At 42.8% G+C, this 45926-nt stretch carries 60 protein-coding genes and 6 pseudogenes (1 of these 66 running past the window's edge); 36 read left to right on the top strand and 30 right to left on the bottom strand.

The genetic code is table 11. The features are described from left to right. Positions 1-175, bottom strand: a 175-nt coding sequence (locus IPL35_14970; GenBank protein ID MBK8444624.1) for a hypothetical protein, incomplete at its 3' end; no start/stop codon positions are given. On the opposite strand from IPL35_14970, the gene IPL35_14965 reads away from it, so the two are divergent. The 6 genes and pseudogenes from IPL35_14965 to IPL35_14940 all read left to right on the top strand — a co-directional run bounded on the left by IPL35_14965 (position 152) and on the right by IPL35_14940 (position 2792). Continuing rightward, a complete protein-coding gene (locus tag IPL35_14965) occupies positions 152-484 on the top strand; it encodes a hypothetical protein (protein ID MBK8444623.1) in 333 nt (110 codons plus the stop codon). The two genes, IPL35_14970 and IPL35_14965, sit on opposite strands and share 24 nt — an antisense overlap. Before the next feature lie 310 nt (positions 485-794). Beyond that, positions 795-1271, top strand: a pseudogene (locus tag IPL35_14960) (NAD(P)/FAD-dependent oxidoreductase). 51 nt (positions 1272-1322) lie between these two features. Further along, the gene (locus IPL35_14955; protein ID MBK8444622.1) at positions 1323-1778 is read left to right on the top strand and encodes an NAD(P)/FAD-dependent oxidoreductase; all 456 of its coding nucleotides are present in this window, start codon (positions 1323-1325) and stop codon (positions 1776-1778) included. Between the two features lie 27 nt (positions 1779-1805). After that, a complete protein-coding gene (locus tag IPL35_14950) occupies positions 1806-1964 on the top strand; it encodes an NAD(P)/FAD-dependent oxidoreductase (GenBank protein MBK8444621.1) in 159 nt (52 codons plus the stop codon). 366 nt (positions 1965-2330) lie between these two features. After that, positions 2331-2512 (top strand): annotated as a pseudogene (locus IPL35_14945) (hypothetical protein). Between the two features lie 66 nt (positions 2513-2578). Continuing rightward, a pseudogene (locus tag IPL35_14940) lies at positions 2579-2792 on the top strand (type II toxin-antitoxin system RelE/ParE family toxin). Positions 2793-2920: 128 nt separating this feature from the next. Here the strand turns inward: IPL35_14940 and IPL35_14935 are convergent. Continuing rightward, positions 2921-3202, bottom strand: coding sequence for a hypothetical protein (locus tag IPL35_14935; protein MBK8444620.1), 282 nt, complete (start codon positions 3200-3202; stop codon positions 2921-2923). Positions 3203-3531: 329 nt separating this feature from the next. Between IPL35_14935 and IPL35_14930 the strand changes: the two genes are divergently transcribed. From IPL35_14930 to IPL35_14915, 4 genes are all read left to right on the top strand, one after another. After that, positions 3532-3972: a hypothetical protein gene (locus tag IPL35_14930; GenBank protein ID MBK8444619.1), complete on the top strand. Its 441-nt coding sequence runs from the start codon at positions 3532-3534 to the stop codon at positions 3970-3972. 100 nt (positions 3973-4072) lie between these two features. Then, entirely contained in the window at positions 4073-4282 is a 210-nt protein-coding gene (locus IPL35_14925; GenBank protein ID MBK8444618.1) for a hypothetical protein, read from the top strand. Then, positions 4269-4511, top strand: a complete 243-nt coding sequence (locus IPL35_14920) for a hypothetical protein (GenBank protein MBK8444617.1) — start codon at positions 4269-4271, stop codon at positions 4509-4511. The genes IPL35_14925 and IPL35_14920 overlap by 14 nt, the downstream gene beginning before the upstream one ends. Positions 4512-4643: 132 nt before the next feature. Continuing rightward, positions 4644-5195 (top strand): hypothetical protein, encoded by a 552-nt coding sequence (locus IPL35_14915; GenBank protein ID MBK8444616.1) that lies wholly within the window; start codon positions 4644-4646, stop codon positions 5193-5195. A 28-nt stretch (positions 5196-5223) separates the two neighbouring features. On the opposite strand, the gene IPL35_14910 is transcribed toward IPL35_14915, so the two are convergent. After that, a complete protein-coding gene (locus IPL35_14910) occupies positions 5224-5367 on the bottom strand; it encodes a hypothetical protein (protein ID MBK8444615.1) in 144 nt (47 codons plus the stop codon). Beyond that, on the bottom strand, positions 5367-5999 hold the full coding sequence (locus IPL35_14905) for a hypothetical protein (protein ID MBK8444614.1): 633 nt from the start codon (positions 5997-5999) through the stop codon (positions 5367-5369). The genes IPL35_14910 and IPL35_14905 overlap by 1 nt, the downstream gene beginning before the upstream one ends. A gap of 357 nt (positions 6000-6356) precedes the next feature. Between IPL35_14905 and IPL35_14900 the strand changes: the two genes are divergently transcribed. From IPL35_14900 to IPL35_14875, 6 genes are all read left to right on the top strand, one after another. Further along, positions 6357-7058 (top strand): saccharopine dehydrogenase NADP-binding domain-containing protein, encoded by a 702-nt coding sequence (locus tag IPL35_14900; protein ID MBK8444613.1) that lies wholly within the window; start codon positions 6357-6359, stop codon positions 7056-7058. A gap of 5 nt (positions 7059-7063) precedes the next feature. Then, entirely contained in the window at positions 7064-7441 is a 378-nt protein-coding gene (locus IPL35_14895; GenBank protein ID MBK8444612.1) for a hypothetical protein, read from the top strand. Continuing rightward, positions 7384-7716 carry a hypothetical protein gene (locus IPL35_14890; protein MBK8444611.1) on the top strand — a complete coding sequence of 111 codons (333 nt, stop codon included), beginning with the start codon at positions 7384-7386 and terminating at the stop codon, positions 7714-7716. Before IPL35_14895 ends, IPL35_14890 begins: the two co-directional genes overlap by 58 nt. Before the next feature lie 51 nt (positions 7717-7767). Further along, positions 7768-10284 carry a cytochrome c biogenesis protein CcsA gene (ccsA, locus tag IPL35_14885; protein ID MBK8444610.1) on the top strand — a complete coding sequence of 839 codons (2517 nt, stop codon included), beginning with the start codon at positions 7768-7770 and terminating at the stop codon, positions 10282-10284. A gap of 41 nt (positions 10285-10325) precedes the next feature. Further along, positions 10326-10760, top strand: a complete 435-nt coding sequence (locus tag IPL35_14880; protein ID MBK8444609.1) for a GNAT family N-acetyltransferase — start codon at positions 10326-10328, stop codon at positions 10758-10760. Positions 10761-11010: 250 nt separating this feature from the next. Continuing rightward, on the top strand, positions 11011-11214 hold the full coding sequence (locus IPL35_14875; GenBank protein ID MBK8444608.1) for a transposase: 204 nt from the start codon (positions 11011-11013) through the stop codon (positions 11212-11214). Positions 11215-11671: 457 nt separating this feature from the next. Here the strand turns inward: IPL35_14875 and IPL35_14870 are convergent, their stop codons facing one another. Continuing rightward, on the bottom strand, positions 11672-11803 hold the full coding sequence (locus IPL35_14870; GenBank protein ID MBK8444607.1) for a hypothetical protein: 132 nt from the start codon (positions 11801-11803) through the stop codon (positions 11672-11674). Positions 11804-12160: 357 nt separating this feature from the next. Here IPL35_14870 and IPL35_14865 point away from each other — a divergent pair, with 357 nt between their 5' ends. From IPL35_14865 to IPL35_14850, 4 genes are all read left to right on the top strand, one after another. Next, a complete protein-coding gene (locus IPL35_14865; GenBank protein ID MBK8444606.1) occupies positions 12161-12907 on the top strand; it encodes a hypothetical protein in 747 nt (248 codons plus the stop codon). Between the two features lie 233 nt (positions 12908-13140). After that, complete coding sequence (locus IPL35_14860) at positions 13141-13344, top strand: type II toxin-antitoxin system HicB family antitoxin (GenBank protein ID MBK8444605.1); 204 nt, start codon at positions 13141-13143, stop codon at positions 13342-13344. Further along, positions 13341-13547: a type II toxin-antitoxin system HicA family toxin gene (locus tag IPL35_14855; protein ID MBK8444604.1), complete on the top strand. Its 207-nt coding sequence runs from the start codon at positions 13341-13343 to the stop codon at positions 13545-13547. Before IPL35_14860 ends, IPL35_14855 begins: the two co-directional genes overlap by 4 nt. Positions 13548-13693: 146 nt before the next feature. Further along, a complete protein-coding gene (locus IPL35_14850; GenBank protein ID MBK8444603.1) occupies positions 13694-13858 on the top strand; it encodes a type II toxin-antitoxin system HicA family toxin in 165 nt (54 codons plus the stop codon). Positions 13859-13994: 136 nt separating this feature from the next. Here IPL35_14850 and IPL35_14845 read toward each other — a convergent pair whose 3' ends face one another. The 3 genes from IPL35_14845 to IPL35_14835 all read right to left on the bottom strand — a co-directional run bounded on the left by IPL35_14845 (position 13995) and on the right by IPL35_14835 (position 15043). Then, on the bottom strand, positions 13995-14447 hold the full coding sequence (locus IPL35_14845) for a transposase (protein MBK8444602.1): 453 nt from the start codon (positions 14445-14447) through the stop codon (positions 13995-13997). 90 nt (positions 14448-14537) lie between these two features. Next, positions 14538-14732 (bottom strand): winged helix-turn-helix domain-containing protein, encoded by a 195-nt coding sequence (locus IPL35_14840; GenBank protein ID MBK8444601.1) that lies wholly within the window; start codon positions 14730-14732, stop codon positions 14538-14540. A 17-nt stretch (positions 14733-14749) separates the two neighbouring features. Then, on the bottom strand, positions 14750-15043 hold the full coding sequence (locus IPL35_14835) for a hypothetical protein (GenBank protein MBK8444600.1): 294 nt from the start codon (positions 15041-15043) through the stop codon (positions 14750-14752). Positions 15044-15064: 21 nt separating this feature from the next. Between IPL35_14835 and IPL35_14830 the strand changes: the two genes are divergently transcribed. From IPL35_14830 to IPL35_14815, 4 genes are all read left to right on the top strand, one after another. After that, the gene (locus IPL35_14830; GenBank protein ID MBK8444599.1) at positions 15065-15283 is read left to right on the top strand and encodes a type II toxin-antitoxin system HicB family antitoxin; all 219 of its coding nucleotides are present in this window, start codon (positions 15065-15067) and stop codon (positions 15281-15283) included. 61 nt (positions 15284-15344) lie between these two features. After that, positions 15345-15554, top strand: coding sequence for a 2-oxoisovalerate dehydrogenase (locus tag IPL35_14825; protein ID MBK8444598.1), 210 nt, complete (start codon positions 15345-15347; stop codon positions 15552-15554). An 89-nt stretch (positions 15555-15643) separates the two neighbouring features. Then, on the top strand, positions 15644-17047 hold the full coding sequence (locus IPL35_14820) for a hypothetical protein (protein MBK8444597.1): 1404 nt from the start codon (positions 15644-15646) through the stop codon (positions 17045-17047). A 38-nt stretch (positions 17048-17085) separates the two neighbouring features. Then, positions 17086-17736, top strand: coding sequence for a formylglycine-generating enzyme family protein (locus IPL35_14815; protein ID MBK8444596.1), 651 nt, complete (start codon positions 17086-17088; stop codon positions 17734-17736). A 94-nt stretch (positions 17737-17830) separates the two neighbouring features. Here the strand turns inward: IPL35_14815 and IPL35_14810 are convergent, their stop codons facing one another. The 10 genes and pseudogenes from IPL35_14810 to IPL35_14765 all read right to left on the bottom strand — a co-directional run bounded on the left by IPL35_14810 (position 17831) and on the right by IPL35_14765 (position 25590). Next, the gene (locus IPL35_14810) at positions 17831-18688 is read right to left on the bottom strand and encodes a VCBS repeat-containing protein (protein ID MBK8444595.1); all 858 of its coding nucleotides are present in this window, start codon (positions 18686-18688) and stop codon (positions 17831-17833) included. Continuing rightward, the gene (locus IPL35_14805; protein ID MBK8444594.1) at positions 18663-19964 is read right to left on the bottom strand and encodes a VCBS repeat-containing protein; all 1302 of its coding nucleotides are present in this window, start codon (positions 19962-19964) and stop codon (positions 18663-18665) included. The genes IPL35_14810 and IPL35_14805 overlap by 26 nt, the downstream gene beginning before the upstream one ends. A 223-nt stretch (positions 19965-20187) precedes the next feature. Then, a pseudogene (locus IPL35_14800) lies at positions 20188-20568 on the bottom strand (VCBS repeat-containing protein). Between the two features lie 21 nt (positions 20569-20589). Continuing rightward, a pseudogene (locus tag IPL35_14795) lies at positions 20590-20799 on the bottom strand (VCBS repeat-containing protein). A 2-nt stretch (positions 20800-20801) separates the two neighbouring features. Further along, a complete protein-coding gene (locus IPL35_14790) occupies positions 20802-21182 on the bottom strand; it encodes a VCBS repeat-containing protein (protein ID MBK8444593.1) in 381 nt (126 codons plus the stop codon). A gap of 136 nt (positions 21183-21318) precedes the next feature. Next, positions 21319-22470, bottom strand: a complete 1152-nt coding sequence (locus IPL35_14785; GenBank protein ID MBK8444592.1) for an aminotransferase class I/II-fold pyridoxal phosphate-dependent enzyme — start codon at positions 22468-22470, stop codon at positions 21319-21321. A gap of 72 nt (positions 22471-22542) precedes the next feature. Continuing rightward, positions 22543-23193: a rhomboid family intramembrane serine protease gene (locus IPL35_14780; protein MBK8444591.1), complete on the bottom strand. Its 651-nt coding sequence runs from the start codon at positions 23191-23193 to the stop codon at positions 22543-22545. 111 nt (positions 23194-23304) lie between these two features. Next, positions 23305-23832, bottom strand: coding sequence for an HAD hydrolase family protein (locus tag IPL35_14775; protein ID MBK8444590.1), 528 nt, complete (start codon positions 23830-23832; stop codon positions 23305-23307). A 72-nt stretch (positions 23833-23904) separates the two neighbouring features. Beyond that, a complete protein-coding gene (locus IPL35_14770; protein ID MBK8444589.1) occupies positions 23905-24489 on the bottom strand; it encodes a uracil-DNA glycosylase family protein in 585 nt (194 codons plus the stop codon). A gap of 102 nt (positions 24490-24591) precedes the next feature. Further along, complete coding sequence (locus IPL35_14765) at positions 24592-25590, bottom strand: hypothetical protein (protein MBK8444588.1); 999 nt, start codon at positions 25588-25590, stop codon at positions 24592-24594. Positions 25591-25884: 294 nt separating this feature from the next. Here IPL35_14765 and IPL35_14760 point away from each other — a divergent pair, with 294 nt between their 5' ends. Then, positions 25885-28221, top strand: coding sequence for a T9SS type A sorting domain-containing protein (locus IPL35_14760; protein ID MBK8444587.1), 2337 nt, complete (start codon positions 25885-25887; stop codon positions 28219-28221). On the opposite strand, the gene IPL35_14755 is transcribed toward IPL35_14760, so the two are convergent. Next, on the bottom strand, positions 28185-28424 hold the full coding sequence (locus IPL35_14755; GenBank protein MBK8444586.1) for a hypothetical protein: 240 nt from the start codon (positions 28422-28424) through the stop codon (positions 28185-28187). The two genes, IPL35_14760 and IPL35_14755, sit on opposite strands and share 37 nt — an antisense overlap. Here IPL35_14755 and IPL35_14750 point away from each other — a divergent pair, their 5' ends adjacent. The 7 genes and pseudogenes from IPL35_14750 to IPL35_14720 all read left to right on the top strand — a co-directional run bounded on the left by IPL35_14750 (position 28425) and on the right by IPL35_14720 (position 32696). Beyond that, entirely contained in the window at positions 28425-30023 is a 1599-nt protein-coding gene (locus tag IPL35_14750) for a hypothetical protein (protein ID MBK8444585.1), read from the top strand. A 161-nt stretch (positions 30024-30184) separates the two neighbouring features. After that, complete coding sequence (gene bshC, locus IPL35_14745) at positions 30185-30730, top strand: bacillithiol biosynthesis BshC (protein ID MBK8444584.1); 546 nt, start codon at positions 30185-30187, stop codon at positions 30728-30730. Continuing rightward, positions 30661-31314, top strand: a complete 654-nt coding sequence (bshC, locus tag IPL35_14740) for a bacillithiol biosynthesis BshC (GenBank protein MBK8444583.1) — start codon at positions 30661-30663, stop codon at positions 31312-31314. The genes bshC (IPL35_14745) and bshC (IPL35_14740) overlap by 70 nt, the downstream gene beginning before the upstream one ends. After that, positions 31311-31805 carry a bacillithiol biosynthesis BshC gene (bshC, locus tag IPL35_14735; GenBank protein MBK8444582.1) on the top strand — a complete coding sequence of 165 codons (495 nt, stop codon included), beginning with the start codon at positions 31311-31313 and terminating at the stop codon, positions 31803-31805. Before bshC (IPL35_14740) ends, bshC (IPL35_14735) begins: the two co-directional genes overlap by 4 nt. Positions 31806-31883: 78 nt before the next feature. After that, entirely contained in the window at positions 31884-31985 is a 102-nt protein-coding gene (locus tag IPL35_14730; GenBank protein ID MBK8444581.1) for a 30S ribosomal protein THX, read from the top strand. Positions 31986-32067: 82 nt separating this feature from the next. Beyond that, a pseudogene (locus IPL35_14725) lies at positions 32068-32341 on the top strand (helix-turn-helix transcriptional regulator). 145 nt (positions 32342-32486) lie between these two features. Then, positions 32487-32696, top strand: a complete 210-nt coding sequence (locus IPL35_14720; protein ID MBK8444580.1) for a hypothetical protein — start codon at positions 32487-32489, stop codon at positions 32694-32696. Between the two features lie 777 nt (positions 32697-33473). On the opposite strand, the gene IPL35_14715 is transcribed toward IPL35_14720, so the two are convergent. The 9 genes from IPL35_14715 to IPL35_14675 all read right to left on the bottom strand — a co-directional run bounded on the left by IPL35_14715 (position 33474) and on the right by IPL35_14675 (position 38369). Further along, positions 33474-33857, bottom strand: coding sequence for a hypothetical protein (locus IPL35_14715; GenBank protein ID MBK8444579.1), 384 nt, complete (start codon positions 33855-33857; stop codon positions 33474-33476). Positions 33858-34022: 165 nt separating this feature from the next. Beyond that, positions 34023-34166: a hypothetical protein gene (locus IPL35_14710; GenBank protein MBK8444578.1), complete on the bottom strand. Its 144-nt coding sequence runs from the start codon at positions 34164-34166 to the stop codon at positions 34023-34025. A gap of 103 nt (positions 34167-34269) precedes the next feature. Beyond that, on the bottom strand, positions 34270-34623 hold the full coding sequence (locus tag IPL35_14705; GenBank protein ID MBK8444577.1) for a hypothetical protein: 354 nt from the start codon (positions 34621-34623) through the stop codon (positions 34270-34272). Positions 34624-34625: 2 nt separating this feature from the next. Beyond that, positions 34626-34907: a hypothetical protein gene (locus tag IPL35_14700; GenBank protein MBK8444576.1), complete on the bottom strand. Its 282-nt coding sequence runs from the start codon at positions 34905-34907 to the stop codon at positions 34626-34628. 87 nt (positions 34908-34994) lie between these two features. Continuing rightward, positions 34995-35582, bottom strand: a complete 588-nt coding sequence (locus tag IPL35_14695) for a hypothetical protein (GenBank protein MBK8444575.1) — start codon at positions 35580-35582, stop codon at positions 34995-34997. Between the two features lie 55 nt (positions 35583-35637). Continuing rightward, positions 35638-36213, bottom strand: a complete 576-nt coding sequence (locus IPL35_14690; protein MBK8444574.1) for a hypothetical protein — start codon at positions 36211-36213, stop codon at positions 35638-35640. 43 nt (positions 36214-36256) lie between these two features. Next, entirely contained in the window at positions 36257-36841 is a 585-nt protein-coding gene (locus IPL35_14685) for a hypothetical protein (protein MBK8444573.1), read from the bottom strand. A gap of 317 nt (positions 36842-37158) precedes the next feature. Continuing rightward, entirely contained in the window at positions 37159-37593 is a 435-nt protein-coding gene (locus IPL35_14680; GenBank protein MBK8444572.1) for a hypothetical protein, read from the bottom strand. A gap of 5 nt (positions 37594-37598) precedes the next feature. Then, entirely contained in the window at positions 37599-38369 is a 771-nt protein-coding gene (locus tag IPL35_14675) for a hypothetical protein (GenBank protein ID MBK8444571.1), read from the bottom strand. Positions 38370-38691: 322 nt separating this feature from the next. Between IPL35_14675 and IPL35_14670 the strand changes: the two genes are divergently transcribed. The 3 genes from IPL35_14670 (at position 38692) to IPL35_14660 (ending at position 41825) form a co-directional block, all read left to right on the top strand. After that, positions 38692-38907 carry a hypothetical protein gene (locus IPL35_14670; GenBank protein ID MBK8444570.1) on the top strand — a complete coding sequence of 72 codons (216 nt, stop codon included), beginning with the start codon at positions 38692-38694 and terminating at the stop codon, positions 38905-38907. Then, the gene (locus IPL35_14665; protein MBK8444569.1) at positions 38832-40322 is read left to right on the top strand and encodes a hypothetical protein; all 1491 of its coding nucleotides are present in this window, start codon (positions 38832-38834) and stop codon (positions 40320-40322) included. Before IPL35_14670 ends, IPL35_14665 begins: the two co-directional genes overlap by 76 nt. Before the next feature lie 84 nt (positions 40323-40406). Continuing rightward, entirely contained in the window at positions 40407-41825 is a 1419-nt protein-coding gene (locus IPL35_14660; GenBank protein MBK8444568.1) for an SPOR domain-containing protein, read from the top strand. A 128-nt stretch (positions 41826-41953) separates the two neighbouring features. On the opposite strand, the gene IPL35_14655 is transcribed toward IPL35_14660, so the two are convergent. Together IPL35_14655 and IPL35_14650 are read right to left on the bottom strand one after the other, a co-directional pair. Beyond that, positions 41954-43135, bottom strand: a complete 1182-nt coding sequence (locus IPL35_14655) for an acetyl-CoA C-acyltransferase (protein ID MBK8444567.1) — start codon at positions 43133-43135, stop codon at positions 41954-41956. A gap of 145 nt (positions 43136-43280) precedes the next feature. Next, positions 43281-44630, bottom strand: coding sequence for a hypothetical protein (locus IPL35_14650; GenBank protein MBK8444566.1), 1350 nt, complete (start codon positions 44628-44630; stop codon positions 43281-43283). A 664-nt stretch (positions 44631-45294) separates the two neighbouring features. Here IPL35_14650 and IPL35_14645 point away from each other — a divergent pair. Continuing rightward, positions 45295-45926, top strand: the 5' end (the start) of a protein-coding gene (locus IPL35_14645; GenBank protein ID MBK8444565.1) for a DUF11 domain-containing protein. 1099 nt of this gene lie beyond the right edge of the window; the window shows 632 of its 1731 coding nt (coding positions 1-632); its start codon is at positions 45295-45297; its stop codon lies beyond the right edge, outside the window.

Here is a 45926-nt window from a genome sequence, read left to right as displayed (position 1 = left end):
AAAATATTTTTGCGGCGATGGGTTTGAGCAGGTGCGCACCTATATCCAAAGGAAATGTGGTGTTTCCGCGCAGCCCCGCCAGAAGTTTCCGAATTAGAAGCCGCTCGCTTACAAGCTCCACCAAGAACTCGGTTCTTCCGCGTTCGCTTTGTTGCGCACTGCCGCCGCGTGGCAAAGCATCATCACACAAAAATCCCCTCTCCACGCCGAGCCTCACTTAGAACGACACATTTACACGCCACTTTTTTGCAGCAAATGCTCGCGCCCGCCCTCTGGCGAACCCCTGTCACAACAAAGTGCGGTGCATTTGAAAATATTCCCCGACTGTTGGCAAGCCGCCGAAAATATGCTTTATTTGTATTGCCCGCAGCCTATATGTCATCAAAACGCTTTTTCGCCGGGCTTTTTTGGAAAACATTTAAAAGTTGCTACTTCTACACGCAACTGGAACATAGTGTTGGTATTGAAAAGATGCTTAAAATGAATGATTATTAGGTAATGATTGATTTAATTATAAATAACAAATGAAATAACTAATTTAACATCAATATTTTAAAATAAATAGTATAAATTAATTCTGCTCGTGTATTTATTCTTTCAATTAAAAGTTGAAAATATTTTTTGGGGTTAAAAAATTTATGCTGTTTTTTTATTTTGATAGGCTCAAAGTTGGGAATTTCTTTTTTATCATCATCAAAATTTTTATATTTATAATTTTGAAAAAATGTATCGTAATCATCGGCGGTGCGGCAGGATTTTTTGGTCGCTATTGCGTTGGCGGAGCATAGCGACTTCAAGTGACCATCGTGGAGCGCGGGCGCGAAGTGCTTCAGAAAGTGAAAATTCCGGGCGGCGGCAGGTGCAATGTCACCAATGCCCTGAGCGACCCGGCTTTGCTCGTACAGCATTATCCGCGCGGCGCACGCGAGTTGTTGAGCGTATTTCGGCGTTTTGGCACAGACCAATCGCGCCAATGGTACGAAGCACACGGCGTAGCCCCAAAACCGAAGCAGATGGCAGGGTTGTTTCCGCATAGCAACCGTTTCGCAAAGCATTGTGGATTGTTTGGTGGAGTAGTGCTGCAAGCGGGTGTTGCAAATCCGCACAACATTCGGTGGAGCAGATTACAGCACCGACCGCGCCGCAGACAGATTGGAAAATACAACTTCAAACGGCGAAATATTAACCGCCTCCGCCCCTATTATTGTAGCGGCGGCAGCAGCGAGCGTTTATGGCAAACTGCTGGCACAATTAGGGCATCGTATTGTTGAGCCTGTGCCTTCTTTGTTCACTTTTCCATTGCCGTATCACCTTTCAGCGATTTGTCGGGCATCAGCGTGCAGCAAGTACAAGTGTGGCTCAAAAACGCTGTCGTTTCTTCTTCTGCCAAAACGAAGCCTCACCCGCAAGAAGGGGCTTTGCTTTTTACGCACAAAGGCGTGAGCGGTCCGGCGGTATTGCGGCTGTCGGCGTGGGAAGCTCGCACCTTGCACGCCCTGCAATATCGCGGCGTGTTGTGCATCAATTTTTTGCCCGCTTTGTCGGCGGAAGCGACCCTGCAGCATTTGCAGCACTACAAACAACAATACGCCAAAAAACAAATCACCGCATCATCTCCTTTTGAGGCGTTGGCGTTGCGATTGTGGCAGCGACTGTGCGCTTATACGGATATAGATGAACGGGTTGCGGGCGCAAATTTGCCGAAGCAGCATCTGCATCGTTTGGTGGGGCTGCTGCGGCAAATGGAATTGGATATTTCGGGGCAAAAATACTTTTAAAGAAGAATTTGTGACCTGTGGGAGGTTTTGGAGGAGGTAAACTTTAAAACGCTGCAAAGCCGCCTGCACCCGACTTTGTATTTTGCGGGTGAAATATTGGATATAGATGCCATTACCGGAGTGGTACAATTTTCAGGCGGCCCAGCAACGGCTTTTATAGCGGGAACAGCTTTGGCGAAGACGTAGGAAGTAGGGTTGGCGATAGTTCTTGTAAGTTTCGCTGTGCTTTTGTCCATTTAATATGGTATTTTATAGACAATTTGACTAACTTTGTGCCTTTAAATTCGGATAATAGCGAAGAATATAAAAAACCGTGAAGAACGGAGATGGATGCAAAGGAAGTCGCCAACGTAGTTAGGGTATCCTTCCAACTATTCAAATGGAAAAGGGCGAAAGAGAATTTGAAAGTGGAAGACAAAACCGCTAATAAAAAGTACAGTTGATTTCTCAACTGGATGAAGAAGATAAAACGCAGTCTGTCGCATTATGTATGCTCACTAAAAACAAGTTTCAGACTTTTTGAACAAAACATTGCAGTAAAATAATTTTGATATGCTTACAATACATCCGCAATACATCACAGACAACGAAGGTAAAAAATATCTGTGGCACTTTCTTTAAAGGATTTTAAAGCCATTATGGAAGAATTAGAAGAGTTGGAAGATATAAAGCTTTATGACGAAGCCAAAAAATCCAATGAGCCTTCTATCCTATTGATGATGCCTTTAAAATGATTGAAGCTAAACGTAAAGCGAAGTAATGGCTTATAATGTAGTCTTAAAAAACAAGCATTAAAGCTCTTGAAAAAAATCAATGAGCCGTATTATTCCAATATCAAGGAAGCTATTTACAGCCTTGCCGATAATCCAAGACCATCAGGATATAAAAAAAAGCTAAAGGCAGAGATGCTTATCGTATCCGTGTGGCTGATTACCGCATTATCTACGATATTTTGATGATGTCCTTTTGGTAGATGTCATTGACCTTGGATATAGAAAAGATATTTATGAGTAAGATAAAAGCCCCGGAATCGGGGCTTTATCGGGGAGTGTAAAATAAACTGTGTAAATTTTTTTATAACTTTCTGATTATCAATATCAAAATTTGGCTTTAGCATAGTTTAATTTACACTCTCCTTTATCTTATAATATTTCTTCAACTATACCTTCTCCCATTGGTTCAACACCTTCACTAAAAACAAACCGTTTACCTGTTTCAAAATCTTCTCCTAAGTATTTTCTACTGATAAAGGTTATATTGACTTGCCCTTCTTCTCCTGTACAAAATTCATCTCTATCAATTAAATCTATCTTTCCCGATGTTTTCATTTCATCAATGAAATTAAACATAGGTCTGTAGCCACTTTGGAAAAGGTGTTTTACGGCTACCTTATATAATTTGATATTTGCTTTTACCTTAACCACGGGCTAAAATTTACTGGTACCTTTTAATAAATAATTTATTACTTGAATCTACTATTCATAACTAAGTGCTTCCAACAGGAACCTGAATGCCGTAGGCGTAAAATCATTGTGAAAAATGATACCCAAAAATCCAAATCCCTTTGGGGTAAAATCTGCTTAATCTGTATTTTTAGCTGCAAATAAATAACAATAAAAACCGGACAATTCGGATAAAAATACACGAGAGCGAATGATTTCTTATTAAATGCACATAATAAAACCAGCAGAATTAAGTTTATATAGCACCGCAAAACAATTTTAAATCACTTAATAACAACAAAAATAATCCGATGAAAAAAATACTTTTTGTACTGTTTTATATAGTTATGGCGGTTTCTCTGTCGGCGCAAAGCCCCTGCGACACCGCCGAAATACGCCAATTGTTCAGGAAACATGCCTCTTATCGGCTTATCCATAATTTTGACCAAGCTACTACTGAAGCCTATAGCGATGTAATAAAAAAAATAATTAATTTAGACTCCGATTGCTTTATGGCGGCAATCAAAGATTTTCATTCAGAAGAATATCCGGATCTCCAAGAGTCTTTGTATGGGGCGTTTATAATAGGAAAAAATGAAAAAGGCAATGTGGAAGAAATGCAGAAACTCATAGAATTGTATATGCTCAACAGACCCAACCACCTGCTTAATAGAGCGAAGCTCTTACCTCACCGAAAAACAAAACAAATGGCTTTTGAACGCCTGCCGCGTTTGAGCCAAAAGAAGAAATAGGGTCAAACATAGATTTGCTATCGTTTACGAATGATAAGGAGGTGATACCGTATTTGCAGGCAAAATAGACTATGCCGAATCAGAATACTACAATAAAATATTGCCCAAGTACTCCACCAAACCCTACACAATACTCGATAGCGTAGAATATTATGAATTTCAGTTAGATTCCGTAGGATACTATTACCAATACAACACCGTACCCCATAAATTGATAGCACCCAACGAGAAACTGATTTTGGCAAATATGGGCAATGAGCAATATGAGCAGGAATGGATAGCAGCACTGCGTGAAGATGGACCTTGCTAAGGCATCGCGCTACGACAACGAAAGATATTTTAAATGCCTGAGAACGCGCAAATGTATAGAGTTGTTATTGGAGTTTTTAGACACAGAGGATATGGAAAATCGCGGCTGTAGTCTTCGCGTAAAGGGTAACATAACGTATGCAGAAGATCACAAGTACCGCTGTGCTTATGATGCAGCCTCGATTTTATCGGAAATGGTGGAGGGTTTTCCTGAGTTTCCGAAGATATGAGAATACGTTTGATTTTACGAAGCAATGGTTTGCCGAACACCCCGATTATGTCATTATCAAAATGATGATCTTTCAACTTACACACTTTTGTGGGAGAGTGTCTCCTCAGAGCTTGAGCGCCCTCCTCAGAGCTTGAGCGGCACTCCTCAGAGTAGGAGCGGCACTCCTCAGAGCTTGAGGCGCACTCCTCAGAGCTTGAGCGGCACTCCTCAGAGCTTGAGCGGCACTCCTCAGAGCTTGAGCGGCACTCCTCAGAGCTTGAGCGGCACTCCTCAGAGCTTGAGCGGCACTCCTCAGAGCTTGGTAGGCACTCCTCAGAGCTTGGTAGGCACTCCTCAGAGCTTGGTAGGCACTCCTCAGAGCTTGGTAGGCACGCACCAATGCTTGGTAGGCACGCACCAATGCTTGGTAGGCACGCACCAATGCTTGGTAGGCACTCCTCAGAGCTTGGTAGGCACTCCTCAGAGCTTGGTAGGCACTCCTCAGAGCTTGGTAGGCACTCCTCAGAGCTTGGTAGGCACTCCTCAGAGCTTGGTAGGCACTCCTCAGAGCTTGGTAGGCACTCCTCAGAGCTTGGTAGGCACTCCTCAGAGCTTGGTAGGCACTCCTCAGAGCTTGGTAGGCACTCCTCAGAGCTTGGTAGGCACTCCTCAGAGCTTGGTAGGCACTCTCAGAGCTTGGTAGGCACTCCTCAGAGCTTGGTAGGCACTCCTCAGAGCTTGGTAGGCACCTCAGAGCTTGGTAGGCACTCCTCAGAGCTTGGTGGCCTCCTCAGAGCTTGGTAGGCACGCACCAATGCTTCGTAGGCACGCACCAATGCTTGGTAGGCACGCACCAATGCTTGGTAGGCACGCACTAAGCTTGGTAGGCACTCACCAATGCTCGGTAGGCACTCACCAATGCTCGGTAGGCACTCACCAATGCTCGGTAGGCACTCACCAATGCTCGGTAGGCACTCACCAATGCTCGGTAGGCACTCACCAATGCTCGGTAGGCACTCACCAATGCTCGGTAGGCACTCACCAATGCTCGGTAGGCACTCACCAATGCTCGGTAGGCACTCACCAATGCTCGGTAGGCACTCACCAATGCTCGGTAGGCACTCACCAATGCTCGGTAGGCACTCACCAATGCTCGGTAGGCACTCACCAATGCTCGGTAGGCACTCACCAATGCTCGGTAGGCACTCACCAATGCTCGGTAGGCACTCACCAATGCTCGGTAGGCACGCACCAATGCGCGGTAGGCACGCACCAATGCTCGGTAGGCACGCACCAATGCTCGGTAGGCACTCACCAATGCTCGGTAGGCACTCACCAATGCTCGGTAGGCACTCACCAATGCTCGGTAGGCACTCACCAATGCTCGGTAGGCACTCACCAATGCTCGGTAGGCACTCACCAATGCTCGGTAGGCACTCACCAATGCTCGGTAAGCACTCACCAATGCTCGGTAAGCACTCACCAATGCTCGGTAAGCACTCACCAATGGTTGGTAAGCACTCCTCAGAGCTTGAGCGTTCCAACTTTGTCAAAATTTGAGGCTTTGTCAAAGTTAAAAACTACTCCTCAGAGCTTGAGCGTTCCAACTTTGTCAAAATTTGGAACTTTGTCAAAGTTAAAAACTACTCCTCAGAGCTTGAGCGTTCCAACTTTGTCAAAATTTGAGGCTTTGTCAAAGTTAAAAACTGCTCCTTACCCCCCACTTACGCCCTCAAAAGGGGGAATGTGGCACTCCCAATGCCGCACAAACAGCGTTTTTTACTTTCAAACTAAAAACCTGCATTTCCTTCCGAAAATTTCCCTGAGAAAAACTTATTTTTGTGGCGGCAAGTACCCAACCCTTTTGCCCTGTTTTTTTATTATGCACATCTTAATTCTCGGAGCCGGAAAATCATCGCTGTATCTGATTCAATATTTATTGCAGGCTGCTGCCGAAGCGCAATGGCGCATCACTGTGGGCGATTTGAGCCTCGAACAAGCCGCCGCCAAAATTAACGCACACCCCTGCGGCGAAGCCGTGGTTTTTGATATTCATAACGAAGAACACCGCCGCGAATATGTGTCGCAAGCCGATATTGTGGTATCTTTGCTGCCCGCCACGCTACACACACTCGTAGCCGGCGAATGTTTGAAACACGGCGCACATTTGGTGACGGCTTCTTATATCACCGCCGAAGCCGCCGCTTTGGACGAAGCCTTCCGTGCTGCCGGTTTGTTGTTTATGGGCGAATTGGGATTAGATCCGGGCATTGACCACCTCGCTATTATGGAATTGCTGCACCGCCTGCGCGGGCAAGGCGCACAATTGCACGCTGTGCAGTCGCATACCGGCGCACTCATCGCGCCCGAAAGCGATACCAACCCTTGGCACTACAAATTTTCGTGGGCTCCGATGAATGTGGTACTCGCCGGACAGGGCGTATCGCGCTATTTGCACGAGGGGGCGATAAAATACCTGCCCTATCGCCGTTTGTTTGAAAATTATTGGGTGCGCCCCATTGCGGGCATCGGCGATATGGAAATTTATGCCAACCGCAATTCTTAGATTATGTGCGCTTATATGGTTTGGACGGTATTGCTACTTTGTTGCGCGGCACTATTCGCTATCGCGGGTATTGCGATGCGTGGAACGCCATTGTGCAGTTGGGATTGGCGGATAATACATTTAAAACAGATACCGCCGCACTCACTTACGGTGCTTTTACGGCATCTTTTGTGCCCGAACAATACAGCAGCATTTATCCTTTGAAAAAGCAGTGGCGCAGTTGCTGGCAATTGCCCCGACAGCGAAGTAATGCGACAATTAGAGTGGTTGGGTTTGTTTTCGGAGGAACGTACCTTTGCAACAAGCCGCTACGCCCGCCGAAATTATGTGCGACCTTTTGCTCCGCAAATGGCAACTGCAACCCCACGACCGCGATATGGTAGTGATGCTGCACGAAATAGAATATACATTGGAGGGTAAGCGTAGGCGTTTGTTGTCGTCTTTGCTGGTAAAAGGGGAAGATGAAGCACATACGGCGATTGCCAAAACGGTGGGTTTGCCCGCCGCTATGCTTGTAAAACGTTTGGCGCAGGGCAAGATAACATTGCGCGGTGTGCATATTCCGGTGCAGGAGGAGGTGTATATTCCCGTTTTGGAGGAGTTGAAACAGCACGGCATTGCTTTTGTAGAGCAGGAGGAAGAAGTGGAAGGAATATAATCACCAAAAAAATTGTAACTTCGCGGCTTACTCTTTTATAATAAAGAAACTATGGACGAAAATATTGTGTATGCAGGGGAGCGGTTGATATGGGGAAATGCAGGTCATTTCTTTACTTTATTGAGTTTGTTTGCTGCCCTGCTCGCTGCCGTTTCTTATATTTATTCGTTTCGCAGCAGCCAAAGCAGCGAACAGGAGTCGTGGAAAAAACTCGCACGCCGGAGCTTTGCCATACACGCCCTCGCTGTGTTCGGCATTGTGGTAGTGCTGTTTTTGATGATTTTTAATCATTATTTTGAATATCAGTATGTGTGGCAACATTCTTCGCGCGATTTGCCTTTTAAATATATGCTTTCCTGCTTTTGGGAAGGGCAGGAGGGGAGTTTTTTGTTGTGGAGTTTTTGGCACGTCATATTGGCGGGAGTGGTGATAGCGGCGGCGGGCAAGTGGGAAACACCCGTAATGATTAGCGTGAGCGTGATGCAGGTATTTCTGGCTACTATGCTCATCGGGATTTATGTGTTCGGCTACAAAATCGGCAGCAGTCCTTTTATTTTGATGCGCGAACAATCGCCTTTGATGCCTTTATTTATGAATCCCGACTATGTGTCGCTCATCAAAGATGGCAACGGACTCAATCCACTGCTCCAAAACTACTGGATGGTGATTCACCCGCCGGTGCTGTTTTTGGGCTTTGCGGGTACACTCTTTCCTTTTGCTTACGGCTTGGCGGCTGTTTGGCGGCGTACTTTTGACCAAAGTTTCGTGTTGCCCACTTTGCGCTGGTCGCTGCTGGCTTATGGGGTGCTGGGCGTAGGTATTTTGATGGGAGGTGCTTGGGCGTATGAATCGCTGAGTTTTGGAGGCTACTGGGCTTGGGACCCCGTAGAAAATGCCTCATTAGTGCCTTGGATTTTCGGCATTGCAGGTATTCATACTTTATTGGCGTATAAATATTCGGGACACGCGCTGCGCATTACTTATATCTTTTTATTCGGCGGCTTTTGGTTGGTGCTCTATTCCACTTTTCTCACCCGAAGCGGCGTACTCGGCGACACCTCCGTACACGCTTTTACCGATTTGGGTATGTCGGGGCAGTTGTTGGTTTTTATGCTCTCCTTTATTTTGTTTTCAGCTTTTTATTTAATAAAAGACTGGAAAAAAATTCCCTCGCCGCCCGAAGAAGAACAGACCTACTCGCGCGAGTTTTGGATGTTTGTGGGAACTTTGCTCATGGTATTGCTCGCTACTTTGGTTGCTATTGATACTTCTTGGCCTGTTATCAATAAAATATTCGGTACAGAGCGTGTTATCATTGACCCCGTGAGCCACTACAACCGCTATTCTATCTGGTTTGCGGTGGGCATCGGGCTGCTGGCGGCAATGACACAATATTTGCGCTACAAAAAAGCATCTATGACGTTGGTGCTGCGCAAGTTGGCGGTCAGCGTGGCGATCAGTGCTTTGATAACCGCTATTGTGATGTATTTTGCCCGTTTTGAGGTTTATTCGTGGTATAAAATTTTCAATTCGGTAGAAATTCCCTTCATCGCTGCCCCTTTGCTGCTCTTGTTTAGTTCGGTATTTGCCATTGTTGCTAATTTGTATTATCTGTTGGCAGTATTGAACGGCAAACTAAAAATAGCAGGCGCATCAATAGCGCATGTGGGTTTTGGATTGATGTTGCTCGGCGTTTTGTTGTCGTCGGGATTAAAGGAAGTGCTTTCTATCAACAATACGGTGGATTTTCAAGATGTAAAAGACGAACAGTTTAAGCGGGAAAATATTTTACTGCCTAAAAATGTAGCCGTACAAATGGGCGGCTATTGGGTGACGTATCAGCGCGACTCCATCAATCGTCCCGATACTTATTACGAAATATTATACGAAAAGAAAAAAAATATGGAAGATGCAGCCGAAGAAACATTCAAGCTGTATCCTTATGCGCAGGTAAATCCGAAAATGGGACTGCTCTCCAATCCTTCCACCAAACATTATCTCACCAAAGATATTTTTACGCATATTTCCTCCATTCCGCAGCCCGACGAAACCGAAAACGGCGAGTTGCTCAGTGAAGCAGAATTGGCGGTGGGCGATACTTTGGTGACCACCAACGCGCTGATTATTTTACAAAAAATAAATGCCAGCCCCACCCACGAACAATATTTGCCACTGCCCAATGATATTGCGGCATCGGCGATATTGGAGGTGCGCACACCCGAAAAAACCTATCAAAGCGAGCCGCTTTATTTTATTCGCAACAATACGGAAAACCGCCTCGAAACACAAATAGAACCTTTAGGGCTTACGCTGCGCTTTGAAAGAATATTCCCCGAAAAAGGAAAAGTGCTCATAAAAGCCGTTACCCGCACCAAGCCGCAGGAATATATAATAATGAAAGCCATTCAGTTTCCGCATATCAATTTGTTGTGGTTGGGTTGTATAGTAATGGCGATAGGTTTTATGATGAGCCTTTGGCAACGCTATGCCGAAAGTAAAAGACAGCGCACTGCTCCGCTGCGCCAAAGCCCGCAGTGGGCAGCGCGCGATAAAGAAAATAATATGTAGCTTTTGCCTGATTTTTTCACGATACATACCGCAAAAAAAATATGAAATGTAAACCGCTTGCTTATCAGTCGCCTGAATACGAGGCTATGTTGGATTTGCGCTATCGCGTGTTGCGCCGCCCTTTGGGTTTGGAATTTGATGAGGAGCAGTTGGCACAGGAAGCCAATGACGAGCTTTTTGGCTTTTTTGACGGCGATACCCTCATCGGCTGCTTTATTTTGACCAAAGAAGAAAATAAGGACCACTATCGCATACGGCAGGTGGCGGTAGAGCCGGAGTGGCAGGGCAGGGGCATCGGCAAAGCAATGATGCTTTTTGCAGAATTATGGGCACGCCAAAAAGGAGCAAAAACATTGTGCTGCCACGCCCGCGAGTCGGTGGCATTGTTTTACGACCGCCTGGGCTACGACATCATCGGCGACCTCTTTTATGAGGTGCGTATTCCGCATTATTATATGGAAAAGACGCTGGGGTAAAAAAGGGATTGGAAAAGGTGTTTTTTATGGGGACTATTTTTTGTAAAAAAAGATAGTATGTATGTGTTGTTTTTTTAAATTTGCTTTTAATTTTAAAAAAAATACTACTGTTTCCAAAGCGGTATCTATCACAATCATATTCTCGCCATCAAGTCGGAAGCTTCTCTGCATTCAATAAACAGGTGGAAATCCGGCGGTTGATTCTTTTAAAAAAACTTGAGCAAGACGATAGCTTCTACTAAAAACATTCATCTGCCTGTTTGTTCCTCCTTACTCGCCCGAATTAAACCCCGCCGAGATGATATGGCGATACATCAAGGGCAGAACTACTAACATTATTTGCAAAGATCTCGAAGAAATCCTCGCCAAAGTCACTGATATTATCAACGATATGAGTAACGTTATCATTCAATCCATTACAGGTTGGAAACTTTTTACAAACTGTGCCTTTTAGGTATTTATTTGGTATTATTTAATCTTTCGACGTGCTTAGTAAAACCTGTTTCTTTTCCCACTTTGGTATGAGTAGTTTGTGGCAGGCAATTATATGATTGCCAAAAATTAGAAAAACTATTGCATCGCAGATAACTGTAGGGTAATTTCCGCCACATACGCTTGCAACTATCCATTGTACCGTCCCCATAAAAAAGGAAACAATCTGCCTCGTTTGCTTATTCTCTGCTATCCATATTCGTATGTGATTGATTTTTAGTAGTATGTAAGAAAATATCTCATCTACTTCCAATACAGTATCTGCCTGTGCTGCTTGTACCGTGCTTTTAAATGGTGCTAATCCTTGGGCTTTTTTTAAACCACTTAAACACAGTTGTATGACTAATTTCGAAGATCCTGCCCGTAGAACGATAACTATTGCGCTCCTCAAAGGTGCGAAATACCGCTTCTTTATCTATTTATGCACTTTTGCGTTTGGGGACTAAGACCCGACACACTCCACAATCTTTACACTTATAGCGTTGTGAGCCACTTACATTCGTGCCATTTTTCACTATATTTGTGCCGCTACATTTATGACACTGATACATTTGACTTAGCCTTTTTTCTTTTTTTGCAAAAATACAATATTATCAACTAATTGATAACACTACCATTATTATCTTGTTTTTGTATAACAGTTTGCCGCACTGCGGATATTTTATGTTAAAAAAAAGAATGAATATCAATGCGTTATGAAAAATGTTGATAATTGTAAGGAATTTTATATATTTTGTAGAAACTTTTTTTTATAAAAAGCTGTTTTTTATCGAAAATGTTTTTTTAATTTTATATGTAATTATTGAGTATATGTAAGCGAGATTTTGCTAAATGAAAACTCAAAATTATAGGACTGCCTTATTCATTATTGACCTTATTATTTCATATACCTAAAAAATTTTTTTCTTATGGACAACCTACTGACACAATTCGAGGCATTCAAAAATTTTGCCGACGACTTAAACCACAGCAACCCGCTTAACCAAGTGGATACTTCGGGTTTTGATGATGCTATGGAGCAAAACAATATTGCGGATTTGCATCAGCATCAACCCACTACCGATTTTTTTAATGAAAGTGGATTCCCTATTTTGGAAGACCCCGCTTCCTTCCTGAACCCCGATACAGATGCTGCTGCTTTGAACTTAAACGACCCCTCTATTTTGAACGATGCTGGATTGCCAAACCTCAATAATTTTGGGCTGCCCGATTTTAATCATTTTGAACAACAACTACAACAGCCGATTTTGGCACACCAACCTCACAGTTTGCCCAACGAACACAGCCATTTAGACAACAACGACAACCACCTCCAACTACACTCGGCATATAGCGACGGACAAGTAAAAATTGAAGTGATTGACGATATTATCTATCAACACAAATTAGACGGCACGATAGAAAAAGTAGGATTTGTAACGCATAGCTCAGACGGACTCACTGATTATATATACGATATTAACAACCACGGAGGCAATGACCGCCTCATTTGCAACGTAAACCAAAAGGGCGAGATACATAACCAAGGTTGGTCAATTGCTAACGACTATTGGGGAAAGGTGGACGGCGGCAAGATTTACGATGCCAACGGCAATTGGGTAGGTACAAGCGACAGTTTTGTAGAAGCCGCCGCTTATCTTGCTTTTATTAAATAAGATGACATCATAAACTTAAAAACGAATGAACGCCGAACTCATATTTCTGATACAGGAGGCTGGCGACCAGAACTGCGACTGCGGTTTTCGTGTTGCCTTTTAGTTATAAGGAGGGTATCCTCTTCATTTATAGAGCTAAAAAAAAATAAAAATCCAAGCTGTAGTTCGCAATCTCCGAAGGTTTGGCTTTTGGTGTTTAAATTAAAAAATCATATCTTTATAAAAAAATCGCCGTGAAAATAAAAGTACTTATTCATCAGGCTGAAGAAGGCGGCTATTGGGCAGAAGTGCCTGCAATTCCGGGCTGCCTGACACAAGGTGAAACATTTGAAGACTTATTGCAAAATTTATACGAAGCTATTGAAGGTTGTTTGGCGGTAGATGTGGATTTGCCTAAAGACACACCTAATACTCAGGTAATGGAAATTGCAATATGAAACAGCTATCCGGAAAACAACTTTGCGCAATAGCTGAAAAATCAGGTTGGCAACTTAAAAGAATACAAGGCAGCCACTATATTTATGCCAAACAAGGCAGAGTAGAACGGCTATCTATTCCTGTGCATGGCAATGTACCTTTAAAAATCGGCTTGCTCAAGGCATTGCTCAAAATTATGGAGGTTGGGGAAGATGACTTATGAGTCTTGTACTTTTTTTAAAACCCACGAAATAGTGACATAATGAACGCCGAACTCATATTTCTGATACAGGAGGCATCGGCGGGTGCTGATATAAAATTTGATGGACTATAACAGCGAAATATGACCAAAATAGCCAAAATTTTAAAATGGGTATTGTGTCGGGTTTATCCGACCGAAATATGGCTTTCAGCGATCTTTGCACACTTTTGCTCCGCCTCGGATTTACGGAGAGAATAAAAGGAAGCCACCATATTTTTACCAAAGAGGATATTCCCGACATTATCAATTTGCAAGCCCGACACGACAAATAAGCCAAACCCTATCAAGTGAAACAAGTACGTGAATTATTGCTCAAATATCAATTACACAACGATTTTAATATACAACACAGCAACAATGACAAAGAATAAACCTGCTTTTAAGTACGAAATTATACCAAATAAACATCTAAAAGGCACAGTTTGTAAAAAGTTTCCAACCTGTAATGGATTGAATGATAACGTTACTCATATCGTTGATAATATCAGTGACTTTGGCGGAGAGTTCTTCCAGATCTTTGCAAATAATGTTAGCAGTTTTGCCCTTGATGAATCGCCATATCATCTCTGCGGGGTTTAATTCGGGAGAGTAAGGAGGAATAAACAACAGATGAATATTTTTAGGAATTACCAATTGTCGGCTGTGGTGAAAAGCACCATTGTCAAGTAGAATTATCTTGAATTCTTCAGGCTTTTGTACGGAGAGTTTATCTATAAATATTTGAAAGCAGACCGTATTACAGTAAGGCATTTCTAAGGTAAGATTTTCTCCGTTGATGGGGAATAGGCACCAAAGAGATAGAAGTTTTGGAAGCGATGTTGGTAAGCTACGATGGGTTTTACGCCCTTTGCGGTAAGGCATCGTCTTATATTGGGCAATAACCCGACCCTGCTTTCGTCAGCAACATAAATATTTATACACTGGCAGCCTGAAAGACGAAACTCCTTATTTTTAATGCCTTCTAGCGTGTTTGATAAGTTTTTTAAAAGTATCAACCGCCGCTTCGTCCTTTTTGATATGGCTTTTTCTACCCACCTTGAGTTTTGTGCCAAAGTTTCGCTTCAGATACATCCTTACCGTATTGTATTGTTTTTCAATACCCAACTCCGACTTCAGCCACTGCTGTGCTTCTTTGTAGCTGCGCAACCCATTCTTGGGATCTTTTAGCTTTGCGATATCCGCTCCTTGTCTGCTGTCTCGAGTTGGCTACGGAAATCACCACCTCTATTGTCCCTGAGCAATCCATCAAGTCCCTGCGATTGGTAAGTAGCTTTCCACCTGTTTATCGAACGCACAGAAGCCCCTGACTTGATGGCAAGAAGATGATTGTGGTGGATACCGCTTTGGATATTCATCAACATCTTTATTTTAGAAACGCCCTTCCTTTTGGCTTTTTTATGTAGCTGTTTTAGGTAATCTGCTGACTCTTTTATGATAAGTTCTATGGGTAATGACATAATTACCATACCATAATAACTATGCCAAATAGTTGTTTTAATGGTATTATCCTATATTGGAGCGAACCCGACCAAGCCTATATTGCCGAGATACCCGAATTGGCAGGCTGCAAAGCGGACGGGGCGACTTATGCCGAATGTTTACAAAATGCCGAAACAATCATTGCCGAATGGATAGAAACCGCCACCGCCCTGCAACGCCCCATACCTACACCCAAAGGGCGGCTCTTGTTTGCCTGATAAAGTTTGTGTATTTTTCAACGCCCAAAAATATACATCTAATATTAAAACTTAAAAACGAATGAACGCCGAACTCATATTTCTGATACAAGAGGCACCCGAAGGCGGCTACACAGCACAAGCTCTTGGGCAGGCTGTTTTCACCGAAGCCGATACCTACGCCGAACTCAAAACGCAAATAGCCGATGCGGTGCGCTGTCATTTTGAACCCCACGAAATGCCGACTTTGCTGCGCCTTCATTTTGTAAAAGATGAAGTATTGGTGCTATGAAAATACCCCGCGACCTAAGTGCGACATTTTAAAACACTCAACACATTTTTTCATTAACCTAATTACTTAACACAAAAAACTAAAACATTATGCCTATTCCTCCTATTCCACCCCTATTGGCTTTGAGTTCTTTGAGTATGATAGCCAACAACGTTACCTCTTTGTTTAGAAGCAATCAATCGCGCTACGACGGTTTAGCCCTCCAACGCGACCGACTCTCTTTTGAAAAAGAAAACGCCGAACTAAATTTCCTGTACCGCGCCGCCAACGATGCCCACAACCGCCGCCACCAACTGCTGTTGCAAGAAAACCAACAGGCTTTTACCAAAGAAATAGAAGCCGAACGCCAATGGCACGCCGAAAAATTGGAGCTTGTTAGGCAGCACCACAACGCCCAAATGCTCGAACAAAAGCACCGCCACGATTTGGAAGCGTTTCACCAAAAACAACTCCACGACCTCGACCTACTCGACCGACAAACCGATGCACAAGGGAAGCTCAAAGTATTGGACAACTTGCTGGCACACCAACGCAATATTGAGCAGCAACACCACGCCGCCTATTTGCGCTACTTAGAACAGCGCGGTGCCACACCTATATCCGTGTTGCAGCAGCACCGCCACAAAACTCAACACGGCATTCAACGCCCCGTTGTGTTGTTCAACACCCACTTCGATAGCGACATCAAATACTTCAACCCCGTGCAGGAAGCCTTTAACCTGCTCAACCGCCACAACAGCAATAGCGGCAATTATGCCCTTGTGAACGACATTACCCGCAAAAATATGGACGGCGAACACGCCCGCTTGCTGCTCAGTCAGGAGCTTGCCCAACTGCCCGCTATGGTCATTTATGCACAAATGAACGGCAGCAGCCTCGACATTCGCATACAGCACACCGGCATTGTAAAAGAACACCTCGCTTTCGACGACGACTACATACCCTACCTCGCCACCGACGAGCAAGACGACTTTGTTGCCTTTACCCTCAAACGCAGCCAAATTATGGAAATAAAAACACAACACAACTCCACCGAAACCCTCGAAACCGCCCTTGCCCTCATAGTAGCCGCCCAAGTACAAAACCTCATTGACGGCTACTGGATGCTGCAAGCCCTGCCCAAGCCCTATACCACCACCACCCTCCAACTCATAGATACCAACGCCACCGACTGCCTACCCGAAAACCACCGCAACGAACTGCAACAAATATTGCAAAACGCCCAAAACCAATTTTTGCAAGAAAACGCCGAACTACAAGCCAAACGCGAAGAAAAACGCAAAATTGACGAAGCCGCCGAGCGGAAAATACAAAAACAAAAGCCGCACAAGAAGCAAGAGAACGCGAAGAAGCCGAACGCCAACACCAAGCCCGCGAAGAAGAACAGCGACAAGCAAAGAACGCCAAGCCCGCGAAAAAAGCCGCCCAAGAAGCCAGAGAAAGAGAAGAAGCAGAACGCCAACGCCAAGCCCGCGAACAAGCCGAAAAACTAAAAACACTCCCCGCCCCCCTCCAACAACTCCTCGCCGATATGGTAGAAGTAGAAGGCGGCTCCTTTATGATGGGCAGCAATGAAGATAGCGATGAAAAACCCATACACCAAGTAACCCTAAGCAGCTACCAAATAGCCAAATACCCCCTCACCCAAGCCCAGTGGCAGGCAGTCATGCACAACAACCCCAGCCACTGGAAAGGCGACAACCTGCCCGTAGGAAGCGTGAGTTGGGAAGATGCCCAAGCGTTTATAAAAAAGCTGAACGCTATAATGGAAAAAGCGGGACAGCCCGCCGATTTCCGGCTGCCCACCGAAGCCGAATGGGAATACGCCGCCCGAGGGGGTAAATACAGCAAAGGCTATACCTATGCAGGTAGTAATAATCTTGAACAAGTAGGCTGGTACGATATCGACAATATAACCTGCACCGTAGGGCAAAAACAAGCCAACGAACTCGGGCTATACGATATGAGCGGCAATGTGTGGGAATGGTGCCAAGATTGGTACGATTGCAACTATTACAAAATTAGCCCGACTACCAACCCCACCGGACCGAATTCTAGCTCACACCGTGTGCTTCGGGGCGGTAGTTGGGAAAGCTATTTGCCAGACTGCCGTGTAGCTAATCGCGACGGCAGTTTCCCCGATCGTCGTGCCTACTATTTCGGTTTTCGTTTGGCTTTATAGTTCTAAGGGGAGGGTATCCCCTTCATTTATAGAGCTAAAAAAAAGATAAGCCACTACATTGCGTTATACATTGTGTTGCGGAGCGGGCAGCAAGCTACCCCTTCCTTTTTCTATACACCTGCAAACTATCATTCGTTTGGGCGATGATGTAAATTTCTTCGCCCGAAGCCGTCTGCAAAGGCAGCAGATATTTGGCTTCGCCGCGCACTTTAAAACCACTCACTAAGGGGTGTATGGGCGCGAAAGTGCCGTTTTTCATTCCTTTGAGCAGCAGACCCACCGAGGCATCGTAGCGCACGGTGGCTACTTCGGGCGAGTAGTCGTTGCCGCAGAGCAATATATCTTTGATGCCGTCGCCGTCAAAATCGCGGACTGCCATTGCTTGCACCGTAGAAAATTGTGCGTATATCGGCAGTGTTTTGGCGGTAAAAACGCCCTTGCCCGTATTTTCAAAGTAAGTGGTGGCAAAATTTTTGGCTTCTAAATGCAGCGCGTCTTGGAGTTCTTCTTTATTTAAAATTTCGGCTATGCTTTTTCCCGAATAATTTTTGTAGCGCAAAAGGCGGCGTTTCAAATAAGGCAGCCGTTCAAAAAGCTGGTCGCGCATGTACATCGGATAGCTTTTTCCCTGTATATAATAAGAAATAAGCGCATCAACACTGCCGTTTTTGTCAAAATCCTTGGCATCTATGGTGGCGGGTTCTTGTTCGGTGGCGGTTATTTTGCAGTTTAAGCCGCGATTGCCGCCGATGAGGTCTAGGTCGCCGTCGCCGTCCATATCTTCGGCGAGCAACACATTCCACCAGCCTTTGCTATTGGCAGTTCCGCTTTCTGTTGCTTCAAAAACGTTGTTTTTTTGCTTCAATATGGTTATCGGCAACCATTCGCCCGCAATGATGAGTTCGCTTTGTTGGTCGCCGTCTGTATCAGCCCATAGTGCGGTTGTCACCATACCTATATTTTTTGAGGGCGGGCGCGGCTTGTTCGGTGATGTCGGTAAAAATGCCCTGGTCGTTGCGCAATAAATAGCTGCGCGGTGGCAGCGGATATTGTCCCGAAATCACTTTTCCGCCTCTGAATAAATCCAAATCGCCGTCGCCGTCTATATCGTGGGCAGCGATGCAAGCACCGCTGTGTATGGTTTTGGGCAAAGGTTGCGTGCTTCTGCCGAAATTCCCTTTACCGTCATTGATATAGAGGCGGTCTTGATAAAAAGGACTTTCGGCTTCGTATTCATTGCCGCCGCTTACGACATACAAATCCAAATCGCCGTCTTGGTCGGTATCCAACAAGAGGCTTTCGGCATCTTCGTAGCTGCTGTCGGCAGCGAAGGTGAGGGTATTGGCTTTACTGCGTTCAAATTTTCCGTTTTTTTGTTGTAAATAAATAGCTCCTGCCTGCCCTTTGCAGCCGCCTACAAAAAAATCCTGCAAACCATCGCCGTTTACATCACCACCACTTAGATTAGGACCTCCCTGCGAAAATTTATGCGGCAGCAGCGGCTCGCGCTTGAAATCGATATAATCATTTTCGGGGCTGAAATGCTGCACGGTTGCGGTGGTGATATTTTCAAAAAGCGGTTTCGGAGAAGTAGTCGGCGGCGCACTGCCCTGTGCTTCGGCGATTTTGAAAGAAGCCGCCTGATTCGCTTTCAAATCTTCCATCATCTGATATTTTCCGTTTGCCCAAAAAATCTCTATTTTAGCCACAGCCGTTTCTTTTCCCAAACCAAAATGCAGGTAGGGTTCTACGGTAGAAAGATAGCCGCGTGTGGGCATCAGATTGCGGATTTGTTGGCTGCCGTCGGGCAACGTGATTTTTACCACACTGCCTATGCCGTTTGGATTTTTTCCATCTCCTTCGAGCCGTATGCGCAAATAATTGTTTTGTGCCTGCTGATTTTGAGCATTGTTGCGGTAAATGACGGAAAGCTCGTCCAAGTGATTCATCACTAAATCCAAATCGCCGTCATTGTCCAAATCGGCATAAGCACAGCCGTTGGTGAAGTTGGGTTTTCCCAAACCCCAGTCGGCGGCTATATTTTCAAAAACAAGATTCCCTTTGTTGTGGTACAAATAATTAGATAAAGGCACACTGGGCAGGGCTTTGAGCAATTCGTCTATTTTGATTTGTTGTTGCGGATTGCTCTGCTGATATTTTTTGATAGAATCTATACCATAGATCTCGGCGCAAACCGTTGGCAACAAACAAATCTTGCCAGCCGTCATTGTCAAAATCGGCAAAAAGGGGAGTCCAGCTCCAGTCGGTGGCAGCGATGCTGAGCAGGTGTGCCACTTCGCTGAAAGTGCCGTCGCCATTGTTGATATGGAGCATGTTTTTGGCATATTGACAGCCCAGTCCGCTGTTTTCAATCAGTTTAAATTTGTCGTGGTTGGTATTGAGCGAAAAGAGTTGTTTTTGCCGTATGGCATCATCGGCAGCCATATCCGCCACAAATAAATCCAGAAAGCCATCATTGTTGATGTCGCCGCAGTCTGAACCCATTGAAGAGAGCGAAAAATGTTGAAAATGGCGGTTGGCTTCTTCGGAGAAAGTTTTTTTGCCCGTATTTTGGTAATAAAAATCGGGGCGGATATAATCGTTGGCGACAAAAATATCTTCGTAAAAGTCGTTGTTGAAGTCGGCAATGGCAGCACTCAAACCAAAGCCGTTGTCGTAAGGGCGGAGTTTTACTTTTTTGTTGGCTTCTACAAATTTAGTACCTGTATTTTCATAAAAGCGGTCGGCTATGTAATATTGTGTGGTATCCTCCTTTATCGTCAGTTTATTATTTTTATCATAAGCCAAAGGTATATCGTTGGCATCGGTCATTTTGCGCGGGTGATTGAGCAAATAACAATCTAAATCATTGTCTTTATCGTAATCAAAAAAATAAGCCTGTGTAGAATATCCCGCATTGTTTAAACCATATTCTTGGGCGCGTTCGCTGAAAGTGAGGTCGCCGTTGTTGATGAACAATAAATTCTGGCGGTCGGAGGGTTCAGCCGATACCGAGCGGCACACATACAAATCCAAAAAGCCGTCTCCGTTTACATCTGCCATGGTTATCTGGGTTTATAACCTTGGTTGCAGTCCACACCTGCCGTCTCCGTAATATCTTCAAATTTTAAATTTCCTTTATTCAAAAATAATTTGTTCGGAACCATATTTCCCGAAAAATAAATATCCGTCAGCCCGTCATTGTTGATGTCGCCTACGGCTACGCCTGCTCCGTTGTACAGGTATTCATAGGTGAAAATATTAAATTTCCCCTGCTCTACGATGCGGTTTTTAAAAGTGATACCGCTTTCTTCATAATTCAAGGGAGTGAAGAGCGCATTGGCGGGATTGGCGGCGGCATTGTTGGCATCAGTGGTGGTGGGTTCGTTGTTGCGGCAGCCGACAGCAGCACAACAGAGGAGCAGGAAGATGTAAGCAGAGCGCATAAAATTCTATTGTAAAAATGGGTAAAAAGGACTTGCTATTAAATATTCGGTCAAAATTATTGAAAAAAAAGAAAAATAATTAAAGAAATACAAAGGTGTCAGGTGTTGTGCCTTTTGGCAGGTTTAATGCACTAAGCTATACTTTTACCAATTTTTCGGCAGCGCGATATAAGGTTTCGTCTTTTTTGGCAAAGCAAAAACGTAGGGTTGTTTGTTGGAAGCCATCGTGATAAAACGCCGACACCGGAATTGCCGCCACGCCGTATTCCCGTGCCAATCGCTGCACGAAAGTGCGGTCTTCTTCCGCCGAAATCGCCGAATAATCCGCACACTGAAAATAAGAACCCTCGCAGGGCAGCAACCGAAAGCGTGAAGGTGCAAGACATTCCGCAAAAAGGTCGCGCTTGCGGGCATATTCGGTAGCCAAAGAACGATAAGAAGTGGCATCGTCTAAAAAATCCGCTAACGCCAACTGTACGGGGTGATTGACACAAAACACATTAAATTGATGAATTTTCCGCGACTCGGCACTCAAAGCAGTGGGTGCAATACAATAACCCACTTTCCAGCCTGTATTGTGAAATAATTTTCCGAAAGAAAAACACACAAAAGAACGCTCCAATAAATCGGGATAGCGCAACATACTGTGGTGCGTGCGACCATCAAAAATCAAATGTTCATATACTTCATCGCTGATGATACAAAGTTGAGGATAGTCGTTGCACAAACGGCGCAATGCTTCAATGTCTTCTGCACGCAGCACGCTGCCACTGGGATTGTGCGGCGAATTGACGATGAGCAGACGGGTGCGCGAACTGATAACGGCTCGTACCTGTTGCCAGGGAATACGATAGTCGGGGCTTTCCAAGCGCACAAAAAGCGGTTTTGCACCGCATAATTCAATGGCGGGTACATAAGAATCGTAATTCGGCTCAAAAACAATGGCTTCATCGCCGGCGTGCAGCACCGCAGTAATAGCATTATGAATGGCTTGTGTAGCTCCGGCAGTGATGGTGATGTCGGTAGCGGGCTGGAGGATAGTGCCGTAGAGCAATTCCACTTTGCGGGCAATGGCTTCGCGCAGCGGCATTGCTCCCGCCATGGGTGCGTATTGGTTGAAGCCGCGTCGCATATATTCATATACCAAACTTTGCAAGTGCGGCGAACAGTCGTAATCAGGAAAGCCCTGCGATAAATTAATAGCTCCGCACTCCTGCGCCACCTGTGACATCAGCGTAAAAATGGTAGTACCCATTTCGGGAAATTTGGAAGGAATAGAAAAACGCATAGCTACAATGAAGGTTATAATCTGCCCACAAAGACGACAAACGCCAAAGATACGTTTTTCTGTGTTGCTGTTTTACAGCACATCTTCATTTTTTTCGCGCACCCAAAACTGCCTTTCTATATGCGGCGCATGGGGGTCGGGTTCGTTCCATTGTTTTTTGGGCGGTAAATTAACGGAACGATAATAATAAGCGCAGAACATGCCCGCAACAGCTCCGGTGATATGCCCTTCAAAAGAAACGCCCTCCTGCAAAGGCAACAAGCCCCATACAATACCGCCATACAAAAACGCCACCAACAAAGCCACCGCCATAGATTTGAGGTCGCGGCGAAAAATACCGCTAAAAAATATAAAAAACGCCAAACCGTAAATCAAACCACTGGCTCCTATATGAAAATTTTCGCGCCCGAAGAGCCAAATTCCCACACCCGACAACAGCCATATCAGTATCCACACTCGCCAAGCGATCGTGCGATAAGAGGTGAGCAAAATAAAAAGCAGCACAAAAACAGGAATACTGTTGGAAAACAAATGCCCCCAATCGCCGTGAATAAAAGGATAAAATAAAATGCCCTGCAAACCGTATTGTGTGCGCGGCAATACGCCGTAGTAGCCCAAATCAATATTAAAAAGGACTTGAACCACCTGCACTATCCACAAAATCAATACAAACACAAAAGGTACAAATAAATTATCTTTCAGGTGTTCTAATTCTTGTTTCATTCGGTTTTTTAAATAAAAATTATTTTTGAATTGATAATAAAATATCAAAACATGCAGAATAGTTCATTCGGCATTATCAAAAATCAAAGTAAAACGTGCAAAAAATAGTGTTTATTCGTTGCTCGCCAAAGGCTCGTTCCATTTTCCTTGCAAGCGTAAAGTGCTTTCTATGAGGTCGCGCACACAGCCTTCGCCGCCCTTGTAAGGCGATATATAATCGCACAATTCCATAATGGCAGGGGCAGCATCACAGGGGCAGGTGGCGGCTTCGGCTTTTTGTAGCACTTCGTAATCAGGAAAATCATCGCCCATAAAAACGGTTTCGTGGCGTTGAAGCCCGTATTGACGACACAATTCTTCAAAAACCGCTACTTTATCTTGTACGCCCAAATGCACTTCCTCAATTCCCAAACGCTGCAATCTTATGCGCACTCCTTCCGATTTCCCGCCGCTGATTACCGCCACAAAATAACCCTCGTCTACTGCTTTTTTGAGGGCGTAGCCGTCTTTTACATGCATAGTGCGCAGCAGTTCGCCATTTTCGGTAATGAGCAAATTGCCATTGGTCAGCACGCCGTCTATATCTAAAAAAAACGCTTTAATACCTTTCAGTTTTTCAAAAAAATGTACTTTGTTCATATATGATAATGATGTGTGTTTTGTGTGTAAAAAAACAGATATTCTATGCAATGCAAAAAAAATCATCTGTTTTTATGATGATAAATAAGGCTGCACTACACTTTGCAACAAAGGTATGGTATCAGTGGCGAACCAAGGATTTTTGATATGCCAGCGTTTGTTGCGCGGCGAAGGGTGAACCAAGGGAAAATACAAAGGTAAATATTGTTCTGCCTTTGAAACGGTTTCGGTGAGGGTAGGGTATGCCGTTTTGCCGAGATAATAGCGTTGCGCATATTGCCCGATGAGCAATACTAATGAAATGTCGGGCAACAACGCCAATACGCGCCGATGCCAAGCGGGGGCACATTCGGGGCGGGGCGGCAAATCGCCGTGTGTGCCCCTGCCCGGATAACAGAACCCCAGAGGCATAATACTGAAAATGTCGGTATCATAAAATTGAGTACGGCTCACACCCAACCAACGGCGCAATTCATCGCCGCTACGGTCGTTCCATGACAGGTTGGTGAGTTGAACACGCAACCCGGGAGCTTGTCCGATAATGAGAATTTTGGAAGTTTCCTGCACTCGCAACACCGGATTGGGCGCAAAAGGCAGTACGTCTTTGCAAATCGTACAAGCCTTGATGTCGGAGAGCAGTGCGGCGAGTGGGGTCATTTCCATTCATTACAAACTATTGTCCGCCGGCTTTGCTGTACAAAATGCGCAATTCAGCTTCGTTGGCAGCACGGCGATACGAACCCGCCACATCTTCCATCATCACCCAATCTTCGCCGCCGAGTTGCGGTTGGTAAAGAAATAGCTTTTGGCATTGACAATTTGTGTGGCGATGAGGTAATTTTTGCCGTTGTAGCTCCACGGAATACCAAAAAACTGTTTGTCGGTGAGGCTGTAAAAACCCTGCAAATACGAATGAGTACCCACAGTAAGCTGGCTGATTTCGTCATTGCGCAGCAGGCGAAAATCTTTTCCATCGTGAAAATGCACATAAGCATAATTATCTGTATTAAATTCATTGCGCAAATCCAAAGGCTGAATAACCGCTTTTCCTTCGAGGAGTTGTCCGTTTTTGAGGCGTATCTGCGCATTTTCCCATTGCAGCGTTTCCATCGGATTGGGGTCGTTGTACAAATCTACCAAATACATCACCACCCGCAAATCTTTTGATTTTATTTTGCCGTTGGCGTGCGCCGACTGCATAAAATAAGGGCGGTCGCGCATCAAATCCTCCAAATCTTTTACCTGCTTCAATACCGACAGTTTTTCTTTATCGTTTTTATGTGCCAGCAAGGTATAGCCGGTGATGTATTTGTATTTTTCGGAAACAATGCGGGAGTTATCATATACCTTAATGCCTCCGTTGCGCACCACTCGCAATATATCGTTGTATTCCTCTATCCACACAAAGTGCGTTTGACCGTCTTTGGCATTGAGTACGCGCTCTGCTCCCTGCAAATCCAAACGCTCAAACATCGGCAAATCCACGATTTTTTCTTCTTTCAACTGCTCATCTTTTACAATAATCTTAGGCACACCGGTTTTTGTTTCCTGATATTTGAATGAACCTTTCAATTTTAAACCCGTTTTCAGTAAAGCTGTGCCGCTGTGCCAGATGTATTTGATATTATCTTTTTTGATACCTTCATTGGTATTAATGGCTTTTTTTTCGTAGCGGGTTTGAGCCGTCATCAACTGACCGCCAAGCATATTGGCAAAGAGCAGGTACAATAAAGTATAGCACAAATTCAATATTTTCATGTCGCAAGTGTTAAAGATGCAAAATTAATATTTTCGGGCGATTACAAGATATAAAATGCAAGCGAACAGGAATATATCGGATATGAAAACAGAAAAACCGGATATGAAAATGACGATTTGATGTCAAAAAATAATATTTAAAATTCATTATTCCTGAAAAAGCAAGTATTTTTACCCGTTTTAGTCAGGTTTTGTTGAATGTATTATGTTTCAATGGTTTTTAATATTTAATAAATGAGAATTTATTTTACGATTGTTTTTTTTCTGATAAAGTTGCTTTGCAACGATACGTATGTGACAGCCCAACAGCAAAATTATTATCTGAGTCCTGCGGGCAACGATAATAATAGCGGTACTTCGCCTACAACCGCTTGGAAAACATTGGCGCGTGCCAGCAACCAGCAATTTATGGCAGGCGATAGCCTCCTGCTCGAAGCTCTCCACTTGTTTGAAGGCACTTTGGAGTTCAATCAAAATGATCAGGGCAGTGCCGCACTACCGATAGTGGTGAGCAGCTATGGCGTGGGCAAAGCCACCATTTATAATGCCGACACTACCGCCGTTGCCGTGAATAATCTGGGGAATATCCATTTAAAGAAACTCCTCATAGAAGGCGGCGGCGAGTGCGTAAATTTGCCACCCTGGACTTTCAGCAACCATGTGGGCTTGTTTATATATATGAACCTGCCCAATGATGTGAAATTAGAGAACATAGTAGTAGATGACGTGCATTGCAGCGGCTTTTTGCAGGCGGGTTTGCGTTTGGAAGCTGCCCCCTACGATGGCACACGAAGCGGATACAACAATTTGAGCATTACCCGTTCTTCGTTCAACCATAATATGGACAATGGGTTAATTACTTATGGTAAATGGGACTATACCAATCCCGAAAAATGTATCACCAACTTATATATCGCCGACTGCGTGGCACACCACAATGAGGGTGTCCCCTGCGATACCATCATTCACTCCGGCAGCGGTATAGCCGTCAGCGGCGTGGACGGCTGTGTGATAGAACATTGCATTGCCTACTCCAACGGTGCTGAAAACCACGACCCCTCTGCCGGTCCGGTAGGAATATGGCTGTGGGACGCTAAAAATGCCCTCGTTCAATTCTGTGAATCATACAATAATGAATCGCCCTGCAAAGATGGCGGCGGCTTTGATTTAGATGTAGGCGTGAGCAATTCGGTGGTACAATATAATTACTCGCACGACAATGTAGGACCCGGATATTTATGTGTACAAACCTATGCTATTCCTCCTTTTGAAAACAATGTTTTTCGGTATAATATCAGCGAAAATGACGCTTCCAACAACGATTACGGCAGCGTACATTTATTTGCATTAAGCCCCGATTTTCCCATTGTCAATACTTACATCTACAACAATACTATATATAAAAGCCGCAACGAAGGTTCGGGGTCGGGTCCTGCCATTTCCATAGAAGGAGACGATTATGATAGTTTAATGGTATTCAACAACATTTTTGTCACCGAAAATATACGACCGATGGTGCGCTATTTTCCCAACGACAGCCTGTATTTCTGGAACAATGACTATTATTCTCTTACCGCCGAAGATTCTCTTTTTTGCTTGGAAAACTGGCTTTATTATCACACTTTACCCGCTTGGCAGCAGGCGGGTTTTGAGATGCTCAACGGCATCGCTGTCGGTACTACCGCCAATCCGCTCCTCAAAAACGCCGGACAAGGAGATACCATCGGAAACACTTATTTGTTAGACCAACTCACTGCTTATCAGTTGGAGGATACTTCGCCCCTGCGCGATGAAGGTTTACACCCCTATTTAACGCTCAATATTCCGCCGCCCAATGTAGATTTTTACAGCTCCATCAGTCCGCAGAATTGCAGTTTTGAAATCGGTGCGCATGAATTGTATGACGGAACCGTAGGCACTGTACAAGACGGAAAATTTCCTGACACTGACGGCGATTATATATTAAATGTATGCGATATTTGTGTGGGCAACGATGCTACACAGGATACTGATGGCGATGGTTTTTGTGATGATATAGATAATTGTATTACTACAGCTAATCCGAATCAAAGCGATGGCGACAGCGATAAAGTAGGCGATGTATGCGATGCTTTCCTGAATTGTGTGAATATATACGAATTAGATACTTTGTATTTGGCAGGCAGTATCAGCAGCTATCAGGCGGGCGAAGCCATCAACAGCCGCGATACTATCAATTCGGGGGCAATAGTGACCTACTTGGCAGGATACAGCATCAGCCTGCAAGCGGGATTTCGGGCAAAAGCGGGCTGTTTGTTGCAGGCACGCATCAACCCTTGCAGCAGCAACAAAAACGACACATCAGCACCAACCGAAAATAACTTTGCCGCCGCCATGCCGCCGAATGAAGGTGCATTGCAAATTTCCCCCAACCCTTCCAACGGGGCAGCGTGGCGCATATATTTGCCCGATGCACAACAGACTTTGGAGCAGGTGCAAGTGTATGATATTCAGGGAAAACTACTGCTTACTTTGAACCCGACAGAAAATATTTGCAATATCCAAACAGCGCATTTGTCGGCGGGTTTGTATTTTGTGTGGCACAAAGTCGCACTTTACAAGGTGGGCTGCATACACAGGTTTGTAAATTGATATTGCAGCGATAAAAAAAGGTGGGGGGCGATTTGTTTTTTGAAAAATAAGTCGCCGCTGCCTACAAAGTGTGGGCTATTGATGTAGCCAACATTTAATTTCGGTTGCGCTCCCTGAGCGAGAGCGGGGGTGTTGAGTGTAGCCAAAACGCCGCATTTTGCGTGGATACACCCCAACTTTGTCAAAGTTAAGCACTGCTGCATTTGTCGTGGGCTTATGTCGTGGGCATTGGTGCATTTGCCGTGGGCATTGGTGCATTTGCCGTGGGCACTGCTGCATTTGCCGTGGGCACTGCTGCATTTGCCGTGGGCACTGCTGCATTTGCCGTGGGCACTGCTGCTTATGTCGTGGGCATTGGTGCATTTGCCGTGGGCACTGTTGCATTTGCCGTGGGCACTGTTGCATTTGCCGTGGGCACTGTTGCATTTGCCGTGGGCACTGTTGCATTTGCCGCGGGCACTGTTGCATTTGCCGTGGGCACTGTTGCATTTGCCGTGGGCATTGGTGCATTTGCCGTGGGCATTGGTGCATTTGCCGTGGGCATTGGTGCATTTGCCGTGGGCATTGGTGCATTTGTCGTGGGCATTGGTGCATTTGTCGTGGGCATTGGTGCATTTGTCGTGGGCATTGGTGCATTTGTCGTGGGCATTGGTGCATTTGTCGTGGGCATTGGTGCATTTGTCGTGGGCATTGGTGCATTTGTCGTGGGCATTGGTGCATTTGTCGTGGGCGGTGCCGCATTTTGCGTGGGCGGTGCCGCATTTTGCGTGGGCGGTGCCGCATTTTGCGTGGGCGGTGCCGCATTTTGCGTGGGCGGTGCCGCATTTTGCGTGGGCGGTGCCGCATTTTGCGTGGGCGGTGCCGCATTTGCGTGGGCGGTGCCGCATTTTGCGTGGGCGGTGCCGCATTGTGCGTGGGCGGTGCCGCATTTTGCGTGGGCGGTGCCGCATTTTGCGTGGGCGGTGCCGCATTTTGCGTGGGCGGTGCCGCATTTTGCGTGGGCGGTGCCGCATTTTGCGTGGGCGGTGCCGCATTTTGCGGGCGGTGCCGCATTTGCGTGGGCGGTGCCGCATTTTGCGTGGGCGGTGCCGCATTTTGCGGGGGCGGTGCCGCATTTTGCGTGGGCGGTGCCGCATTTTGCGTGGGCGGTGCCGCATTTTGCGTGGGCGGTGCCGCATTTTGCGTGGGCGGTGCCGCATTTGCGTGGGCGGTGCCGCATTTTGCGTGGGCGGTGCCGCATTTTGCGTGGGCGGTGCCGCATTTGCGTGGGCGGTGCCGCATTTTGCGTGGGCGGTGCCGCATTTTGCGTGGGCGGTGCCGCATTTGGCGTGGGCGGTGCCGCATTTGGCGTGGGGCGGTGCCGCATTTGGCGTGGGCGGTGCCGCATTTGGCGTGGGCGGTGCCGCATTTGGCGTGGGCGGTGCCGCATTTGGCGGGCGGTGCCGCATTTGGCGTGGGCGGTGCCGCATTTGGCGTGGGCGGTGCCGCATTTGGCGTGGTCCGTGCCGCATTTGTCGTGGGCGGTGCCGCATTTGGCGTGGGCGGTGCCGCATTTTGCGTGGGCGGTGCCGCATTTGGCGTGGGCGGTGCCGCATTTGGCGTGGGCGGTGCCGCATTTGGCGTGGGCGGTGCCGCATTTGGCGTGGGCGGTGCCGCATTTGGCGTGGGCGGTGCCGCATTTGGCGTGGGGCGGTGCCGCATTTGGCGTGGGCGGTGCCGCATTTGGCGTGGGCGGTGCCGCATTTGGCGTGGGCGGTGCCGCATTTGGCGTGGGCGGTGCCGCATTTGGCGTGGGGCGTTGAGCGCAACCAAAACACCATATTTCATTGCCCATCATATTATAAAAAAAAGGTAGTATTAAATATTGAATGATAATCAATGATATAATAAATTAAAAATAATGCAATTAACTAATAACTAATCATTAAAAACTAAACACTATCAAAAAAAACACACCGCACCCATGCATTTTATTGACGAAAACCTATCTTATTCCGAACTTCCTTATTTTTCGCCTTTGATAAGGGCATTTTTAGCAAAATCCGAATCTACACAGGATTTTCATCGCCCGCAACCCGACCTGCTTTTACAAACACAAGAACTTGCAGCTTTGCGCTCGGCTTTTGCGCCGCCGCCCCGACAAGTGCTCGCCGATATGCTCCTGCAACAATATGAGGCTTTGCCCGATAATGACCTCGCTGTGGCACAAATACAACATTTGCGCAGCGAAAACACTTTTACCGTATGCACCGGACACCAATGTTGTTTGGCAGGAGGACCTTTGTATATATTGTACAAAGCCCTGCACATTATCAAAGTTGCCGATTTTATAAAAGAGCAATTCCCTGATTTGAATATAGTACCCGTTTTTTGGCTCAACAGCGAAGACCACGATTTTGCCGAAATCAATCATTTTTTTGTGTTCGGAAAAAAAATAGAATGGACTTCGCCGCCCCTGCAAGGAGCTGCCGCCGCACTTTGTCCACTGTTGGTTTGGCTTCGCTCTTAGATGAAACCGAAGCCATATTGGGCAATGCTCCTTTTGCCGCCGAAACGATGGAATTGCTGCGGCGGGCTTATTTGGCGGAGGGGGCAACGATGATGAGTGCCACGCGCTTTTTGCTGCATCATTGGTTAGGAAAATATGGTTTGGTGGTTTTAGATGCCTCTGCCGCCGCCCTCAAAAAAGAGGCTTCTTTTCTGATACAAAACGAATTGCAGCACGGTGAACAAACAGAAGCCCTCATTGCAGCGCAAAGCCGCGCTTTGGAGCAGGCGGGTTTTCATGCACAGGCAAAGCCGCGCGCGCTCAATTTGTTTTATTTTGAAAACGGGCAGCGCAAGCGCATCATTTACCAAGCGGCAAGCGATACTTTTGCTATCCACGACAGTATGTTGCAATTTTCGCCGCAAAATATGGCGCAGGAAATAGCCCTGCACCCCGAGCGTTTTAGTTTTAATGTAATCACGCGCCCTTTGTATCAGCAGTATATATTGCCGAATTTGGCGTATATCGGCGGCGGCGGCGAAATAGCTTATTGGCTACAGTTGAAAACTTTGTTTGAAGCGCGGCAGATTTTTTTCCGGCATTGATGCTGCGCCATTCTTATTTGTGGATAGATGTCGGCAGCCGCCGCAAAATGGATAAATTGCAACTCAGCAGCAAAGATTTATTCAACGAAACCGAAAGTTTGCTCAATGAGTATGTGCGCCGCCACAGCAGCAAGGATATATCTTTGGAAGGCGAAAAAACACAACTGCAACAATTATTTGAAACCTTAGTCCAAAAGGCGGGCGATATTGACAAATCTTTGCTTGGAGCGGTGGAAGGCGAAAAAACAAAAATGCTCAACGGGTTGGATAATTTGGCGGCAAAGTTTCTGCGTGCCGAAAAACGCCGCCACGACGAGAGCAGCCAGCAAATACGACAACTGAAAGAGAAACTGTTTCCGAACCAAAGTCTGCAAGAGCGCACCGACAGCCTAATACAATATTATGCACAATACGGAGCAACTTTTATAGAAAACTGCTATCAGCTTACGAAAGCACATAATGAGGCTTTTGTAGTGGTGGCGATGCAATAATTTTTTATAAAAAAAACACACAACAAATTTTTTTAGTATTTTTGCGCTATTATTTCATTTTATTTATTTCATTTTTTTATGGGAAAAGGCGATAAAAGAACCAAAAAAGGAAAAATATTTAAGGGCAGCTATGGCAATGCTCGCCCTAAAAAGAACAAAACCGAAGCACCGAAAGCATAATTGTTTTTTTCTGCATCGTGTTTTTTTTGTACAAAAAAACCTTCAAGCAGTGCTTTGCAGCCTGCCTGAAGGTTTTTTTTATATGCTTTTGATACAAGCACGGTGTAAGGAAAGAAAAATGACACAAGAAGAATTGGCAAAACTTCTTAGTACTTCTATTTCGGTAATTGGTAGATATGAACGAGACAAGATGACCCCAAGTATTGATGTGGCTAAAAATATTTCTAACCAATACTACTGTCGGCTATCTTTTAGGGGAAACGGATAAAGCGGATTTGTTTAAAGACCCTGTAATGCTCCAACGATTAGCCGAACTGGATAAAATGGAGAACACAGAAAAAAGCCATATCCTGTAAATACTGGATGGTTTTATTAAATCGGTAAAACTTATTCCTTTTATGGCGATACTTTCGTATTATTTTTTTATTACAAATAATTAAATATTTTATAACTAATAAATTGTGCGATTTTATCAATCAAAAGGGAATAAAATATTAGACAATGAAAGTATTAGTAGATATACCAGATAATGAGACTGCTTTCGGAATGAAAGTATTAAAAAGCCTTTCTTTTGTGAAAAAAGCAAAGCCTATGAGTGTGGCTACGGTGGATTTATGGGAAGACCTAAAAGAAGCTGCCGAAGAAGTACGCCTACATAAACAAGGAGAAATAAAGCTAAAAACGGCTCAAGATTTACTCAATGAGCTATAGCATTATTCCTACGCATCGCATACCTGTACATAGAAACTGAAACAGTTTATCTGCTTACCATTTACGAAAAAGCCGACCTAAAACCTAATGAACTGGCTGATCTGATATGATTGATAGCTTGGAATTGGATTAAAAATTATTTTTTGTCTTTTTGGCAACTCCTAAACTCCGTTTTAGTTGCTGTTTTGGAAAGTGGAAAAGCCACTCATTGAGTGGCTTTTATTTTTTTATGGTAGAATTTAATAAAAGAGGGCAGTCGGTTTTTTTTGCTTTGAAAGAGATAACCGTCTCAACTTGTCACTCTGCCCCTTTAGCGGCAACTGTTAAAAACAATTAGTGCTTCTTCAAATTTGTCAATATCATTTTCATCAATCCAACATTCTTGTTTTCTGTATAAATGGAACTTTAAGTTAAAACCAAAATCTGTTTCGCTCAAAATTAACTTTAATACTAATCTGTTATTCTGTGCATTCCACTCTTTGATTAAACTGTTAGAAAAAGTAATGCTTGCTCAAAAATATCAATATCAACATAATCATCAAAATGAATAAATTAATAAAACATTCATAGCCTATACTATCAGTAAAATCTGATTCGTTAATATGGCTTTGAAGCATATAGTGACTTTAGAAAATAGCAGCCCTTATGAATGATAAATCCTTCTGATAATAACTCACATAAAGCAGTATTAAGTTTAAAATTAAATACTACTTTTTTTATCAGGATATTCAACATTTTAAAATTTAATATATTATTCATAGAATTAATTATCCATTTTTAGTGTTCAAGATATTTTAATCCTTTTTCTATACCTCTTTTAAATTCTGAATTTTTCAATAAGTCATTGACCCTATTAGGAGCATCTTTAAACTGCCCAGTAATAGGATCATATATATACTTTTTCCCTTTATTATCTTGATAATGTACTTGACCAGATCTTTGAGAAGGGTTAGGATTTTCAACATCTATTCTTCCTTTATCTTTTCCTTTCCCTTTCCACATAGTCTTACTATTTACCTGTGTCCCTTTTCTTACGTCCTCAGAAACTCCTTTCAAAGATTTCTTTGCGCCCAAAATTGCTAAATCATCAGCTTTGGAGCCAAGTGCTTTAACAACACTTTTGAGATTGATGATATAAATTTCACCGCACCCTTTTTGCACTTATTTCATCTACTGACATCTTCTGTGTGTTTTTAGCAATACTGCCCACCTCCTTAGAGGCTACTATGTGTTTTCAAGGGCATCCTTCCAACTTGTAAAGCCTTCTTTTCACTCATATCTATCTAATTGTCCTTCTGATATTTGAAAACAATCAATAGGAAAATCTCAAAAGCCCGGTTTTAGAATTAATATATTAATTGCATCCTGAGCATTTTTACGTGAAGAAAACACTCCAATAAATTTTATTTCTTCCTCATTATTCTTTTCATAAATATGCTCAACATAAAAAATTTCTTTTTCTTTTTCCATATTCTAAATTGTAAAATTTTTTATTACTCAAAAGCTCGATCTCCCCATTTTTTTATTTTGCTATATTCTGTTTGTGATTTGGTATCATAAATAGATATTTATTTCATTTGTATTGAAATAACTTATCACTAATCTTAAAAACGTATTCACTTTTTAAAAGCCAATCTACTTCCGATTTAACATCATCCTTAATCTCCTTATGCTCAATCAATGAACCAATATTTTCTATCTTATCAATAAAAACGATTTCAAAATCTAATTCGCCTAATCCTAATGGAACAATTTCTAGGGCTTCATTTATTCTTTCTGCCTTCACAATAACATTTGCCCAAGCTCCTTTGTATTTTACACCATTGGGTTTGCCTTCAACATCTATTAAATCAGTAAAAGAAAAGCCTTCCTTAGCTTTTACATTGACAAACGCCAGCCAAAAATTACTATATTTTTTTCTTTTCATTATTAATCCTGATTTCTTTTTGATGAACGGTTTTCATAATGCACATTATCTTTTCCAGTCATTTTTTCACCATCTTTGGTTGAATGATAATGAGTTTTTTGTCCTTTATCACTTGAATGTTTAACTGGGCTTGTATTTGATTTTGGATTATTCCTTGCTGCATCTTTAGTTCGTTTAAGATTAGGCTTACTAACAGTATGTATTTTAGGTTTTCCACTTGGACCTAATTGGCTTTTAGGAATCCCCTTTTCAGCACCCTCTTTCAAAGATTTCTTTGCGCCCAAAATTGCTAAATCATCAGCTTTGGAGCCAAGTGCTTTAACAACACTTTTGGGATTGATGATATAAATTTCACCGCACCCTTTTTGCGCTTATTTCATATCCTCAAACAACTCTTTCGGAAATTTGTCTTTATGTTGCATTAAATACGCCTCAAACAAGGGGGTGTAGTAGTTTCTAAAACTATCCACTATCAGATCCGAACCCTTCGGTTTTAAGAATACATACCCATCATATTTTTCACCTACAATTTCGCCATTTATTATAAAAACTTCTCTTGGGGTGATTTCTAATGTAAAAATTTCTTTATCTTTATAATAAGATGTTAAGCCAATATGTAGGGTATCTTTCTGTATATAACAATCGCTTGATTTAATTACAATATCATACAAATTGTGTATATAAAATGCTGGTTCTCCAGTAGAAGGGATACCTTTTTTTGAATAAACAGCCTGTATTTCTTGTTGATTATTTTTAAACCTCACAAAAGTATTATAATATGCTTCATAATACGCTTCTTTAAGATGCTTATTACATATATTAGATTTATTTATTTGTTTATTGCCTGTTTTTTCAGAGTTACAGGAAATAAATCCAAACAGCAACAATAGCATTATTTTTTTGAAATTATTTATTGATGTTAAAATAATCCCAAGAAATAGTAGTTGGATCTTTCTCATTTTGTTTATACAAATATATATTGTCTTTTGATAAAATGACAACATTGCATACCTTCTATTCTATATCCTCAAACAACTCTTTCGGAAATTTGCTTTTATGAGTGCGAGCATAGGGTGCGAATAAAGCATTGCGATAATTATTAATACTATCTTCTGTTTCTTTTGTTTCTTTTGTACTCATAAATACCCAGTCGTCTTTAATTGCACCAATTACCTCATTTTTGTAAAAAATTACGGTATCAGATATCAACCCAAGATTGGCTAATTCTTTTCCTTTGTAAAAAGGAACTGTTCCTATATAAGTAGTATCATTTTTATGCATACATCCCGTAAATTTTATATCAACTTCAAAACAGTCTTTTATATAAAAAAAATTTTCGGCTCTGTTTTTATAGTGTTTATATTTCTCTTTAAATATTACAGATAGTTTATTTTCAATTTTTAATTTGTAAAAAAGCGATACATATTCCTCCTGATAAACTTTAGCAATGAGAGGCTTACAATCATTATCTAATTTTGAGGTATATTTATTTTTACAAGATATTATCAATAAGAATATCGGTAATAAAAAATATTTTTTATTTAAAATACTCCCAAGAAACAGAAATAACATTTTCTCTCTTATTTTCATATAAATGTATACTTTGAGGTAAAACAACAACATTGCATACCTTCTATTCTATATCCTCAAACAACTCTTTCGGGAATTTTTCTTTATGTTGTGCTAAATACGCCTCAAACAAGGGGGTGTAGTAGTTCCTAACGCTATCAATCACCAACGCATTTTCTGTGTTGCTGAATACCAATCCACCACAACACTCGCTTTTTATCATTGCATTTTTGTAAAAAACTACCTTTGTTGACATACCCCCCGGAGGTACCACTTGTTTATCTTTATAGAAATGCGCCTCTTCTATGTAAGTTGTATCACACATAGTTATACAATTTGAGAATATTATATCAATATCGTAGCAATTTTTTACTAATAATTTATATTTTGGGTCATTAATAGGACCTTGATAATTCTCTTGGTATAAAGTAGTAATTTCCTTTGATTTCTGTAGCTCAATGAACAATCCCAAGTATTCATCATAATATGCTTTTTGTATTGCTGAAGTACATATTTCAGGCATCACCGATTTTTGTCTATTTTGTTTTTGGCAAGAAATTTCCAAAACACTTATTATAAAAGCACATAAAAAAACTTTATTCAAAATACTTCCAAGGGATAGATATGGCATTTTCTTTTTTATTGTCATAGAGTTGTATGTTTTGGGGAGAAACCATTATATTACGAAAGCCATCTTTTATTATTTCGTGATTGTTATAATCCCAAGGTGACGGAGCATTATCTCGTAGTTCAGACGCTGTTTCGTTGTGTTTTTTTGGCAGAGTTTAATAAAATATGATAGTCGTTTTTTTGCTTTGAAGGAGATAACCCAACCCTAACTTTTTATCTTACACACTTTGCGGGATAGTGTCAGACACTTTCCTGACCAAAAAGAAGTTTAAAGATTTCCTCCCAAAAAATGTGGTTATTTTATAAAGCAAAAATCCGGACTTGCCGGATTTTTGCTTAGTATTTTTTTGGATAAACAACATTTACTTTAGTTACAAATCCATTATTTTTTTCTTGCTCATATCTGACAGCATCTTGAACAATGTAAACATTTTCTGTTAATTCAGGACGTTGATATGCTGCTATTTCCCTATATTCAAATTTTGTTGTGTCATCATTGGCAGTCTGAAAGTATCCATCTCCTGAAAGAATACTCACTTTACCACTTTTATCAAATTTCAAATAACCAGAAAAGCCGTCATTAATCCCAGAATATTCTACCCAAATTCTAGGACTATCTTTGCCAATTTCATCGTAATAAAAAATAGTTCTTCCATTCTTATCGACCCTTTTAATCACAATGTCTTTGTAGCTATAGACGATTTCAACCTTGGAATCACAAGCAGAAAAGCCAATAACTGATAAAATTATAACTATCGTCCTTCTAACCATTTCACTTATTTTCTTTTTATAAATTGCTTTCCTAAATCAATTGATCTTTGCGTTAATTCATCCTCACCATATTTTCCAATTAGATAAGCGGCACCTAAACCCAAATACGGATTAATCAAAGTGGTGAGTCCAACAACACCTGTCACTAACCCAGTTAAAGGTTTGCTGTTACCAGTCATATTGTAAGCACCATAACCAAATTGAGCAATAGGTTCTAAACCTGACATTTGCGCTACTGCACCAGCTGCAAAATTTCCTGCATCCCGTGGAGATGCATATTTTTCGTATAGCAAAGAACCATTTGAGGTGTTACTTTTTAAATCCCAGTCCCCGTTTGTGCCAGCCTTTATCGCATAGTCAATCAGTGATGGATTTGCATCAATTATACTTTGAACCTTATCTGTTAATTCAGTAGAGCCAAAATCAATTTTTATATCAGCCTTTTTAACCTTGCCCGTTATATTAAATAAATTTTGGTCAGCAAAACTTAAGGAGTGTAAAGACTCTCCCATTTTTTCACCACCTGCACTTGTATTATTCTTGTTATAATTCGATTTTACGGATTTTTCTGCTTCTGCTCCCTTGCCGCTATGCCTGTAAACTCCATTATCTCCATCATCATATACTGCAACTACATTTCCGTCTTCATCGGTATGAGTGCTTTCAAAAAGACCATTAGGATCAATATATCTTATCGGATTATTAAACCCATATCTGTATGGTGTCCAGTCTGGTTCAAGATCCGCCTTTGGATCCACCGACCACCACCGTGCTATATCGGGGGCGTAGTGTCGTGCGCCGTAGTCGTAGGTTTGTTTTTATATAAAATCCATATTGTATATTTGTTGTGCAAGTGCGAATATCCACAACAAAAATAGTCAATTGTCTATGATTTTCGTTGTGTTTTTTGCCGTTTTGCCTGCTGTAGTATAAACTTTTGCTGTATTGTTTAAGGTTTGTTAAATTTGTATTTATCTTTGAACGGCTGCTTATTATATCGCCTTGTGCAATAATTTAATATTGAATCCAATCTTTGTAATAACAGCATCGTTTGTTCAGTATATATTTTCAGTCCAATCATTTATTTTGCCGCCTTGTATGTTAAAAAAAATCTTGCTGTTGGTGCTGTTGATGCCTTTCGGGTTGATGGCACAGGATAACTTAGAAAACGAAAATATTACTATTATCAAAGCCTTTGAGCCGATTTTATTAGATGCCCAACGCCCCGATTTATTTCCGTGGCGGCGGTGTCGGAGCAAGGCAATTCCGGTCGTCCGCCGCAATTGGATTACAGCATACCCTCCAAACAGCTGATAGCGCAGTTTCACCCACCTGCCCTCAAACCCATCGCCTACAAATTGGAAGAAGAAGTATGGAACTACAACTTCTGGCTCAAAGCGGGCTTCGGCAACCTCACTACTCCTTTATTGGATATTGCCGCCGCCACTTCCGGCTCCGACCGCCTCACTGCCGGCGTGCGTGGCAACTTTCTGATGTCGAAAGGCAACGACATTCCTTTTCAGGATTTTCGCAACATCGGCGCACAGGCTTATGCCAAATGGTTCGGTGCCAAAAACCACCTCACGTTCAATACCAACTACGACAACGAACAACGCTATTATTATGGTATCAACGAAAGCCAACGCCCCGACCCCGAAGACAAAGACCGCATAGAAATATTGCAAAATACCATCGGTGCGAGTGTCGCTTTTGACAACAACAGCAACGACTACACCAACCTCAACCGCCACTTGCAATTGGATTATTATTATTTCGGCAACAACTACAATGCCCGCGAACACGGCTTGCGCCTCACCGCACAAGGCGAATACTTGAGCGAAAAAAGCATCGGCGGCGGCGTGGACGCTTTTTTTGACTATACCTCTTTTAAAGATGAGGCAAATTATACCTCCAATTTGGATAATTCCTTGCTGAAGATCACGCCCTACGGTATGTTGCAACGTCCTTGGGCAACACTCAAAGCCGGAGCGAGTTTGTTTTTAGATGGCGAAGTGGCTTATATTTTTCCTGATATATACGCCGAAATTCCCGTAATGGAAGGGGCGATGAGCGTTTTTGGAAAATGGGGCAAAGAAGCATACAAAAACAGTTTGCGCAATTTTACACGCATCAATCCTTTTTTGGGTCAAGATTTGACTTTTTTCAATACATTTACACAAGAACGCACCTTGGGTATCAAAGGGCGCCTCGGCGCGCGTAGCACATATAGTCTTAGCGGCGGGCAGTATCTCACCAAACAACAAGCCCTGTTTGTAACCGACTACACCGATGAGCGCAATGCTTTCACCACCGTATATGATTCGCTCAAAACTATCGCCGGCAAATTGGAACTAACCTACCATATAGACAAAAGCCATCAGGTAAAACTGACCACGCAATACAATCATTACAAAACACCTTTTGAAACAGCAGCTTGGCATTTGCCCAATTTGGAAATGATGCTGACCGGCACTTTTAGTCCTCTGGAAAAATTACAGGTGGGCGGCGATTTATTTTTCTTTTCGGGCTGGAAAACACGCCTTCAAAACAACGAAGCCCAAACCTTAAAAGCTGCTTTTGATTTAAACCTACACGCCGATTATCATTTTTCGCCGCACTTTGCCGCTTTTTTAAATCTCAACAATCTTATTAATAATAAATATCAAAGATTTAATTATTATCCGGTTTATGGCATTAACTTTGTAGGGGGTATAATGTTGCGTTTTTAAAAAGGAATTTTTTAATTAAAAAACATTGTAAATAATTGATTTTTAATTATTTATTGTTTAAAGTAAAAAATAATAATTTAAAATATGAATATTGCCAAATATTTGATTGAGTTGCTGTTGCAACAAGATGAAGTGCAAGTATCGGGATTAGGAACATTTAAAACACCTTATATTGCTTCAAAAATAAACGTTTCCCGCAATACCATTGAAGCTCCGCGCAAAACCATTATTTTTGACGCAGATGAAACACCACTTTTGCAAGACGACCTCAGCCAATATGTGGCAGTCCGCGAACAAATTGGTCAGGAGCAAGCCGAAGAGGTGGTAGAAGCCTTTGTACAAAGCCTTAAAAATGACACCCTGCATCTGGGACATACGGCTCTGGAAGGCTTGGGAACATTTGTGTATGATGCCAACGGAAATTTGAAATTGATTGCTGAAATGGAAAACCAGTTTAATAAAGAAACCTTTGCAATGAACGAAATAGAACTCCCTGCTACACGAGCCATCAGCGACATTGCACAGGAAGTGCCTTCGGAAGAAATACCTGTGGCAGCCGGTGCTTCTTATGCAGATGAAGAAATACCCAAGAAAAAAACAGTATCTTCGGTTTTGGAAACCAATGTATTGCCCAAAGAAAAACCCGCCACACCTGTACCTGTGGCGGCATCGCCTGTTTTTAGTTCGCACCACGATACACCCGACCCCACTCCGGCAGTAAAGCAGGCATTTTCCGGCATACCCGAAGAGCCTCAAAATGAGTCTTCTACCGAGCCGCACCAGTATTCGCCAAAACCACCTCCTTTCAAAATGCCCCCCAAACGCCAAAAAAATGCCGAAGGCAGTTGGATATGGGCAATTCCTACGGTGGCAGTGCTGCTTTTGGGATTGTTGGCGGCGCAATATTTACTTTATGATGACCCGCGCAACGAATCTCCGATTTTATCCAGATTTTTTGGAGATAAAGACAACAGTGAGCAACTTTTGAGCACTGAGCCTGCCGATACAGAAGTTGCTACCGATACAGAAACGACCCCTGTCGAAAATATTACACCGACAGAAGAAACTACCACCACCGAAGCACCTGCGGAAACAACCACAGCAACTACCGAAAATGATGTTGCCGCCGAAACCAATACTTCTGCTACTACGGAAGTTACCAAAGAACCTGTAAAAACAGAAATTGTTTCGCCGCCGACACCTGCTAAAAAAACAGAAAGAAATGAAGGCAACAACGATGCCAACAGCGGCAATACTGCTACAAATGGTGCTACGCCCAAAGGCTATCATATTGTAGTGGGAGTATTTAAGGAAAAAAGCAATGCCACAAAAATGGTAAAAACAATGAAATCCAAAGGCTTTGACGCTTATGTAATTGCTGACGGCGGCACACGCTATCGTGCTACGGTATATGCAGGCAGCAGCGAAAGCGATGCTATTTCCAAATTACCCGATGTGCAGAGTAAAAGCGGAGAAAGCAATGCGTGGTATTTTAAAAGATAATCACGCCTTATGCTCTGATTTTTGAAGACGGTTTAAAAGATAAAGAAGAGTAGGAGAGAGCAAAATACAAAAAAATAGCGCAGGACGAATACAGCCCTGCGCTATTTTTTTATATATCATATTCTTTTTTATGCCAAACGTATCACGATAGCCGAAGCACCACCACCACCATTACAAATAGCGGCTGCTCCGTGCTTGCCTCCTTTGTGGCGCAATGCCGAAATAAGCGTACAAATGATACGCGCACCCGAAGCACCGATGGGGTGTCCCAAGGATATAGCACCGCCCAATACATTGAGTTTGTCGCTGCTGATGTTCAGCATATCCATATTCGCTAATGCCACCACCGAAAATGCTTCATTGATTTCAAATTTATCTATTTGATCAATGCTCAAGCCTGCTTTTTTGAGGGCTTTGGGCAAGGCTTTGGCAGGTGTGGTCGTAAACCATTCCGGCTCTTGTTCGGCATCGGCATAGCTCACTACCTCAGCCAAAGGCTGCAAACCGAGAGATTTCATTTTTTCTTCACTCATCAGCACGATAGCTGCTGCTCCGTCGTTGATTTTAGAAGCATTGATAGCAGTTACTGTGCCATCTTTTTTGAAAGCCGGAGCCAAAGTACTCAGGCGGCTCGCATCGTAGCGTTGGCATTCTTCATCTTTATCAACTACAATCGGGTTGCCTTTGCGCTGCGGAATTTCCACCGCTATCAGCTCATCGGCGAAATACCCTTTTTCGTGGGCTTCTTTGGCACGCATATACGACTCGTGAGCGTAGCTGTCCTGACGTTCGCGCGGTATATTGCAGGTTTCGGCACAAATTTCGGCGGCATTGCCCATCATATAGCCTTTGTAGGGGTCTTGCAAACCATCTCTTACAATGGCATCAACCAACTCTTTGTTGCCATAGCGCATTCCGTTTCTGCCTTGCGGAATATAATAGGGGGCATTGCTCATACTTTCAAAACCGCCCACCACTACTACATCGGCATCTCCGAGCAAAATATCCTGTGTACCGATGATGATACTTTTCATACCCGAAGCGCACACTTTGTTGATGGTAGTGCAAGGCGTATTTGCCGAGATGCCTGCCGCCAAAGCCACTTGGCGTGCCGGAGCTTGCCCGTTGTTGGCTTGCAATACATTTCCCAAATACAGCGCATCTACGCTGTTGCCATCGATTCCGGCGCGTTGCAATGCTCCTTTTACGGCAATGGCACCCAATTGTATGGCATTCAACTCGCTCAAAGCACCATTAAAAGCACCTATGGGCGTGCGTGCCATAGATACAATAAATACTTTTTTGTTCATTTGTTAGGATAGTTTTTATTCATTTAACAAAAATAACGAAGTGTTTGTTTGGGAGCGGTACTGTTTTTAAAAAATACGGGCTGACTTTTGAATAAAAATGATGAATAAGAATAAAAATTTATATTTATGAACAAACAAAAAAACCTTATATTTTATTGGTATTTAATAATAAATGGTGTAAAGGGCTGAAAGCTGCGGGCGGTGTTGTGGGCGGCTTTTTTTGTTGCAGGACTTTTTTATAAAACAAACAGATATGTTGCGAAGCATCGTGCGTGTAGGCGCGGAATTTGTTTTTTTCTAAAGTGCTGCCTACGCGGTCATTTAGATTTTTGCAGAGCATATCATTGCCCAGCGAATAATGCAAATGAATTTCAATCAATTTTGACCACAATGAAATATAATAATTGGGCGAATAAGTAATTTGGTTGAATTGCCCGAGTGCTTGCGAGATGCGCCCCTGCAATAGCCATTCCTCTATACCTTTAATAAATATTTTAAAAAAAGCGGTGTTGCCGGAATAAAAATAGCTGTCGTGTTGGCGTGATTTATTGAATTCTTCGACTTTTTGGTCAATAATCAGGAGGAGTTGATAATAGTAAAAACTGAGGCTGTCGCGGAATTTATAGCGCAAATCGAACTCAATGAGGCGGCGGGCATAGTCCAGCAACACAGTTACTGCTTTTCCTTGATGAAAGCCATTGACTAATTGGAGGAAATAGATTCTTCTCCACAATTTTTCGCGTGCTTCGGTACTTACGTCGGCTTCGGTGATGAAGTTTTCGGCTTTGATGAGTAGTTCGTCAAATTGGGCATCAAAAAAAGCCAGCCGTGCTTTGCTGATATGGTATTCGGCAATATAATAAGCGTTGGCATCGGCTTGTACGGAAGTTTCGAGCTGCAGCAAAGACTCTAACAAAGGATTGGGCTCTTGCAAAAGGCGGTTATCATCTAAATACAGATTAGAAAAGAGCAAATAAAAATTGGCAACCTGCTCATAATGCAGCGTATGGATAGAAGCCAACTTATCGCGCAGCAAAGTGCGAATGGTGGGAATACTTTTGTCGTGTTGTTGCTGCCCATAGAGTTTTATTTGCCAATCCAAGCACAAACTTTTGAGGTGTTGTTTATTGGAATCTTTGAGCAAATCCGATAATTTTTTCACATATATTTCCTGTAAAGTGACCTGCTCCTGTCGTTGGGCAATTTCTACGAGCAGCGTATGGCGCGACACCGAATTTTCGCCTAAATAATTCAGGATTTTTTGTTCTTCTATGGTATCGGAAGCAAAATGGATAAATCGGCGGATAATGCTGTCGCACTCATTGGAGTTTTTGTTTTTGAGGTCACTTTTGAGGGTGCTTTCAATAATTTCTTCAAAATGAGCACTATCTTTTATACTTTTTAAAAGAATCTGACGCAACCACACATAGCGTTTATCTTTTGAGAGGCTGCTATGATGAAATAATTGCTTACGCTCTTTATCGGTTAAAGACAAAATGAGTGGATATAGGTATTTTCCTTTCATAGTTCAAAATAAATGAGTTTGCTTGAAATGTTTCAGTATTAAGAGGGGTTTTTCTTTGTTTTTTTGCAAAAATGTCGTATTTTAATAAAATAAACATATTGTTTAAGATATTGTTAATCAATGATTTATAAAAAAGTATAAAATGTTTTTTATTCAGACTTTATGTTTAATATTTTAATAGCACAAATAAAAAAATAAGTAGTTTCGCTACCGACTCCTAATATACTGTGCGGATAAGATGATGAAACATTTTGATAGCATTAAAAATACCGCTTTTTATATTAAAATTCGGGTGAAAATATTTTGATATAAACATTTTGTACTGATAAATGAAACCCTACACAGCAACGGGCAATTATCCGATAAAATCAATTTTTTGCATAGGGGCAAGATATTTAATTTTAAATATAAAATCTATTTTTAAATCATTAATTATTTCATATAAAAACTTCCTAAAAACTTAATTTATATGCTAAAAGAAACTTCTTTTATAACAACAATTTTAAGACTATGATAAGAAACATTTTATTCGTCGCTTATTATGCTTCATTGTCAAACCCTACTAAATTTCAAACAAAAAAGATGTAAGCCATCATTATTTTTCTAAAAAATTAAAACAAATTTATTTTTTGATATGAAAGAAAAAACATTACAAATTCGCTTTATCACGAGCATAATAGCTTTCTTTTTGCTATTCTGTTCGGGAGGCTTAAAGGCGGCTACTTTAACGGTGGGTCCGGCAGCTACCGGAGCTACTTATACAACCATTGCATTAGCTTATGCTGCTGCGGTTGACGGTGATATTATCCAAGTATTGCCCACCACCGGAGGTGTGACGTATGATGAGGACATTATTAAATTTCCTTCAGATGTTTTGATTGTAACGAAATCTGTTACGATAGACGGAGGAGGCAATACGATTGTAAATAATGGCGATGGAGTAGGAGCATTTCAATTTTCTGGTGTCGGAAAAACGATGAAATTACAAAATGTGAATTTATGTAGTTTTAACAGGACGGGAGGATTTGCTACTACTATTTCAGTAGATCCTAAACTAGGAGTGCCTGTGGAGTTTCTAAATGTAAATGTGTCCGGCTCTACCTCTGGTAACTATGCAGTATTGTTTGAAGGAGCCGTGAATTGGACAGGAGGTAGTATCGGCAACAATGCTACAGGAGGATTGGAAATAAATAGTGATGATTCTAATACACCCAATACAGGATTTACAGTAAACATAACGGATGCAATTATTGATTGTAATGGAGG

The organism is Sphingobacteriales bacterium, from assembly GCA_016711285.1.
In the GTDB taxonomy this organism is placed as follows: Bacteria; Bacteroidota; Bacteroidia; order Chitinophagales; family UBA2359; genus JADJTG01.
Note: the sequence above shows the minus strand (reverse complement) of the source record. Positions and strands in the feature narration are given on the sequence as shown.

What these genes read in the sequence shown, in the direction of transcription:
- IPL35_14815 (MBK8444596.1), top strand. Translation starts at nt 17,086, where the DNA reads ATGGTAGAAGTAGAAGGCGGCTCCTTTATGATGGGCAGCAATGAAGAT.
- IPL35_14890 (MBK8444611.1), top strand. Translation starts at nt 7,384, where the DNA reads ATGTGCGACCTTTTGCTCCGCAAATGGCAACTGCAACCCCACGACCGC.
- IPL35_14855 (MBK8444604.1), top strand. Translation starts at nt 13,341, where the DNA reads ATGAAACAGCTATCCGGAAAACAACTTTGCGCAATAGCTGAAAAATCA.
- IPL35_14785 (MBK8444592.1), bottom strand. Translation starts at nt 22,470, where the DNA reads ATGCGTTTTTCTATTCCTTCCAAATTTCCCGAAATGGGTACTACCATT.
- bshC (MBK8444584.1), top strand. Translation starts at nt 30,185, where the DNA reads ATGCATTTTATTGACGAAAACCTATCTTATTCCGAACTTCCTTATTTT.
- IPL35_14865 (MBK8444606.1), top strand. Translation starts at nt 12,161, where the DNA reads ATGGACAACCTACTGACACAATTCGAGGCATTCAAAAATTTTGCCGAC.
- IPL35_14850 (MBK8444603.1), top strand. Translation starts at nt 13,694, where the DNA reads ATGGGTATTGTGTCGGGTTTATCCGACCGAAATATGGCTTTCAGCGAT.
- IPL35_14820 (MBK8444597.1), top strand. Translation starts at nt 15,644, where the DNA reads ATGCCTATTCCTCCTATTCCACCCCTATTGGCTTTGAGTTCTTTGAGT.
- IPL35_14830 (MBK8444599.1), top strand. Translation starts at nt 15,065, where the DNA reads ATGCCAAATAGTTGTTTTAATGGTATTATCCTATATTGGAGCGAACCC.
- IPL35_14720 (MBK8444580.1), top strand. Translation starts at nt 32,487, where the DNA reads ATGAAAGTATTAGTAGATATACCAGATAATGAGACTGCTTTCGGAATG.
- IPL35_14825 (MBK8444598.1), top strand. Translation starts at nt 15,345, where the DNA reads ATGAACGCCGAACTCATATTTCTGATACAAGAGGCACCCGAAGGCGGC.
- IPL35_14770 (MBK8444589.1), bottom strand. Translation starts at nt 24,489, where the DNA reads ATGACCCCACTCGCCGCACTGCTCTCCGACATCAAGGCTTGTACGATT.
- IPL35_14845 (MBK8444602.1), bottom strand. Translation starts at nt 14,447, where the DNA reads ATGCCTTACCGCAAAGGGCGTAAAACCCATCGTAGCTTACCAACATCG.
- IPL35_14705 (MBK8444577.1), bottom strand. Translation starts at nt 34,623, where the DNA reads ATGAAAAGAAAAAAATATAGTAATTTTTGGCTGGCGTTTGTCAATGTA.
- IPL35_14655 (MBK8444567.1), bottom strand. Translation starts at nt 43,135, where the DNA reads ATGAACAAAAAAGTATTTATTGTATCTATGGCACGCACGCCCATAGGT.
- IPL35_14920 (MBK8444617.1), top strand. Translation starts at nt 4,269, where the DNA reads ATGGACCTTGCTAAGGCATCGCGCTACGACAACGAAAGATATTTTAAA.
- IPL35_14775 (MBK8444590.1), bottom strand. Translation starts at nt 23,832, where the DNA reads ATGAACAAAGTACATTTTTTTGAAAAACTGAAAGGTATTAAAGCGTTT.
- IPL35_14765 (MBK8444588.1), bottom strand. Translation starts at nt 25,590, where the DNA reads ATGAAAATATTGAATTTGTGCTATACTTTATTGTACCTGCTCTTTGCC.
- IPL35_14870 (MBK8444607.1), bottom strand. Translation starts at nt 11,803, where the DNA reads ATGTATCAGTGTCATAAATGTAGCGGCACAAATATAGTGAAAAATGGC.
- IPL35_14930 (MBK8444619.1), top strand. Translation starts at nt 3,532, where the DNA reads ATGAAAAAAATACTTTTTGTACTGTTTTATATAGTTATGGCGGTTTCT.
- IPL35_14680 (MBK8444572.1), bottom strand. Translation starts at nt 37,593, where the DNA reads ATGGTTAGAAGGACGATAGTTATAATTTTATCAGTTATTGGCTTTTCT.
- IPL35_14695 (MBK8444575.1), bottom strand. Translation starts at nt 35,582, where the DNA reads ATGAGAAAGATCCAACTACTATTTCTTGGGATTATTTTAACATCAATA.
- IPL35_14880 (MBK8444609.1), top strand. Translation starts at nt 10,326, where the DNA reads ATGAAATGTAAACCGCTTGCTTATCAGTCGCCTGAATACGAGGCTATG.
- IPL35_14790 (MBK8444593.1), bottom strand. Translation starts at nt 21,182, where the DNA reads ATGCGCTCTGCTTACATCTTCCTGCTCCTCTGTTGTGCTGCTGTCGGC.
- IPL35_14690 (MBK8444574.1), bottom strand. Translation starts at nt 36,213, where the DNA reads ATGAAAATAAGAGAGAAAATGTTATTTCTGTTTCTTGGGAGTATTTTA.
- IPL35_14670 (MBK8444570.1), top strand. Translation starts at nt 38,692, where the DNA reads ATGTTAAAAAAAATCTTGCTGTTGGTGCTGTTGATGCCTTTCGGGTTG.
- IPL35_14780 (MBK8444591.1), bottom strand. Translation starts at nt 23,193, where the DNA reads ATGAAACAAGAATTAGAACACCTGAAAGATAATTTATTTGTACCTTTT.
- IPL35_14685 (MBK8444573.1), bottom strand. Translation starts at nt 36,841, where the DNA reads ATGACAATAAAAAAGAAAATGCCATATCTATCCCTTGGAAGTATTTTG.
- IPL35_14755 (MBK8444586.1), bottom strand. Translation starts at nt 28,424, where the DNA reads ATGCAGCAGTGCTTAACTTTGACAAAGTTGGGGTGTATCCACGCAAAA.
- ccsA (MBK8444610.1), top strand. Translation starts at nt 7,768, where the DNA reads ATGGACGAAAATATTGTGTATGCAGGGGAGCGGTTGATATGGGGAAAT.
- bshC (MBK8444583.1), top strand. Translation starts at nt 30,661, where the DNA reads ATGGACTTCGCCGCCCCTGCAAGGAGCTGCCGCCGCACTTTGTCCACT.
- IPL35_14710 (MBK8444578.1), bottom strand. Translation starts at nt 34,166, where the DNA reads ATGGAAAAAGAAAAAGAAATTTTTTATGTTGAGCATATTTATGAAAAG.
- IPL35_14835 (MBK8444600.1), bottom strand. Translation starts at nt 15,043, where the DNA reads ATGTCATTACCCATAGAACTTATCATAAAAGAGTCAGCAGATTACCTA.
- IPL35_14730 (MBK8444581.1), top strand. Translation starts at nt 31,884, where the DNA reads ATGGGAAAAGGCGATAAAAGAACCAAAAAAGGAAAAATATTTAAGGGC.
- IPL35_14660 (MBK8444568.1), top strand. Translation starts at nt 40,407, where the DNA reads ATGAATATTGCCAAATATTTGATTGAGTTGCTGTTGCAACAAGATGAA.
- IPL35_14805 (MBK8444594.1), bottom strand. Translation starts at nt 19,964, where the DNA reads ATGACGGCTGGCAAGATTTGTTTGTTGCCAACGGTTTGCGCCGAGATC.
- IPL35_14810 (MBK8444595.1), bottom strand. Translation starts at nt 18,688, where the DNA reads ATGGTGACAACCGCACTATGGGCTGATACAGACGGCGACCAACAAAGC.